This window comes from Hoeflea phototrophica DFL-43 (assembly GCF_000154705.2).
In the GTDB taxonomy this organism is placed as follows: domain Bacteria; phylum Pseudomonadota; class Alphaproteobacteria; order Rhizobiales; family Rhizobiaceae; genus Hoeflea; species Hoeflea phototrophica.
This window is the reverse complement of the sequence record NZ_CM002917.1, coordinates 3,887,368-3,943,567: the sequence shown is the minus strand read 5'-3', so window position 1 is coordinate 3,943,567 and position 56,200 is coordinate 3,887,368. Positions and strand designations below refer to the sequence as shown.

The following is a 56,200-nucleotide window of genomic DNA, read 5'->3' as shown; positions in this document are numbered from 1 at the left end:
GGTGGCCTTCAGCCCGAGATCGGACTTGAGCAGAAAGCCGGTGAGATCGGGCAAATCGCCAAAGGTCTGGATCCGGCTCTGCGCCAGTCTCAAGCCGGAAATCAGCCGGTCGTCTTGCATCGCCCAGCTTTGTACGCGGGTGAGAAACTGCTCTTCGGAAAGTTTCTCGCGCAGCCAACGGCCGTTGAGCCAGTCGAGCTTCTGGATGTCGAAAATGGCCCCGGCCTTGGAGAGATTCTCCGGGTCGAACCGTTCCACCAGCTCATCCATATCCAGCAGTTCCTCGCCTTCGGCGATCTGGATGAAGAACAGTCCGAGGAAGTTCATCAGTGCCTCGGGCAGATAGCCCAGAGCTGCATAATAGGGAATCGAGGTCGGGTTCTTGCGTTTGGACAATTTGGATTTGTCGGCATTGCGCATCAGCGACAGGTGCATGAACACCGGCGGCTCGAGGCCGAGGTACTGATAAATCAGAATGTGCTTGGGGACCGAGGCCAGCCATTCCTCGCCGCGGGCGACATGGGTGATCTTCATCAGGTGATCGTCGACCACATTGGCCATGTGATAGGTCGGCATGCCGTCGGCCTTGAGCAGCACCTGCATGTCGACCGCGTCCCAGGGGATCTCAACCGCACCATAGACGCCGTCGACAAACTTGCAGCTGCCTTCGGTCGGGATCTTCATGCGCACGACATGTGGCTCACCCGATTCAACACGCTTGGTGACTTCTTCTGCTGTCAGCTTTAGGCAATGGCCGTCATACTTTGGCGGCTTGCCGGCGGCACGCTGTGCCTCGCGCATTTCATCAAGACGCTGGGGTGTGCAGAAGCAACGGAAGCCATGTCCGTTGTCGACGATCTTTTCGACGTAAGGACGGTAGATGTCCTTGCGTTCGCTTTGCCGATAGGGGCCGTAAGCGCCACCGACATCCGGGCCTTCGGACCATTCAAGCCCGCACCATTTGAGGGCGTCGAGAACCTTCTGCTCATATTCGAGCGTGGAGCGCGTCGCGTCTGTGTCTTCGATGCGAAGCACGAAGGTGCCGCCATGCTTTTTGGCGAACAGATAGTTGAACAACGCGATATAGGCGGTGCCCACATGCGGTTCGCCGGTCGGAGACGGTGCGATGCGCACGCGCGGTGCAGTGTTGGCCATGGTTTTATGCCTGCTTTCAGGTCCGATTGGGTGGTTTGCCGCAACGCCTAAAAGCGCCCGGCAATCAGCCAGCCACGCTGCAGCCCTGAACGGCGCGGGCGGTGACCGGCAAGCGCTGCCTTAGGCCATATTGTGCCGGTGACGTCAAGTATTGGGCGGGTTTGCGAAACATCAAGGATCTAGCTGGCGCATGGCGGTTCCGGCGGCAATGTGGGATTTCTGATTTACGTACCTCAGAAACTGATCTATGAGTTGCGCGAGGAGAAATCAATGCGGCCGACCGTTCATGACATTGCCAGTGTGGCAGGCGTCAGCCTTGCGACCGTGGACCGCGTTTTGAACAATCGGCCCGGTGTACGCAGGCAAACGATCGAGAAGGTCGAGGGCGCTATCAAGTGCCTGGGCTATGTACGCGATGTGGCGGCTGCCAATCTTGCCAAGCGGCGGCTTTATCCGCTGATTTTCATTGTGCCGGGCGGCCCCAACAGTTTCATGCGAAACCTGGAGGCTGAAGTCCGTGCGGCTGCCGAGCGGTCGACAATCGAGCGGACCTCGATCCGGATCGAGACAGTGCCACCACTGGATCCGGTGGCGCTGGAGCGTGCGCTCGCCAAAATTGACCACGCGAACACATCCGGCGTTGCCCTGGTGGCGGCGGATGCACCGCAGGTTCGGGCCGCGGTGGAGCGTCTCATAGATGCCGGGGTTGCTGTCGCGACGCTGGTTTCCGATCTGCCTGGCTCAAGGCGATCACATTTTTGCGGCATCGACAATTTTGCTGCCGGCCGGACGGCTGCCGGACTGATCGGACGGTTCTGTTCGGGCCGGGAAGGCAAGGTCCTCGTTGTGGCGGGATCCATGACGCTGTCTGACCACATGGACCGGGCAGCCGGTTTTGCCGAGGTTCTCAAGGAGGAGTTTCCAAATCTGGAAACTGTTGGCCCGATCGAGACAAATGATGATGCGGGGCTGGTCCAGCGGGAAGTCACCCGGGCGCTGGCAACCCATCCGGATATTGTCGCTGTCTACAATCTCGGCGCCGGCAATAGCGGGCTGATTGAGGCGTTACCTGCGCATGGTGCTCGCAAGCTTTCGGTCGTGGTCCATGAGCTGACCGCGACTTCACGCCGCGCACTCACCGAGGGACTGATTGACGCCATCCTCAATCAGGATTGCGGTCACGAGGTGCGCAGTGCCATCCGCGTTCTTAAAGCACGGGCTGACGGACTTGATCCTCTTGACGCCCAGGAACGCATCCGACTCGACATTTTTCTCAAGGACAATTTGCCATGAAATTTGACCTGACGCCGATGGGCGCAGCCCAGGAAAGGACGGACCTTTATGTATCTCGGACTTGATCTCGGAACCTCTTCCGTCAAGGCGCTGTTGATTGACGATACGCAAGCCATTGTCGGCTCGGCCAGCGCCGGCCTGACCGTTGAGCGGCCGCATCCGGGTTGGTCGGAACAGGATCCGGAGAGCTGGATTTCGGCGACGCGGACAGCGATCGGGCTTCTCGCCAAGAGCCATGGCGCAGAGCTCTCCAAGCTCCGCGGCATCGGATTGTCAGGGCACATGCATGGCGCCACGGCCATTGATGAGGCGGGAAAACCGATCCGGCCCTGCATTCTTTGGAATGACACGCGCAGCTATGCTCAGGCCGCGCTTCTCGATGCTGACCCGAATTTCAGGCAATTGACTGGCAACATCGTGTTTCCGGGGTTCACCGCGCCGAAGCTTAAATGGATGGAAGCACAGGAGTCTGACAATTTCGCGCGTGTTTCCAAGGTGCTTCTGCCCAAGGACTATCTCAGACTCTGGCTTTGTGGCGAGGCCATCTCCGAGATGTCGGATTCATCCGGCACATCCTGGCTTGATGTCGGCAAGCGCGACTGGAGCGATGATCTGCTTGCGGCCACAGGGCTTGAGCGCGCGCAGATGCCGGCTCTTGTGGAAGGCTCCGAGCGTGGTGGAAGCCTGCGGGCTGAACTTGCCGCAGAGCTCGGTCTCCCCGCCGGCATCCCGATCGCCGGTGGTGCAGGCGACAATGCGGCTTCGGCCTGCGGAATGGGCACGATCGGAGACGGTCACGCTTTTGCCTCACTGGGCACGTCGGGCGTGCTGTTTGCCGCGAACAACCGCTATCTGCCCAATCCGGACAGTGCAGTGCATGCCTTCTGTCATGCGCTTCCCGGGACCTGGCATCAGATGGGGGTCATCCTGTCGGCGACCGACTCGCTCAACTGGCTCTCCAGTGTGACTTCGAGCAAACCGGCGCAAATGACTGCCGACCTTGGCGAGACGCTTGTGGCGCCGGGATCTGTGATGTTCCTGCCTTACCTATCGGGCGAACGGACGCCGCACAACGACGCCTCCATTCGCGGCAGTTTTACCGGGCTGGGCCACGAATCCGACCGTGCAGCTCTGACGCGCGCCGTTGTCGAAGGGGTGGCATTCGCCTTCCGAGACAGCCTCGCGGCGCTGGCCCAGGCCGGAACACGGCTTGAGCGTGTCACCGCCATCGGAGGAGGATCGCGGTCCATCTACTGGCTCGAGGTTCTCGCCACGGTGCTCGGACTGCCGGTGGACATTCCCGAAAGCGGCGATTTCGGTGCAGCTTTCGGGGCAGCCCGGCTCGGCCTGATCGCGGCGGAGAACGCCGATCCGTTTTCAGTCTGCACAGCACCGGCGACACAGCGAAGCATCAACCCAAATCGCGATCACGCGGCGGCCTTTGACGAGGCCTATCAGCGCTATCGCGCCCTCTATCCGGCTATCAAAGGAGCATTATCATGACCACCGGCTTTTTCGGCGACATCACGTCCATTGATTATGAGGGGCCAGAGAGCCGCAATTCACTGGCTTTCCGCCACTACAACCCGGATGAGATCGTTGCCGGAAAGCGTATGGAAGACCATCTGCGGTTTGCTGTCTGCTATTGGCATAATTTCGTCTGGCCGGGTGGTGATCCCTTCGGCGGTCAGACCTTTGAGCGGCCCTGGTTCGGCGACACGATGGACCTGGCGCGGCTCAAGGCCGATGTCGCCTTCGAAATGTTCTCGCTGCTGAAGGCGCCCTATTTCTGTTTCCATGATTTCGATGTCAGGCCCGAAGGTGCGAATTTTGCGGAGAGCCGCAGAAATCTCGAAGAGATTGCCGACTATTTCGGAACAAAAATGGAGCAAACCGGCGTCAAGCTTCTGTGGGGGACAGCCAACCTGTTTTCGCATCGCCGCTTCATGTCGGGTGCTGCCACCAACCCGGACCCGGATGTCTTTGCCTATGCAGGGGCCACGGTGAAGGCCTGCATGGACGTCACGAAGCGCCTCAATGGTGAGAATTACGTCTTGTGGGGTGGCCGCGAAGGCTATGAGACCTTGCTCAACACCGATATGGCGCGCGAACTGGACCAGATGGGCCGGTTTCTCAATCTAGTGGTCGATTACAAGCACAAGATCGGGTTTGAGGGCACCATCCTGATCGAGCCAAAGCCGCAGGAGCCGACCAAGCATCAGTATGATTACGATGTTGCCACCGTCTATGGCTTCCTCAAGCGTTACGGGCTTGAGAACGAAGTGCGGGTCAATATCGAGCAGGGTCACGCGATTCTGGCCGGCCATTCCTTCGAACACGAACTTGCGACAGCCCGGGCACTGGGGATTTTCGGCTCGATAGACATGAACCGCAATGATTACCAGTCGGGTTGGGATACGGACCAGTTCCCCAACAATGTGCCGGAAATGGCGCTGGCCTATTACCAGGTCCTGTTGGCGGGCGGCTTCACCACAGGAGGCACGAATTTCGACGCCAAGCTGCGCCGTCAGTCCATTGATCCTGAAGACCTGCTCATCGCTCATATCGGGGGAATGGATTGCTGCGCCCGCGGCTTGAAAGCGGCGGCGAAGATGGTTGAGGAAGAGGTGCTTTCGGGTTTTGTCGAGGCGCGCTATTCCGGCTGGAACAGCAGCGAGGCCCAGGGCATGCTCAACGGTTCCATGACACTCGAGCAGATCGCTGCCAAGGTTGAAGCCTCAGACCTGGATCCATCGCCAAGATCCGGCAAGCAGGAATGGCTTGAGAATGTGGTCAACCGCTATGTCTGACCAAAGCGGCGCCGACCAGGTTTGCGTCAGCGGCAACGCTGACGTAAACGGACGCTGCGAAATCGGCTCGAGCCGCAAGGGAAAATCGATATGCAATTTGCTCGCCTGAACGGCGTTGTTATCCACCATCAGGTGATCGGCGCTGCGCCCGAGTGCCCGACCATCGTGTTCGCCAACTCGCTGGGAACCGATTTCCGCATTTGGCGCGATGTGATCGTGCGCATGGTCGGTGACTTCGGGATCCTGATGTACGATAAACGTGGACACGGCCTTTCCGAGTCCGGCAATACACCCATCACAATGGACGATCATATCAATGACCTGGCGGCCTTGCTCGATCATTTTGAAACTCGGAATGCAATTGTTTGCGGATTGTCGGTGGGGGGGATGATTGCGCAAGGATTGGCTGCCAAACGGCCGGATCTGGTGCGTGCGCTGATCCTTTGCGACACAGGCCACAAGATCGGCACGCCGGAGATGTGGGATGCCCGGATAGCGGCCATCAACGAACAGGGTATCGACGGGATCTCCGATATGATTCTCGAACGCTGGTTCACGCCGGAGTATCGCAGCGCAGACAATGCGGAGTTTGTCGGCTACCGTATGATGCTTGAACGGACGCCGCTTGAAGGCTACACCGGCACGTGTGCCGCGATCCGCGACAGTGATTTCACCCAGTCAAGTGCTGCGCTCGAAGTGCCGACCATCTGTGTGGTTGGTGATCAGGACGGATCAACCCCGCCGTCACTGGTGGGTGAGCTGGCCCGGTTGATTCCGGGCGCGATGTACCAGGAAATCCCGGGTGCGGCGCATCTCCCCTGTATTGAGCAGCCGGTCGTGCTTACCGATGTGATCAAGTCATTTGTTGATCGGCTGAACCGGCCGGAATGAGCGGCACTCCGAAATACAGGAATGGTGAGAGCGGCATGGCAATAGGACCATCACCGAAGGCGTTGGCGGCCCGGTTTCCAGCGGATTTTCTTTTTGGAACCGCCACAGCATCCTTCCAGATTGAAGGTGCGGCTCAAGCTGATGGCCGCAAGGCTTCCATCTGGGACGCGTTTTCGCACATGCCGGGACGGGTCAAGGGCGGCGACACGGGTGATGTGGCGTGCGATCACTATCACAAGCTTGAGGCTGATCTTGATCTGATGACGGAGCTTGGTGTGGCTGCCTACCGGTTTTCGATTGCCTGGCCACGGATACTTCCTGACGGCGCCGGAGCGGTGAATGAAACCGGAATCGGCTTCTATGACCGCTTGCTTGATGGGCTGCAGTCCCGCGGCGTCAAGGCGTTTGCCACCCTGTACCACTGGGACCTTCCGCTGGCGCTGATGGGCAGGGGCGGCTGGACGGACCGGGATACCGCACGCATTTTCGCCGACTATGCAAGCCTCGTAACGGCACGGCTTGGCGACAGGCTTGACACAATCGTGACCTTCAACGAGCCTTGGTGCTCGGTCTATATGGGCCACCTCATGGGCGTCCATGCGCCAGGCGAGCGGTCAATTGAGGCTGCAATGGCAGCACTCCATGTGACTAATCTGGCTCATGGTTTGGGTGTTCAGGCAATCCGGTCCGAACGACCGGAACTTTCGGTTGGTCTGGTGCTCAACCCGATGAGCGTGTTGCCGGCCAGCGACAGCGCCGCGGATCGCGGTGCGGCTGAAAGGGCAAATGATTTTCACAATGGCGCGTTCTTCGGTCCGGTGTTTGAAGGGGCATACCCTTCAGCGTTGCTCGATGGCTGTCCGGATCTTTCCCGGAACATCCAGCCGTGCGACCTTGAGGTCATCAATCAGCCGCTCGATTTCTGGGGCCTCAACTACTACACTCCGATGCGGGTGAAGGATGATCCCAGCTCACCGTTCCCGCACGCCGGCTCTGCTCCGCCAGTCCAGCCCGAGAAGACTGACATCGGTTGGGAGATCGAGCCTGCTGGTCTCTCGCATGTGGTGAAGTATCTCTATGGCCGGTATCAGCTCCCCGAATTCTTCATCACCGAGAACGGCGCTGCTGACAATACTGAGGTTGAAAATGGTGCAGTCAGCGATGTGATGCGGGTTGAATACCTGACGTCACATCTGGGTGTCGCCGCTGATCTCATTGCAGAAGGCTATCCGCTCAAGGGCTATTTTGCCTGGAGCCTGATGGACAATTTCGAATGGGCCGAAGGCTATTCGATGCGTTTCGGGCTGATCCATGTGGATTATGAGACGCAAGTCCGCACGATCAAGCAGTCGGGCCACTGGTACACATCGCTGCTCGCAGCCCACGCAGCCTGACTGGGCTGTCAGCGGACCACGAAGCCGTGGGCGAAGGGGTCTTCCTCATCGTCGATTGTGATGGTGTTGAGACCGGTTTCCACCGCCCAGCCGGCAATCGAGGGAATTATTGCGGGCTTGCCGCCAACCTCCGCGGTTGCTTCAACATGTCCGTGGAACAGCGATCCGATAATGCTCTCATGGACAAAATCGTCACCGGGTTTCAGGTGACCTTTGGCGGCCCATTGCGCCATGCGCGCCGAGGTGCCGGTGCCACAGGGTGAGCGGTCGATGGCCTTGTCTCCATAGAAGACGGCGTTGCGGGCATGGGCTTCCGGTTTGGTTGGCGCGCCGGTCCACAAAATGTGGCTCAAACCCTTGATCTCGGGCTTTTCGGGATGGGCAAAACTGTTTTCGGCATTGAGCCGGTCGCGCAATCCGGGGCTCATCCGCACAAGATCTGCGGCCGTGAAGTCGGCCATGTCTTTGAAATTTTCCTGCGGGTCGACGATCGCATAGAAGTTTCCGCCATAGGCCACATCAACGGTGATGTCGCCCAGTCCTTCGCAATGGGTCTGGATGCCGGTCGAGTGCAGGAACGCAGGCACATTGGTCAGCCGTACCTCGGTCACCTTACGGCCTTCCAGGCGGTACCGGGCGACGATACGCCCGGCCGGCGTGTCGATGGCCAGAACGCCGGGTTCGCGTGGGTTCACCAGACCGTTCTCGATCGCCATGGTCACTGTGCCGATGGTGCCATGGCCGCACATTGGCAGGCAGCCTGAGGTTTCGATGAACAGAAAGGCGATGTCACAATCATCGCGTGTGCTTGGATAGAGAATTGCGCCGGACATCATGTCGTGGCCTCTGGGCTCGAACATCAAGCCGGTGCGGATCCAGTCATAATCTGCCAGAAAATGCGCGCGGCGCTCGAGCATGGTGGTGCCGTCGAGACCGGGTGCACCGCGGGTGACAACGCGCACCGGGTTGCCGCAGGTGTGTCCGTCAATGCAAAAGAAGCGGTTGCGTGCCATTGGATGCTCCGGAGCGGATCGATCAGAAACGGTCGGGCCGGCAGGCCGCAATGTCAATGCTGGGGGTGTGGCCGTCAACCAGATCTGCGATCAATCTGCCCATGGCAGCCGACTGGGTGAGCCCGAGATGGCCATTGCCGAACCCGAGCAGAACAGACGGGTGTTCAGGCAGGGCGCCGATCACGGGCAGCGTATCAGGCAGCGAGGGGCGGTAGCCCATCCATTCGGTGCCGCCGCCGGTTTTCAGACCCGGAAGGAAATCCGCTGCCTTGTCCAGCATCGCTTTTGACCGGGCGTAGTTAGGGAGCAAATCAAGCCCGGCAAATTCCACCGCGCCGCCGACCCTGACGCCGGTTTCGAGTGGTGTGATGACGAAGCCATGACTGCCGAAAATCAGCTGTCGTTTCACATCGAAAGCGCCCTGAGGAAGGGTGGTGTTGTAGCCGCGCTCGGTTTCGAGCGGAATCCGCAGTTTGGTGAATGTCCTGAGCAGACGCGTTGACCAGGCTCCGGCGCAAATGACGACCCTGTCTGCCTCCCTTGACGAACCGTTGGCGAGGCGCAGAGACGGCCTCGTGCCGTTGTGTTCCAGCGCTATCACCTGGGCCTTTTCGAAGGTTGCGCCGTTGCGTTCCGCATGGGTCCAGAGCGCCTTGGCAAAGGCCTGCGGTTCGGAGACTGTCTTCCACACAGGCACGAAAGTTCCGGCAACAAAACGCGGTGACAGACCCGGCTGCAGTTCCTCAAGTCGTTGTCCGCGCACATGCTCGAATGCGATGCCGGCATCCGCGCGGCGCTTCCAGCCGCTTGTACTCGCCCGGAACTGGGCCTCTGACTCATAGAGTTCCAGTGAGCCGTCATGGCGGATCCGTCCGCCCATCCCGGCGCGGTCGACCAGGGCCATCATCTCTTTCTCGGCGAGCCGCATCAGATCACTCTGGGTCGTGACCGAAGCTTCAAAACGGGACGGAAGGCTGGCCTTGCAGAATTGCCATAGCCAGGGTGCAAGCTGCGGCAGGTAAGAGGGGCGAATGGATAGTGGTCCGAGCGGGTCAAGCAGCCATTTGGGTGCCTTGAGCATGGTCTTGGGCGATGCCAGTGGCATGATGTCCGAAAAAGCGAGAGCCGCGGCATTGCCCCTGCTGGTCTCCTCGGCAATTCCGGTCCGGTCAATCACGGTCACGGTGTGCCCGACCTCGCTCAAAAGCGCAGCGGTTGCGATGCCGACAATGCCTGCGCCGACAATGGCAATGCTCTGACGGGGCGCGCTCATGTCTCTCCGTTTGCGGCGTCAGCCGCTCTTGCTGCGAGCATCTGACGGTGGCGTGCGCGGAAGCGTTCACGGTCTTTGTCGCTGCGCGTGTGATAGCAATGCGGACAGGATGCGCCTTCTTCAAACAGCGGCGAGGCTTGTTCTTCGGGCGTCACCGGATTGCGGCAGGCGCGGCAGAGGATCTCATCACTCTCGCGCAGTCCATGGGTGACAGCGACGCGTTCGTCGAAGACAAAGCATGAGCCTTCCCAAAGGCTCTCGCGCTCATCCACTTCTTCGAGATATTTGAGAATGCCGCCCTTCAAATGGTAGACATTCTCGAAACCCTGGGCGCGCATGAAAGCGGTCGCCTTTTCGCAACGGATGCCGCCAGTGCAGAACATGGCGATGGGTTTTGTCTTGTCATCAAGCCCTGCGGTTTCGACCCATTCGGGGAATTGCCGGAATGTGCTGGTTTCCGGATTGACCGCACCCTTGAATGTGCCGATCCCCACCTCATAGTCGTTTCGGGTGTCGATCACGACGGTTTCCGGGTCTGAAATCAATGCGTTCCAGTCCTTCGGATCGACATAGGCACCGACATCCTCAAGCGGGTCGATGTCGGGAACGCCCATGGTGACGATTTCTTGCTTGAGCCGCACCTTCATGCGGCGGAAAGGCATCCTGTGGGCGCTGCTTTCCTTGTGCTCAAGCGCGGAAAGCCCGGGAATTGCCCGCAGATGCGCAAGCACCGCGTCTATCGCCTTGCGTGAGCCGGCGATGGTGCCGTTGACGCCTTCGTGGGCAAGCAATAGCGTTCCGCGGACACCTGATGTGCAGCACAGCTTTGCAAGTGGCGCCTGAAGCGCTTCATGCTCTTCGAGCCGGGCGAAGTGATAGAGTGCTGCGACGACGACTGGTTGATTGGTCGCGGGTGTCCTGTCAGCAATGTTTGTGTTGGTTGTCATGTCTGCCGCAATAGCGCGTCCTCTTTGCACAGGCAATTGTCTTTGACGGGGAGTATGAAGCCTGTGGTGGTCATGAAACGTGGACAAGCATGCGTCGAAAGGCTATGCGGATGCACCAATTTTTGATGCGAAAGGACCAGCGTCATGGGTGACAAAACCCAAGTCCTCATTTCAATTTTGAAACAGCAGCCGGTGGTGCCGGTGCTCGTCATTCAGGATGTCGCAAGCGCTGTGCCTCTGGCGCGTGCGCTGGTGGCGGGTGGTCTCAAGGCCATCGAGATCACGTTGCGGACACCGGCGGCGCTTGAGGCGATCCGCGCCGTGGCCAATGAGGTCGACGGCGCGATTCCCGGTGCTGGAACCATTCTCAATGCCCGCCAGTATCAAGAGGCGGTGGATGCCGGGTCTCAGTTCATCGTCTCGCCTGGCACGACGATCGAACTTCTGGATGTGGCGCGCAAATCGCCGGTGCCGCTGCTGCCGGGCGCTGCGACGGCGAGTGAGGTGATGTCGCTTCGCGAAGAGGGCTATCAGGTTCTCAAATTCTTCCCGGCCGAACAGGCTGGAGGTGCGGCTTACCTCAAGTCCCTGTCCTCACCTCTGGCTGGGATGCAGTTCTGCCCCACCGGCGGCATCACGCCTGCAAATGCGCGGGACTATCTGTCGTTGCCGAATGTCATCTGCGTGGGCGGTTCATGGGTGGCACCTGCCGCTCTGGTTGAAGCCGGCGACTGGGACGGGATTACCCGTCTGGCCGCCGAAGCCTGTCTGCTGGCAGGCTGAGAAGGCTCTCTGCTTGCCTTGTATCGGAGCTGCCATATTTTGGCAGTTGCCGACGCGAAGTCATTTGAAAGCGGACGGCTGCGTTCCTATCTGGATTGAAAGCGGGTGAGCTACCCGCACAATCAATGTGACGAGGAGCTACCTGATGTTCGATCCAAAAACCCTGCTTGACCAATTTCTTGGTTCCAATGTGCCCGGCACACAAGGCAGCGTGCGCGAAAAGGCGAGCCAGGTTGGCCAGTTGGCCAAAGACAATCCGCTTGCCAGCGGTGCCCTTGTCGCGGTGCTCCTGGGGACCAAGACCGGCCGGTCGCTTGGCGGATCAGCGCTCAAGATTGGTGGCATGGCGGCCATCGCCGGACTCGGCTATCAGGCCTGGAAGAACTACCAGGCAGGCAAGGCTCCGGTTGAGGCGGCACAGGGCGGACAGCCTGATCTTATCGCTCCTCCGGCAGAATCTGACTTTTCTGCGGAACCTGCTGCCGTCGACGCTGATTTTGCGCTCTCTCTGGTACGGGTGATGATCGCGGCGGCGCGCGCCGACGGCCATGTCGATGATGCCGAGCGTGCCCGCATCCATGACAAGCTCGAACTGTCGGGCCTTGGCAATGATGCCGTGGCGTTCCTCGATAGAGAGCTCAACCAGCCGGTCGATATGGATGCCATTGTCGCCTCTGCGGTGACCGAGGTGCAGAAGGTGGAGATGTTTACCGCTGCGCGGCTCGCGATCGATCCCGATACCCGTGCAGAGCGTGGTTTTCTCGATCTGCTGGCCGGGCGGCTTGGCCTTGCTGATCCGCTGGTCGATCATATCGACGCCACAGTGGCGGCGGCCAAGGGCTGAGCCTCTGCCCGACCGGTCTTTTCTGACACAGCTTTAAGGCCTGCTTTTTAGGGAGCGGCAGCGTGAAATTCATTCGTGTTGCTGATAACTCTTGTCAGAAAATGTCATGCGTCAGCCCGTTGTGCGACAGTGGGCCTGATGACATGCTGGCCGCATGATGATTGACCAGATCAACTATCCCCTGATCCTGACAGCTGCCTTGCTGGCAACGGCAAGCCCGGGGCCATCGACACTGGCAATTGCCGGGACGGCGATGGCGCAAGGACGGGTGCCTGCGCTTGCGCTGGTGGCGGGAATCACATCGGGATCCTGGCTCTGGTCGATTGCGGCGGCGCTTGGGCTCAGCGCCCTGATGCTGGCGAATGCCTGGGTTTTCGAGATCTTGCGTTATCTCGGAGCCGGGTATCTTCTGTTTCTCGCCTTCAAAAGTGCGCGCCGTGCTATGGTACCCGGCAAGACTATTTTTCGATCGGTTTCCGCCCAGAGTCTTGGTCGTGCCTATGGCAAGGGTCTGGCGATGCATCTGACCAATCCCAAGGCGATCCTGTTTTTTGGCGCACTCTATTCTGTTGGTGTTCCAGCCACCGCGTCTCCCGGGGAAGTGGCTTCCGTGGTGCTGGTTGTCGGTCTGCAGAGTGTTGTTGTTTTTGGCTTCTATGCGCTGCTTTTTTCCAACCCGCGTGTTGTTGGCGCTTATGTTCGCCTCAGCCGCTGGTTCGAGGCGGCCTTCGCGATGGCATTCGGATTTGCCGGACTGAAGTTGCTAACGGCGCGTCTTGGTTGAGATCTGGCCATCCGGCAAAATAGATCATTGGTACGGTGAGCTGGCGTCCTCATGGTCGTTGCCGTTCGTATTTATTTCCGGTTCCGGTTTCTCATGCTTGTGATCATCGCGCGTGTTATTTCTTTGGCTCAAGAGAAGCGTTTTCATCTGTTTTTGCTGGGATAGTTCGTGACTGAATTGTTGTTCAGGCGTATCTCCGGCCAGTTATGCAACAAACAATTCTTGGTATCGTGCCTGTTTGAACTTACCGGTGAGAGTCGGTTACATCATTTTAAGGTGCTGTTAATAAATCAGGTTCATTTTGGAATGCTGACATGCCTCTTCACTCCTCCCAAGAACGGCATGGCGTAAAAGGGCGGCGAAAGCCGCCCTTGTTCGTTTCAGGGCTCCCGGTTTTTCAGGGTTTGGCGTCCTTCAGAAACTCACCGATCCGTATGACTGCCTTTTCGATGTTGTCATCGGAATTGGCGCATGAGACGCGGATATAGCCTTCGCCCAGTACGCCGAAATCCGGTCCACCAATCAGAGCCACTCCTGCTTGCTCCAGCAGTGCGCTGGCGAGCGGCTTGGCTTTCCAGCCGGTCTTGGAGATATTGGGGAACGCATAGAACGCGCCCTTGGGCAACACGCAGGACACGCCCGGCAAGCCATTGAGCAGATCGGTGACAAGGGTGCGGCGGCGATCAAAGGCTGTGAGCATGTCTGCAACAGCATCCTGCGGTCCATCAATCGCGGCGATGCCGGCAAGCTGAGACGGCGCGTTGACGCAGGACCAGCAGTTGACTGCCAGCTTGCGCACATAGCTGATCAGGCTGTCGGGCCAGATCGACCAGCCCATTCGCCAGCCGGTCATCGCCCAGGTTTTGGACCAGCCGTTGAGTACGATCAGCCGATCGCGAATTTCAGGATAGCTTAGCAGTGAGGTGTGCCGCTCGCCGTCATAGGTCATGACATCGTAGATCTCGTCGGACATGATTGCGACGTGCGGGTGTGCCGCCAGTCCCGCCACCAGCTTGTCGATTTCGGCCTTGGGCGTCACGCCGCCGGTCGGGTTGGCAGGCGAATTGAGGATCAGCAGCCGGGTTTGCGGTGTGATCAAGGACAGCGTCTCTTCGGCCGAGAAGGCGAAGCCGTTTTCCTCACGCATCGGCACCGGAACCGGTCGCGCCCCGACATGCTCGATCATCGAGCGGTAGATCGGAAATCCGGGATCGGGATAAAGAATATCAACACCGGCTTCGCCGAGCATCCTGATCGCGGCATACATGGTCGGCTTCCCACCAGGCATGATCATGATGTTCTCCGGCGAGACTTCCATGCCGGTCATGGTCGACGTCCGGCGGCAGACGGCTTCGCGGGTCTCAAGCAAGCCCGCTGCCGGGGTATAGCCGTGGTGGCCGTCGCGCAGCGCCTTGATGGCGGCTTCGACGATATGTGCTGGTGTTTTGAAGTCCGGCTGGCCAATGCCCAGATTGATAATGTCGCGGCCTTCGCCGGCAAGCACGGTGGCGCGCGCGAGAACAGCGAAGGCGTTTTCTTCTCCGATCCGATCGAAGGCTGCGACGGGCTCTATCATGGTTGCTTTTTCCTGTCCGGGTGGTTGTGTTGTGGCTCCAAGTCATGTCCTATCCGGGCGCGAAATTCAATTCAGGCTCTTTTCATGCGCGATTTAACCAAGTGGACCCCCCGCGCGGCACCGCGGGCTATTTCTGCGACCGGCCGCTATGTAATGATCGAACCGTTCCAGCGTCATGCCCATCAGGAAACGCTGTGGACCGCCCTTGGCGGCGAAGCCGTCAGTGACCTGATCAGGTACTTTCCGAACGGGCCCTATACCCATGCGCATGAACTCAGCGACTGGCTCGAGAAGTCTGCTAGGGAGCTGGGCTGGGTTACCTGCATCTTCCGCGGCCGTGTGAGCGGCGATGTGGTCGGCATGGCATCCTACATGCGCCCTGATCCAGCCAATGGCGTCGTCGAGGTTGGGTCGGTCGCCCATGGTGCTGCCATGGCGCGCACGCCGATGTCGACCGAAGCACATTATCTCATGGCGCGGCATGTTTTCGAGGATCTCGACTACCGGCGTTATGAATGGAAATGCCATAATCTCAACGAACCCTCGAAGATGGCGGCAAAGCGGCTGGGGTTCACCTTCGAAGGGGTCTTCCGGCAGCATATTGTCGCCAAAGGCATGAACCGCGACACGGCATGGTTTTCGATGATTGACGGCGAATGGCCAGTGATCAAGGCGGCGTTCGAGGCTTGGCTCGATCCCTCGAATTTCGCATCGGACGGGCGCCAGAAGTGCCGCTTGGAAGATTTGCGGAGTCGTGCCGGATGACACAGCTGACGCGCGCTGTTCCCGGAGATCGTGAACGTGTTGAGATGTTTCAGAAAGCGGCCTATGCGCGGACTGAAGCTGTGATTGGTGCGCCGGCCATTCCGCTCGAATGGGATTATGGCGCGATTCTGCAGGAGTGCGAGGTTTGGCTCTACAGAAACGGGTCAAAGCTTGATGGCGTTCTGATCCTGCGCCTGCTTGAAAAGGAATTGTTTCTCGAGTCCATTGCGACCAATCCGAACAGCTCCGGGTCCGGTCTGGGGCGGATGTTGATGGACGCAGCCTTTGATCGTGCGCGTGCGCTTGGACTGGGCAGGATCGCACTGATTACAAACAGCCGTAACCCTGCCGTTGGTTGGTACAAAAAAATAGGGTTTCTGGTTGATTTTGAAGAGGCTCAAGAGCATCGGATGGTGCTACACATGTCGGCCAGTACAATGGATTGATGTTGGAAGTTTACGGGAGTGAGAAATGACGGGACGTCTTGAGGGCAAGATTGCGGTGGTGACTGCCGCGGGGCAGGGGATCGGGCGCGCGATCGCTGAAACCTATGTGGCGGAGGGGGCGACCGTCTATGCCAGTGACCTCGACAAGGCAAAGCTGGACGGCCTGAATGCACATGACGTTGCCAGTCTCGATGTGATGTCCACGGAAGCGGTGGAGGCCTATGCAAAGCGCATCGGCGACATCGACATCCTGGTCAATGTGGCGGGTTTTGTGCACCATGGCACCGTGCTCGATGCGGGCGAAGCCGACATGGATTTCTCCTGGGACCTGAATGTGAAATCGATCGACCGTACCATCCGCGCGTTCCTTCCCGGAATGATGGCCAGAGCCGAGAAAGGTGACGGCTCAGGATCGATCGTCAATCTGTCGTCGGTGGCTTCCTCGATCAAGGCCGCTCCCAACCGCTATGTGTACGCGACCACCAAGGCGGCGGTGATTGGTCTGACGAAGGCTGTGGCGCTGGATTTCATTTCAAAGGGCATACGCGCCAACGCGATTTGTCCTGGAACGGTTCACTCGCCATCCTGGGAAGATCGCGTTTCCGAACTCGGTGCGACCATGCCCGGCGGGGCGGAGGCTGCAAAGGCGCAGTTCGTGTCGCGCCAGCCCATGGGCCGGATCGGAACGCCTGAAGAGATTGCCGCACTGGCGGTGTATCTGGGATCGGATGAGAGTGCGTTTTCCACCGGCATGGCTGTCACAATTGATGGAGGCTGGTCGCTGTGAGCGAGAAAAGTTCATCCAACAAATCCGCTGCGATTGCGGCAGCAGTCATTCTCGGGAGCACCGGACTGATCTTCTACTACATGCCAGCAATGATCATGTCGTTGTCTGAGATCTCACCGTGGTTGTCCTATGCGGTGGCGATTGCATTCGTTCTGGCGTTCTTTGCGGTGTTCTGGCTCAGAGGCAAGCGTCAGAACAGAGATTCGGATACGCCTGAATAGGCGAGCCCCTCAGCTCTGCAATGAAGCTGCGAGCAGAATGAGACCGAGGCCCATCACAAGGGCGGCGCCGACGATCTCGATCGTGGTGCCAACACGGTTGCCCATCGAGGCGCCAGCGAAGCGGACAGCGGCGCCCTTGGCGGTGACTGCGAGGGTGGCAAGCGCTGAAACGGTGATCGCCGTTCCGATGGCCATGGCGAAGGCCGAGGCAACACCCGCCAACCAGAGCCCGTTGAGCATTGAGAAGGTCAACACAATCAGAGCGCCGGAGCAGGGGCGCAAGCCCACGGCGATCACCGCGCTCCAGGCTTCGCGCATGCCCAGCTTTTTTCCGGCAAGCAGCTTCGGATCGGGCATATGAGCGTGCCCGCAGGTTGAGCAGACTTCTCCGTCCGCATGGGTATGGTGATGATCATGATGGCCATGTTCTTGCCCGTGCCCGTGCCCGTGATCATGGTCGTGATCGTGATGGTGGGCGTGCTGTTGGTGGGCATGGCCCGCTTCAGCGAGGGCAATGGGGCTTGTGCTGCGCAAGGACAGAAGTTTGCGGCTGAGAAGCCAGAAGCCGAAGGCTGCGATCAGCCCGTAGCTGGCGATCTCAAGAGCGTGGGTTGCCTGGGTCAGGGTTATCGCCGCGCCGCGCAGCAGATAATAGGCAATCGTCACCACGACAATCGCGGTGACTGCCTGCATAAAGGACGACAGGAATGACAGCAACACTCCGCGTCTGAGTGCGACCTCATTGGCGATCATGTAGGATGATATCACCGCCTTGCCGTGACCTGGCCCCGCAGCATGAAACACGCCGTAGAGGAAAGAAAGGCTGACCAGTCCCCACATTTGCCAAGGATCCTCGCGCATGGCCTTGAGCGTTCCGGTAAGTGCGCGATAGAAATCCTGCTGTTGCTGATTGACCCACTGGATCAGGCCGCCGCCAATGCCTACCGGCGCGATTGAGGGTTCCGCCGCGCCGATGCCGAGCGAGGATTGTGCGTGAGCGACGGTTGTTGCAAGAACAAGTCCAAGGACAAGTGCGGGCAAGATTTTTGGTCCAAGCGCCAGCGCTTGTTTGGCAGTTCCGTTCAAAGGTTTCATTTGCAATCCAGTTCGAGCCGGGTGGCGAACAGTTTCGAAAGATCGTTGCCGGTGGGCTCATTGAAAAAGGCTTCGGTCAGTGAGCCCTGATTTTGCGCAATCACTTCATCCGGATCGGGGCGGACAACCTGGCTCGCGCATTTCTTTGCTCCAGCACCTGTCACCACCATGTCATCGTCGGTCATGAAATCCAGAGCCGCGTACATGGTCGGGTCGAAAACACCAATGGCAATCGTGCCTGACATGGGCAAGGGCTGCTTGGGCAGAACCGCGAAGAACATCAGCAGCTGACCGTCCTGGAATGCCACCTTGATTGCCTCGGGCAGTTCAATGTCCATGTCGCCACCATTGACCGTCAATGAGGTGTAGTAGTCGAAATCCTTCAGGGAGTCGGTGACGACCTCGCTGATGCTGGCCAATTCCTCACGGTCGAGTTCGAAATTGCCGTTGCGATCGAAATCCAGCATCACGCTTGAGGAGAACACCTCGTCAAAGCGCCAGACATGGCGCAATTCCGCTATCTGCCCGTTTGCGGATGTCTCCACCTCGAGCCGCGCTTCGGCAAAGATGTGAGGATGTGCCGCCGCAGTTCCAGGGATGAGAAGCGCAGCAAGTGCTGCCAGGGCGGGCATGTGTCGCGTCAGGGAGTGGATCATGTTGACCAGTCTGTGGTTTACGAGTCAGTGAGGATCAGTCGCATCCAATATGGACAGAATTTCGGCACGTGCCAATTTGCGGGGCAATTATTTGTATTGGTTTGACTTGAACCATTGGGTCAGGAAGTCCACAAAGGCACGGACCTTTGCCGGAAGGTATCGCCGATGCGGGTAAATCGCGTAGATTCCGCGGTCGGTGGGCAGAAACTCCGTCAAGATGGGTTTTAGTGTCCCGGTCTTCTCACGCTCGCGAAACACAAAGTCGGGAAGGATGGTGACGCCCATACCGGCTTCGGCTGCGCGCATCGCGGCAAGTGGACTGTTGACTTCGAAACTGCCTGAAACGGTCACCGAAGCCGATGACCCATCCGGATTGTCAAACCGCCAATTGTTCAGGAAACGGCCATTGGTATCGATGATACAGGGGACATCCGCCAATTGCGAAGGATGGGTGATCGGGCCGGTCTTTTCGAGAAACTCGGGAGATGCGCAGGCGATGAGAGAGAATGTCGACAGTTTGCGCGCGATCAGTCCCGAATCCTCAAGCCGCGTGATCCGGATCGCCAGATCGTAGCCTTCCTCGACAAGATCGACAAAGCGGTCGTCGGAGATGATTTCAAGCGTCACGTCTGGATGAGCGGCGGCAAAGTCAATCAGTGATTGGCCCACAGCGGCGTCCACGAATGTTCGCGGTGCCGAAATCCGGATCTTGCCCTTGAGGTCCTTTGAGCCCTCGCGCACGAGATCGGCCAGATTGTCGATTTCCTTGAGGATGTCAGAGGCGGAACGGTAATAGGTATGCCCCGCCTCGGTCAGGGAGAACTGCCGTGTGGTGCGGTTGAGCAGCAGCGCGCCGAGATCATCCTCCAACTCCCGGACATATTTCGACAACAGTGCCTTGGAGCGGCCAACCTTTCGGGCCGCCGCAGAAAACCCCTCAGCTTCCACCACATCAATGAAGGCACGAATGCGTGTGAGTGTGTCCATGAAAGGCCGCTTTCCGGGTTTCGCGATTGATTGGAGTGGGTTTCAGCTATTGTCTCAAGACGTTGAACAGGATTCCGATATTCGTTCTTCAATCATGAATTTCAAGGGTTAGACGAGAAATCGCTTGCACCAGCGGGCAGAAATCACTAGATCAGCGATGCCCAAAGTCGCACGTGCCTGTGGGTGTCCGCCGACCCTCGATATGGTGAGGATTCGGTAAGGTACCTGGAACTAACCCCTCCAGTCGTTTCTCCGGCCATCTGGAAGAGCGAGGACATCTTGAAGCAACGACGGTGCGGGCCTTTCTGGTGTCTGCCGGCTTTCCAACAGCCGGGGTTACTGAAGAGGCACACCTTCATTGCCGGAAGTGCGGTCGGGTTCTCCCTCCAATCCAAGGCAGACAAGAGCGGACCATCGCCCTCAACGGCGTGGTTCATCGACGCATCAAGCGTCCATGCCGATTTCCGGTTCCTCCAAAGGCCGGATTCGTGTCGTGGCCGTACGATGCTCTGTCTAGATATGGCTTGAAACGAGCCTGGAACGGAGCACCCGATGACGACTGCACGTATTCTTGATTTTCTGCGCACCCGACGTCCCGATGGCCCTTGCCTGGTGGTTGACCTTGATGTTGTCCGGGACAATTTCGTCTCGTTCCGCAAGGCGCTTCCCGACAGCTCGATCTATTATGCTGTGAAAGCAAACCCTGCCCCGGAAATCCTGCGGCTGCTTGCCGGCCTTGGCTCCAATTTCGATTGTGCCTCGGTTGCCGAGATTGAAATGGCATTGAAAGCAGGCGCTACATCGGCGCGCGTTTCCTATGGCAACACCATCAAGAAAGAACGCGATATTGCCCGCGCGCATGCGCTGGGCGTGACGCTTTTTGCTGTCGACAGCCATGAGGAAGTCGAGAAAATTGCCCGTGCAGCCCCTGGCGCCCGAGTGTTCTGCCGCGTGCTGACTGACGGCGAAGGTGCGGAATGGCCGCTCTCGCGCAAGTTCGGCTGTGTGCCACAGATGGCTGTGGATGTTCTGGTCTATGCGCACCAGCTGGGTCTGGTGTCGCACGGCGTCTCTTTCCACGTCGGATCGCAGATGACGAAGCTTGATGCCTGGGATGCGGCGCTCAGCGATGCACGCCGAGTGTTCGACAAGCTGGCGCAGCAGGGCATTCATCTGAAGATGGTCAATATGGGTGGCGGTTTCCCGACCCGTTATCTCAAGGACATTCCAACCGCCCAGGCCTATGGCCAGGCAATCCACGGATCGCTGCGCAAGCATTTCGGCAACAACATTCCCGAAACCATCATCGAGCCGGGGCGCGGCATGGTCGGCAATGCAGGCGCGATCAAGGCTGAAGTCGTGCTTGTGTCGCGCAAGTCCGACGAGGATGATGTGCGCTGGGTGTTTCTCGACATCGGCAAGTTCGGCGGGCTGGCCGAAACGATGGATGAAGCGATCCGTTATTCGATCGTCACACCGCGCGATGGGGACGAGATGGAGCCCTGCGTGCTCGCTGGCCCGACCTGCGATTCCGCTGATGTTCTTTATGAGAAGACGCCCTATCCGATGCCGGTTTCGCTGACCATCGGCGACGAGGTGCTGATTGAAGGCACCGGCGCTTACACCACCACCTATTCTGCGGTGGCGTTCAACGGGTTTGAACCCTTGCGATCCTACGTGATCTGAACGGTATCCCCGTTCAGATCGGTCTGACCCCGGGTGTGCATGATCCCGGGTTCGGGCATCTGTGTTTTTTTCTTGAAAACCGATCGCAGGGGCACACGTCAATGAGCGTCATTGATCTCGTTTCATCGCAGCAGAAATTTGTGGTTCAAGCGGAACAGCCGAAGGATTGTGTTGCCCGTGAAGCGTTGCTCGATCGGGCGATGGGGCCGGGGCGCAAGCGGAAATCCTCAGAGAAACTCCGGCGCGGTCGCCTGCCGTCGCGGGATCTTGCGTTGGTTGCGCGGGACAGCAGCGGTCGGGTCGTTGGCACCGTTCGGCTTTGGGATGTGGCAGCTGGAGGTAAGCCGCTGCAGTTGCTCGGACCACTGGCTGTGGATCCAGCACACGCCGGTTTCGGCATCGGATCGGCTTTGATGCGCCATGCGGTAAGTACTGCATGCCGCTTGGGCCATGGTGGGATCGTTCTTGTTGGGGATTCCGCCTACTACAAGAAGTTCGGCTTCTCGGCAGCGAAGACTGACGGGCTGATGATGCCCGGCCCGGTGGAGCGCGAACGCTTTCTGGCGCTGGAGCTCAGGCACGGTTATCTTGAAGTTGCTGCAGGCCTGCTGGTTGCGATGGGGCCGGTTTCGCAAAGACGAAGTTCCGGTGGGCAGAAACTGAAACAGGCGGATGTCCGCGCCGGTTTAGCCTGAGGATTACCGCGGCGCGTAAATGCCCGATTGAAAACGCCATGCTGGAGTGAGCACGGCGTTTTCTGGCGCGGGTATCAATAAACCACGCCGTTTGCGAAGCTCACCGGACCGCTTGGGTAGTTCCGAGCATCGACCGCCTTGCCGGTATCGACGCTGGAGGTCGCCACACAATCGACACCTGCTTTGGCGGCCTTGGCCGGTGTTTCGGTGCACAGGGCTGCCTGGCTTTCGGCGGACTCTGCGAATGCAGCTGTTGCGCTCAACGGCAGCAGTGCTGCTAGGGCAATGGCGGCTGCTTGGGCTGTTCTGATCATGATCGTCTCCTTGTTGTGTCTTTGCTAGAGTGCTGGCGATGGGTGGCAATCATTTGGGTGACTGTCTCCCGATGCCTTTAGGTGTAGGGTTTGATTGGCAGTGAGAGGAACATGGCGTGGCTTCTCGCTTCGTGCCGCGCGGGTTTGAAAAACGAAGGGTTTGTTTCAGATTTGGCGTGAGTTTTTTGAAATCGATTGGACGCAATGGTGCGAACTCCCTATCTCGGGGACACGACAAGACTTGCGAGAAGCTCCTCCTGAACGTCCAACGGATTTCCCAATGGCAATCGAACTGACGGCAAACAATTTCATCGACCTGCTCCTGCGCGGAGCGAATTTGGGGATCCTGCTCCTGATCATCGCGCATTTGGCGCTGCGACCGAACTATGATGCCCTTGTGGTCACAGGACTGTTCTTCTGTGTCACAGGCATGATCGAGATCGTTCTGAATGCACCGTCAATTCTGGAGCTTCTCCACGATGAGACCTTGCTGTTGTTGTCGTTCCAGCAGATCCATTTCATATCCATGTGGTGGTTTGTTCGCGCGCTCTTCGATGACCATTTCTGTTTGAGGCCAAGATGCCTGTGGCCCGTTGGAGTGTCCGCTCCGTTGGTTCTCGCGGTTTCTATGGTGCCGTTTGACGTGATCTGGGCCTTCAAGATGGCGCTTGTTGCCCTGAATGCGGGACTGCTGATCCACGTGATCTACAAGGCGATCAGCAGTCGTGCAGGGGATCTTGTTGATGCGCGCCGCGCCTTCAGCCTCGCATTGGCTTTCACAGTGCCACCGTTTATGCTTTTGGTGTTCGCAGTCAATCTGATGGGCGTTCGTGGCCCGTTGAACACGACATTCTGTCTGGTGTGCGGAGTTGTCTACTTCCTGCTTGCGTTGGTTTTTTCCTTCTGGCTGACGAGGCTCAAAGGTGAATTGTTTGAGCGCAACAGCCATGGTTCAAACAGCATGGCTTCATCCAATGCCGAGATGTCGTCAGCGGACCGGCTGGAATTGGAGCGTGTGGTCAAGGCGGTGGATGGCGGGCTCTATCTCGAACCCGGCCTGACCATCGGCGGGCTGGCAGACGTGCTGCAGGTTCCGGAACACCGTCTGCGAAAGTTGATCAATCGCGGGCTCGGTTACCGCAATTTTGCGGCCTTCATAAATGACTACCGGATTGCGGAGGCCAAGCGGCGGCTTTCCGATCCCGAGCTTGCGCGCGAGCAGATTATCCAACACGCTTTCAGTCTCGGTTATGCTTCGCTGGCTCCGTTCAACCGGGCGTTTCGCGAGCGTGTCGGCGTCAGCCCGACCGAGTACCGGGAAGAGGCCCTGGGTGGTGTGACGACACACTGACCTCTCAATGGGCGGGTACGACTGAGTCTCGGTGTGCAAACCAAGCTTTCAGGCCTTGGTTGACATTGCGATCCTGCATCCCTATTTCCCAGTCCTCGGGTCTGGAGCCCCGGCCGTCCGCAGGCGTTGAGCCATGGTGAAGTCTCCAGCTTTCAAGCAGTCACCTTATGGATGACATGCCAGATGGTGGAACGCGGGCACCCCCTATTCGAATGAGCATGTCATGACAGGAGAACTGCCATGCGTGGTACCGCGCAACTGCCAACACTGAGCGCATTGAAAGACCAGGCCCGTCGTTTGCGGTCCCGGATGGAAGCCAATGGCGATGCCATCAATCATTCCCGGGCGCTTGAACTCATCGCCGCCCAGTTCGGCTTCAATGATTGGAACACTCGGTCACGTCCGTCAAGGTGGTGTAATTTTCCAGATGGCCTGAGGTCATGATCAGGCGGCTTTCATTGTTATGCTGAGGATGGGGTCGATCTCCTCCCTTGTCGATCTGGGCGAAGGCTTCGACCATCATGTAGCGGCTTGAAGTCTGCCACTCGTCATTCTGTTCGAACAACACCGCGCCTATGAGACGCATGATCGAGGCCTCGTTGGGGAATATCCCGACGACGTCGGCACGTCGTTTCACTTCCTTGTTCAGCCGCTCGATCGGATTGGTGCTGTGAAGCTTGGTCCTGTGTTGGCGGGGGAACGCCATGTAGGCCAGCACATCGTTTTCGCTGACATCCATCAGATCGGCGAGCTTGGGCCATCTCGGGCGGAGCTGATCTGCGACCCGTTGCCATGTTTCGCCTGCATGCTTGCGGTCTGGCTGATCGAAGGCCTGCCGGATGGCGGCCGCGACGACCGTGTGCTGGCCCTTTGAGACATGAGCCAGGGCGTTGCGCATCCAGTGAACGCGGCACCGCTGCCAGGTTGCCTCGAAGACCCGGGAGATCGCGCCCTTCAAGCCGCTGTGGGCATCGCTGATCACCAGCTTCACGCCGTCAAGACCGCGGGCCTTCAGCGAGCGCAGGAAGTCCATCCAGAAGGTCTCAGCTTCCGAGGGGCCGACGCCAAGGCCGATGATTTCCCTGCGGCCCTCGGTATTGGCGGCAACAGCGATTATGGCGGCCACGCTGACGATCCGACCGCCCTGGCGCTGCTTGAGGTAGGTGGCGTCGAGCCAGACATAGGGCCATTCGCCGGAGAGCGGGCGATTGAGGAACTCGCCGACCCGCTCGTCGATGTCCTTGCACAGCTTGGACACCGTGCTCTTCGAGATGCCGCTCAGCCCCATAGCCTGAACCAGTTCGTCCACCCGCCTTGTGGACACTCCGCCAATCCAGGCTTCCTGTATCACCGCAACCAGAGCCTGCTCAGAGGTCTTGCGGGCTTCGAGGAAGCCGGGGAAATAGGTGCCCTGCCGCAACTTCGGCACCTTCAGGTTCAGCGTCCCCAATCGGGTATCGAGACAACGGTCACGGTAGCCATTGCGCCAGGTCGTCCGCTGCTCGGCCCGTTCGTGGCGTCCTGCGCCGATCAGGCCGTCGACATCGCTCTCCATCATCAGCTGAAGAACAGCCTCGGCAATCGAGCGCAGCAAGTCGCCCTGATCGTGCTTTTGCAGAAGCTCTGAAAGGTCCATATTGGTCTTGGTCATCGGGGTCTCCGTGTGGCTCGTAGTTGAAGCTGCTAACTCCACCTCGACCATACACCTCGATGGCCACCCAGATTACACCGGCAATGCCGATGAAATTACACCACGTGTACGGACACTACCGAACACTCTGCATGCTGCAGTCGGAAACCGTGCCGGCCCGGAGCAGCTGACACCGGGTGCCAGGGTGACCGGGGCCTATCTTGGACAGCCATTCAGTGCCCGCATTGTTGGCGTCCAGGCCCTGACTTCGGCACCTGGCAGCTACCGGGTGTCACTGGATCTCGATGAAGCCGTTGATGTGGTTACCTTCGACAGTTTCTCGTCGTTCAGGAAACGGGTCAATGGTGTGATCGGCAAGGAGGGTGTCAGCCGCGAGCGGACATCCAATGGCCGGCCGCAACTGGAGCTGTCCTGGTCCTGACCAGGTGTACTTCAGCCTGCGATGTCGACAACACCACAGTCGCCTGCTTGTGATCCGAATGCGAGCAGGCGGCCTGGTTTGTTCCAGGCCAATGCGCTGATGGGCCCCTGGCCGGGTCGGCGCAGAAGTGCTTCCTTGCTGTCGGCGATACGAACCGCCAACACCATTCCGTCGCCGAAACCGATGGCCACCAGATCCTCGATGGGATGGAAGGCCACACAGGTCACCATGGTGTCGGCACGTTGTCCGAGCTCCAGAGGCGCTTTGCCCATAGGCCCGTCCTTGCCGGAAAAAGGCCAGACGATGGCCGATGGTGCACCGGAAGAAGCCAGCCATTTGCCCTTGCTCGACCATGACAGGGATTTGACCTTGGCGGGGTAACCGGTCATGCGCATATGGCGCTGTTCGCCACCTGGCTTGCCGTCAAGTTTCCAGCCGTGCAGCGCGTTTTCCTGCATGGCTGTTACCAAAAAGCGGCCATCGGGGCTGAACAGCACCTGATTGTGTGCGCCCTTCCATTCGAAATCCAGCGCAGGTGCATTGCCGTTCACGAACGCCAGCGAGACCCCGTTGTAACGTGCCATGGCGATGCGCAGGCCCTTGGGTGCGAAAGCGAGCCCCTCGACGGTGCGGGCCTCCTCAAAGTGCCGCTCGGTCTTGTCCGCAAGCAGCACGGTGACATTCTTGCCTTCCGAAAACGCGACGGCGTTTTGTGGTCCTGGCGCAACAGCCGACACCCATTTGCGCGCCGGGCCACGCAGTTCGGTCTCGGTGCCATCTGCGTCAAGCTGCATGACCTTGCCGTCCTCACCGCCGCTGATCAGTGCCTTTCCATTCCAGCTCGGTGTGGCGGTGAGCAAACCGTCATGGAGTTCATGGCGATGGGTGCCATGATCAAGCCGGACAACCAATCCGGAGGCCATCGCAAAGGTTGGCACCTCGCCAAGGAAGGTGACTGCGAGGCAATGATCGTCGAGGTCGACGGGCGCGACTGTCGGCATGATGACTGTCCTCAGGCCTGGCAGGCCAGGAAGGTGCGTTCCAGCTTTTCGCGGTCGAGGTCACGACCGATGAAGACGATGCGGCTTTCGCGCTTTTCATCGTCTTTCCAGGCGCGCTGATGGTCGCCTTCGACAATCATGTGCACGCCCTGAACCACATAGCGGTCATCATCGCCATCAAAGGCGATGATGCCTTTGAGCCTGAGAATCTTGGGTCCGTCTATCTGGGTGATCTTCTCGATCCAGGGGAAGAACCTCTTCGGGTTGAGCGGGCCTGTGCGAAGCGAGATCGACTCAATGGTCAGGTCATGAATTGCGGCGGGAGCCGCGTGCTTGTGGCCATGTCCGTCGTGGTCGTGAGCATGATGATGATCATGTCCATGGTGATCGTGGCTGTGATCATGGTCGCAATCCGGTGTGCAAACATGGTCCGGGTCGTCGTGATCGAGAAAATGCGGATCATTGTCGAGTGCCCGGCTCAGATCGAAGGCACCGCGATCGAGCACCGCATCAAGAGCGACCGAAGCGCGTTCCGTGCGGTGTATGCGGGCTGACGGGTTGATCGCGCGGACGATGCGTTCGACCGCTTCAAGCTCTTCGGGTGAAACCAGATCGGTCTTGTTCAGGAGCACGACGTCAGCAAAGGCGATCTGATCTTCGGCCTCTCGGCTGTCCTTGAGACGGGCCGGCAGATGACGCGCATCGACCAGCGCTACCACAGCATCGAGCCTGGTCTTGGAGCGGACATCATCATCCATGAAGAAAGTCTGCGCCACGGGTGCCGGGTCGGCGAGGCCGGTGGTTTCAACGATGATTGCATCAAAACGGCCGGGCCGGCGCATCAGACCTTCGACAACCCGGATGAGATCGCCGCGAACGGTGCAGCAGACGCAGCCATTGTTCATCTCGTAGATCTCTTCATCGGATTCGACGATGAGATCGTTGTCGATGCCGATTTCGCCGAACTCATTGACGATAACAGCATAGCGCTTGCCATGGGACTCGGTGAGAATCCGGTTGAGCAAGGTGGTCTTTCCGGCTCCGAGATAGCCTGTCAGCACGGTCACGGGGATGGGGGCGGGGGCTTCGCTCATGGTCATTGCCTGTCAGGAGTGTTCTAGAATGCCCCATATAGGCGCTCTGATCCGATTGCGCCACTCACATGCCCGTTTCACATTGACACTATGTGGCGGGACGCGGCCAGTCCGGATTGATGCGCGGCTTCGATCCGCCCGCCAATGCACCAGTCGCCGCAAGCCAGAAGCGTGCTGTCCGTATTGGTGATGAAGGGCGCATCCAAAGCTGTTTCGGTCAGGGCATGGCGCCAGCGGTGCGCAATGCAATGAACCGGTTCGGGCAAGATTGTGTAGGGAGCAACGGCGTGGCGCATGGCCGCCAGAAGGTCGTCGGCAACCACTTCCTTTTTATCCTCCAGCCGCTCTCGGCTCCATGCGGGTGAGGCGTGAAGGACAAAGGTTTCGCCGTTTCGTCCGGGCTTGGAGCTGTTCCGCGCGATCAGCGCCAGTGGATCTGCTGGATCCCCGCGGAGTATGTCCGGAACTGCAGCCGGACTGGTATCAAAGGCGACCATTGCGGCCCAGCAAGGTGCCATCACCACTTGCTCGATTGCGGTGAATGCCGGATCAAGTGGAACCAGAAGGGATGCTGCCTGCGGTGCGGGAATGGCGGCAACGACCCGTGCGGCCGATATCGCGTTGCTGGCGTTGTCTGCTGCTTCAATCTCGACGCTGTACCCATCATCAATGCGGTTGATCCCCGACACCTGGGCCTGGAACCGGATATCGAGACCGCCTGCCAGCGCCTTGCCCATGGCAGACATGCCAGGTTGACCGACCCACCAGGGCCATGTGCTGTCCTTTCCCTTCGGTTGCCATGGAGCGATATCGCCATTCTCGACAAGCTGATTGACCAGAGCGGTGAACTCCGGCGTGCGGCTGGTAAAATACTGGGCACCATGATCGAAATTGCCGTAATCACTGCGCCGGGTCGACATTCGTCCGCCAGGAGACCGCGACTTTTCGATCACCACCACATCGATGTTACTGTCGCGCAGGTGCCTTGCTGCGGTCAGCCCGGCGAGGCCGGCGCCGATGATCAAAGTATCGGTGCGGAGCATGATTTGAGCCTTTGGCTGTGTTGGTGGCTTGCTTATCTATTGAAAATAGGCACGAGATCTGAATATCAACCGACGCGCTGGGTCCAGGTGTACGTGAATACGTTAGTCTTGGCTTACTTATCCGAGTTAGCGCAGATCATCGGGATCGAACTGCGCCATGTCGTCCAGCAATTCGCAAAGCCCTGCGACAGCGTGATCAAGAAGTGCCTCGCCCTTTGCGGCGCTGGCCTGAGATGCTTTGCCTGCGGCACCGTCCGAATTGAGGTCTGACATTTTCCAGCCGAATGCATGGGGACCATAGGCGCGCAGGTGTTTAAAACGCGCGGTAAAATCTTGCTGGCTCGAGGGGAAGTCCCGGATTGCCTCCTGCCGGACCAGCTCCGGCCGGAGCGCAAGCATGACGGATGTTTCAATATCGCCTGCGTGAATGTCGTAGGCCTTGTCATCGGGCGAGATGACCTCGTCGGGAACGCCGAAGCGAGTCCAACTGGTTGCCACCACCAGCATGTTGAAACGCACGCGTGCCTCGGTGGCGACGATTGTGAGCAGCGGTGAGTTGCCTCCATGGGCATTGAGCAACATCAACCGCCTTACGCCCCTATCGGCACATTCGCCGGCAATCCTGATCCAGCGGTTGACGGCCTCGTCAAAAGCAAGCGTCTGGGTGCCGTCAACGTCCATGTGCTCGATCGAATAACCGACGGGTTCCAGTGGCAAAACTTCGACCTTGATGCCGGGCGGTGCTGTTTTGGCAAGCCTTTGCGCAACCGCACCTGCGATCACCGCGTCGGTTTCGAACGGAAGATGCGGCCCATGCTGTTCATGGGCGCCAAGTGGAAGGACCGCGATCGTCACCGATTGTCGTGTCATGTGGTGGTTTTTCCGATCAGGCTTGTTTAGAGTCAAAGTCAAGGATTCGAAGCCTGTTTACGGTGTTTCTAGTCCGATGGGTTTGGCAAGTCACGGTATTGTCAAAAACTTGGAGCAAATGCTGCAGCAAGGAGTGTTCAATGTCCTCCAAGAAGAAAAGCAAATCCAAGATGACGAAGCGGGAAAGCCAGGCCGAAGCGCTGGTGCTGGTCAACCAGGTTGCGCGCAACGCCAGAACCGTTTTGTCGCGTTACCTGCTCGATCTGGGGCTCTATGCCGGTCAGGACGGGGTGATGCTGGCTCTCGACGATCAGGATGGCCAGACACCCGGCGCGATAGCCATATCGCTTGGGGTCAAGGCGCCTACCATCACCAAGACCATCGGTCGGCTCGCTGCCCAGGGTTTTGTGCGGCGCGAGGGCTCGCCGGACGACGGCCGCATGCTGCTGGTGTTCCTTACCGATGCCGGTCGCGATCAGATCAAGGCTGTTCGCAAGGCGCAGCGACGGACGGAAAAGGCCGCTTTTGCTGGGCTGAAGAAAAAGGATACCGCGGAATTGCTCGAATTGCTGGCCAAGATGGACGCCAATATTGCCAAAACGCTGAATGTTGAAACTGTGATAGCTGGTCTTGAACCTGACGATGATGATGACGGTGCCGCTGACCAAGATACGACGACCACAGGCGAAAGTGCCGCGCCGCAAACAGATTGATTGCAAGCGTTGTTTAAAGCTTTTAACCTTGTTTAAAAGTTTGAATTGGAGCGGCACGCTCCTTTGTTGGGGAAATCGCATTTGGCGCAAAAGGTAAAACTGTCCACCATTGCGGAAGCTTTGGGTCTGTCGACTGCAACCGTATCATTGGCATTAAGAGACAGCCCGCTGGTCGCCGATACGACACGAGATCGGATCAAGGAGAAAGCGATTGATCTGGGCTATATATACAATAGGCGGGCGGCATCGCTCAGGACCTCCCGCTCCGGTATTGTCGGTGTCGTTGTGCATGACATCATGAACCCGTTTTATGCGGAAATTCTCAGGGCGATTGAAACCGAACTCGATCGCAGCCGGCAGACTTTCATTCTCTCCAATCATTATGATTCGGTCGAGAAGCAGCGCAATTTCATCGAGACGCTGCTGCAGCTTGGCGGTGACGGGGTGATCATGTCGCCGGCCATCGGAACGCCTGCGTCCGACATCCGCCTGGCGGAAGACAACGGGATGCCGGCCATTCTGATTGCACGCTCGGTCCCTGAAATCGATGTTCCTACATTTCGCGGCGACGATGCCTATGGCACGGCACTCGCCACCAATCACCTTATCAGTCTGGGGCATACCCGCATCGCCATGATTGGCGGCACCGACCACACATCGACCGGTCGTGATCGTTACGCCGGCTATGCGGATGCTCTGAAGAAAGCCGGGATAGAGGTTGATCCTGCGCTGCGTATACCCGGGCCGCGCACCAAGCAGAGCGGATTTGAGGCGGCGGTGAACTTTCTCGCCAACCCGCTCAAGCCGACCGCCGCTGTGTGCTGGAACGATCTTGTTGCGATTGGACTCATAAACGGAATTGCGCGGGCAGGACTTGTGCCCGGAAAGGATGTTTCGGTGACAGGCTATGATGACCTGGAGGAGGCGGCGATCGCCACTCCGGCTCTGACCACCGTGTGGAACGGGCAATCCGAAGTGGGACGGTTCGCCGCCCGGGCACTGCTTGACAAGCTCAATGGCTCGAGCGAGGCGGACGGGCTCCATCTGATCAAACCCGAAATGCGGATACGCCAATCGACATCGCCGCTCAATCCCGGCGCGGGCCGCGAGGGGATGGGGCAATGAGCGCGGATCACCGCCCCACAATTCTGGTCCCGGGCCGGATCAATCCCCGGGTTCGTGAACGTGTCGAGGCTGAGTTCGATGCGGTCTTCATCGATAAGCCGGATGCGCGGTTGGTGGATGCCGACGCGCGTAGCCGCGTTGTTGGTGTTGCGTCTATGACCAAGATTTCTTCGGACTTCATCGACGCCTTTCCCAATCTCGAAATCATTGCCAATTTCGGAGTCGGCTATGATGCGGTGGACGCGGCACATGCTGCGTCACGCAAGGTCATGGTGACCAATACACCCGATGTGCTCAGTGACGAGGTCGCCGACACTACTGTCGGACTTCTGCTCAATACCCTGCGCGAATTTCCCAAAGCCGAGGCTTACCTTCGCGCCGGACGTTGGGCGAATGAGGGGGCTTACCCGCTCACTCCGTTGACCATGAGAGGACGTACGATTGGCATTTTCGGCCTCGGGCGGATCGGTCTTGCAATCGCTCGGCGGCTTGAGGCTTTCGGTGTTGCGATTCACTATCACACCCGAAATAAGCGCGATGATGTCGAGTATCCCTGGCATGAGACGCTGATCGGGCTCGTCGGCGCAGTCGACACGCTGATCGTCGTTGTCCCCGGTGGCGCGGCGACCAACAAGGCCGTTAATGCTTCGATTCTGGATGCCCTGGGGGCCAATGGCGTGCTGATCAGCGTCGGCCGTGGCTCGACCATCGATGAGGAGGCTCTGATTTCAGCGCTTGGGGAGCGGCGGATTGCTGCCGCAGGTCTCGATGTCTTTGCCGATGAACCGAATGTGCCGCAGGCGCTAATCGATCTGCCCAATGCCTGCCTGCTTCCGCATGTGGCGTCCGCATCGGTATCCACCCGTAACGCCATGGCGGATCTGGTGGTCGGCAATCTTCTGGCATGGTTTGATGGCCGCCCGGCATTGTCGCCGGTTGCGGAATGTGAGGGCTTTAACCGGACGGGCTAGCGGTTTGGCATGTCCCGGCCGGTGGTTATCTATTCGGCGGCCTGGGCCGGCTGCTTGTGGCGGGTGCGAACGGCTTCGCCAAAAGCTGCAAAGATGCGGTCGGAGACGTGATCGCTGCCAACCCAATATTCGGGATGCCATTGCACACCGATGGCAAATCCCGGTGCGTCGATCACGCTGACGGCCTCGACGGTTCCGTCCTCCGCTACAGCCTCTGTGGCAAGGCGCGGAGCGATCCGTGAAATAGCCTGCCGGTGCAAGGAGTTCACCTGAGCTTCGCCACTCCCGAGGATCGAGGCGAGGCAGCTGCCTTCCTTGATCTTGATGGAATGTCGGATCGCGAATGCTTCATCCCTGTCCGGGGTTTCCGGCTTGCGGTGATCTATCCGCCCAGGCAACTCTTGGATCTCGGTCGCCAGCGAGCCGCCGAGAGCGACATTGAGCTCCTGAATTCCGCGGCAGATGGCCAGCAACGGAATGCCGCGTTCAATCGCACGGCGGATCAGCTCCATGCTGACACGGTCGCGTGCCGGATCGAAAGGCCCATGGCTTTCGGTCTCTTCTTCGCCGTAATGGGAGGGATGAACATTGGTGCGTGAACCGCTTATCAATACGCCATCGACCCGGTCCAGCACCATATCGACATCCGCGCCATCTTCGAGCGCGGGAACCACCAATGGCAACACGCCGGCGCCGTCGATTGCGGCGCGAATGTACTGATCTGGCGCCGCGTGCCAGGTGTATCCATCGAATGAGCGGATGTCGGCGGGGATCGCCACAAGACCGTTGTGCATGGCTTCAATCCTTCGAAAAAGCGTGCCCGGATGAGCTGAATCAGGCGCTTTGGTTGTTGCGGGAGTCCGCGATTTTGTCAATTCTCCATGTTTGGGCGAAAAGATGCGGCGATACGGTCAATTCATGGTTTTCGGTTAGCTCCTAAACTGGCCAAAAAAATTGACCATTGCAGATTGAAATTGGCTGCTTTTGCTTGAAAGGCCTTTCGCAACATGGTTATGTCCTTCGCATGTCGCCGGGGCAGGTAACTGGGAAAGACCCTTTGTCTCGCGGCGCAAGTTCAACTGGGAGGTATTTATGGACCGTCGTTCCTTTATCAAAAAGGCTGGTGTTGCAGGCGCTGGCGCTGCTGCAGCGACCACTCTGGCCGCTCCGGCCATCGCACAGACACTGCCGAAAATCACATGGCGTTGCTCTTCGGGTTTCCCGAAGGCGCTCGACACCATCTATGGTGCCGCGGAAGTGTTCGCACAGGCGGTGGGCGAAGCCACCGATGGCAATTTTGAAATCCAGGTCTTTGGTTCGGGCGAAATCGTCGGTGCTCTTGAAGGTGCCGATGCAGTTCGCGACGGAACCATCGAAATGGCGCACACCGCATCCTACTACTTCTTCGGCAAGGACCCGTCCTGGGCATTCGGAACAGGCGTTCCGTTCGGCCTCAACCAGCGCATGACCAATGGCTGGCTGTATGAAGGCGGCGGTCTTGATCTGCTGAACGAATTCTATGCCACAAATGGAATGATTGCATTCCCTGCGGGCAATACCGGTGCTCAGATGGGCGGTTGGTTCCGCAAGGAAATCAACACCGTTGCCGACATGCAGGGTCTTAAAATGCGTATCGGTGGCTTCGGCGGCCGCATCATCCAGGAAGTCGGCGTTGTTCCGCAGAATATCCCTGGTGGCGATATCTACGCCGCGCTGGAACGTGGAACAATCGACGCGGCTGAATTCGTTGGGCCTTACGATGACTCCAAGCTCGGTTTCAACAAGGTTGCTCCGTTCTGCTACTATCCCGGTTGGTGGGAAGGCGGCGTTGCGCTTATGAACCTGATCAATATTGAAAAGTTCAACGAGCTGCCCGGCGCTTACCAAGGCGTCCTGAAAACGGCTTCCGCTCTTGCCAACAGCGTGATGATGGCGCGTTACGACACGCTCAATCCGCCGGCTCTGAAGAAGCTCGTGGCCGAAGGCACCAAGCTGCGTCCTTACAGCCTGGAAATCCTGGAAGCCTGCTTCAATGCTGCCAACAAGGTCTATGCGGACATCAGCGCAGAGAACGCGCAGTTCAAGAAGCTGCATGATTCTTACATGGGCTACCGCGGTGACGGCTATCTCTGGCTGCAGCTGGCTGAATATAACATGGACACGTTCATGATGATCCAGCAGCGTGGCGGCAAGCTCTAAGCCAGACTTCGGCAAACGAAGTTATCTCAAGGCCCCGGGGTTCTCACAACTCCGGGGCTTTTGCTTGTGCGGGGCAACGTTTTTCTACCTGTTGCAATGACAACGCTCGGTATTGCGCCAAGGTTGTCCGGTCGCGGCCAAGCCGCAGACAAGCCCTCATGTGATCATTGTCATCATCGGTGAGAACAAACCCCTGATCCCGGCTTGGCCCTTGGTGAGCCGGAGGCTTCGTACAAAGGGGCATACGGTTTCTCTCTTAAGAACATGCAATTGAAAACCCGGCGGAGATGCTCCGCCGGGTTCAGCATTTCAAGTTATCTGACCCTAGGTCAATCGAAGTTCGGCAAGCCGGTTGCTCCGCCTGGAGCGGGCAATCCACCTGGTGCGGGCAGACCACCGGGGGGCGGCAGCGCGCCGCCGCTTTCCGGCCCGCCCAGATTTGGAGGCTCACCAAGGCTTGGCGCTCCGGGCAGGGTCAATCCGCCATCAATGCTCAGCCCTGAACCGGGAAGGCCGAAACCGCCGCCGCCGATATTGTTGATCTCTTCATTGATGTCGCTTTGATCGAGGATCAACGGGTCAGTCTTGTAGTGAGTCACGAGACCAGGGAAGGCGATCAGGAGCCCAAGCATAAAGATCTGTATGACGATGAAGGGCAGGGTTCCGGTGTAGATCGCCTTGGTGGTTATCGGCTCGATCATCCGGTCCGTGGTTTTGTCATACCAGGCTTTGACCGGCGCGACCGACCGCAGGTAGAACAGAGCGAAGCCAAAGGGCGGTGTGAGAAAGCTGGCCTGAAGGTTAAAGCCCAGCAACACGCCAAACCAGATCAGGTCAATGCCGAGTTTCTCGGCCACCGGTGCGAGAAGCGGCACCAGGACGAATGCGATCTCGAAGAAGTCGAGGAAGCAACCCAGAATGAAAACGATGATTGAAACCGTGATCAGGAAACCGGTCTCTCCACCAGGCAGGGCCAGCATAAGCTCTTCGACCCATCGATCACCTGAAATGCCGTAGAAGGTGAGGGCGAAGACACGGGCGCCGATCAGGATGAACATCACGAAGGTTGCGAGTTTCGTGGTGGAATCCAGCGCCTGCATGAGTGTTTTCTTGTCCAGCCGGCGCTTCATTATGGACATGACAAGCGCGCCGGTGGCGCCCATGGCGCCGCCTTCGGTCGGGGTTGCGATACCCAGGAAGATGGTGCCGAGAACAAGGAAAATCAGTGCCAGCGGCGGGATCAGAACGATCACCACCTGTTCCGCCATCTTCGACAGATAACCGAGTTTCATGGCGCGGTTTGCTATTGCGAATCCATATGGAAGAACGGTGGCGACAAGTGCCGACCATACAACCCTTGTTTCAAATCGCAGATGATCGAAAACATAGTAGTAGCCGATGAAATACAGCCCAACCGCAATCAGCAGGATCAGGTAAAGCGAGCGTCCTCCGTCACCAAGGGGGCGGGCCTCGGGCGGCAGCGCAGGTGCCCACTCGGGTTTTACCAGGGTTACGGCAAAGATGTAGGCGCAATAGATCCCCACGACGATCAGCGCGGGGAAGAAGGCGCCGACATACATGTCACCCACGGACCGGCCAAGCTGGTCAGCCATGACGATCAGCACCAGTGATGGCGGTATGATCTGTGCCAGCGTTCCCGAGGCGGCAATGGTGCCGGCTGCGAGCCCGGGGTGGTAGTTGTAACGCATCATGATCGGCAATGAAATCAGGCCCATCGCGATCACCGAAGCGGCGACGACACCGGTCGTGGCGGCGAGCAAAGCTCCGACCAGCACGACGGCAAAAGCCAATCCGCCGCGGAGTGTTCCGAAAAGTTGACCGATCGTATCGAGCAGATCCTCGGCCATGCGCGAACGTTCGAGGATCAGGCCCATGAATGTGAAGAAGGGAATGGCCAGCAATGTGTCATTGCGCATGATGTCAAAGACACGGTTCATGTTGGCCTGAGCCAGCGGCCAGAAAAGGCGGATCTCAGGCGAGATATGGCTGAGCTCAACGCCGACGACAAAGAAGTACATACCGCCAGCTGCCAGAGTGAAGGCAACCGGATAGCCGATCAGGAGCATTGCCATCACGGTGATGAACATGATCGGTGCGAGATTGTGAGCGATCAGATCAAGCATCTTTGCCGTCCTTCATTTCCGCTGCGGCCTCGACCTGTGGCGGCATGGAGTGATCATGACCGTGCTCCTCCTCAATGAGGCCGCGGATAACGGCAATCCGCTTGATGATCTCGGATATGGCCTGGGCGGTGAGCAGAATGAAGCCCACCAGAATGGTGGCCTTGGCCGGCCAGATGATAAGTCCGCCGGCATTGCTGGACATTTCTCCGGATTCGAAAGACCGCCAGAAGAACGGCCAAGCGAGATAGGTCATCATGATGCACAAGGGAAGCAGGAAGAAGATGTGCCCGAACAAGTCGATCCAGTCACGGGTCCGCTTGGCAAGATTGCCGGCCAGAACATCGATGCGCACATGCTCGTTGCGGCGCAATGTGTACCCGGCGGCGAGCATGAAAACCGCTCCGAACAGATACCACTGCACTTCCAGCCAGGCGTTTGACGATAGGTCGAACGCCTTGCGTGTTGTGGCGTTGCCAGCACTGATCAGCACGGCGGCGAGCACAAGCCAGCCCACGTTGCGTCCCACAAACTCATTGATCCGGTCGATCGACCGGCTCAACACCAAAAGACTTCCCATAATGTCCTCCCGGTCAGTTCGCCTCTGATTTGTCAGAGTGCGAACAACCACGGTTCCCTTGTTCGCCTTCAATATCACCAATGCCGCGCTGTGACAGTCCATAACAGCAAAAAAGCTCCAAAAGCAACGAGTGGTGCATTTATTTGACCAGTTGAATGTGTTGCCCGTGGTGGCGTCCGGCAGAGCATCCCGCTATACCAAATTTTATAGGGGTTTTGGACCAATGGGGAGGCACTCAGTGCGTGCAAGTGAACTGTTCGATGTCTCTGGCGAAGTCGTGCTTGTCACCGGCGGTGGTGGCGGGATCGGTGTGGCGATGGCCGGCGTTCTGGCGCTCAATGGCGCAAAGGTTGCACTGGCTGATATCGACCTCGAAGTCGCGCAAGCTGCGGCGGCTTCATTGTGCTCCGGGGGTGCTACGGCAGTTTCCGTCGAGCTGGATGTGCGCGATGAGCAGATGATTGTTGCGGCATTTGACCGGGTTGAAGCGGAGCTGGGGCGAGTCAGCGTGTTGATCAACAATGCCGGCGTCGCACATCGTGACAAGGCAGTTTCTCTTCCTGCTCAGACGTGGCGCAATGTCATGGATGTCAATGTTGACGGGGCTTTCGCCGTTGCGCAGGAGGCCGCGCGGCGCATGATCCGTTATGGGAATGGCGGCTCAATCATAAACATCTCCAGCATTCTGTCGGAGATACCAATCCGCCAGGTCGCTGCATACAGCACCTCGAAGGCTGCTGTCACCCAAATGACCCGATGCCTGGCGCTGGAATGGGCAAAGCACCAGATCCGCGTCAACGAAATCCGTCCTGGCTGGTTCGAAACGGCTTTGACTGGTCCTTTCCTGAAGGGGCCTGGAGCCAAAGTGATGGCGGGTCAGAATCCCATGGGGCGGCTTGGCGACGGAAGTGACCTTGCCGGGGCGGTGTTGTTGCTTGCCTCCGGTGCAGGGAAATTTATGACCGGTAGCGCGATCACGATAGATGGCGGCCATTCGATCGGGAGGTAAATTGTCGGCAAAAGGCATTCCTGCGACATATTGTTGCGGCGGTTGGGCTGGGGGCGCTGCACGATTGCGCAGTTGAGCATTGCCGACGAATTCGATTGACCGATGCACAGAAGGACCCAAATATCACTTGGGTGGATTAGGCTCGGAGAAGCTCAGAGCGACTGGTAGGTGGGCTGGTTGGCGTTTGATCCAATGGCTGTTGAGGAGGCCTTGAATGACCGCGCACGATATTTCGCTTGATGACAAGTTTGATCTGACCAAGCAGCGGATCTTCGTGACCGGGTCGCAGGCAGTGGTGCGGTTGTTGATGATGCAACATGAGCGCGACAGGCTTGCGGGGCTTAACACAGCCGGTTTTGTATCCGGGTATCGCGGCTCGCCGCTGGGTGGCCTGGACCAACAAATCGAGCGCGCACAACGCCAGCTTCAAAGTCGGAACATTATTTTCCAGCCAGGCCTTAACGAGGAATTGGCGGCGACCGCCTGTTGGGGCAGCCAGCAGGTGGGACTCGACGGGACCGGTAAATATGATGGCGTGTTTTCCATCTGGTATGGCAAGGGACCGGGCGTGGATCGCTCCGGTGATGTCTTCCGGCACGCCAATCTTGCCGGCACGGCTCCGCATGGCGGCGTTCTGGCGCTGATGGGTGACGATCACACTGCGGAAAGCTCGACCAACGCCCATCAGACCGAGTTCAACTTTGTTGACACAATGATTCCGATCCTCAATCCGGCCGGTGTGCAGGAGATGATCGATTACGGCCTTCACGGCTTCGCCATGTCCCGGTTTGCCGGAACCTGGGCGGCGCTCAAATGTGTCAAGGACAATGTGGAATCGACTGCTTCTGTCGAGGCCGGGCTTGACCGTATCAAGATTGTGCTTCCGGAATTCTCGATGCCGCCGGGCGGGCTCAACATTCGTGCGAATGATCTCGATTTCCTAGGTCAGGAGATGCGGCTGCATGAATACAAGCGGGATGCGGCGAGCGCTTACATCCGTGCCAACGGGCTCAACCGGATCATCTATTCGGGTGGAGCTAATGCAAAAATCGGCATTCTGACGGTCGGCAAGAACTATCTCGACGTGCGCCAGGCGCTCGAGGATATCGGAATCGACGAGGCGCGGGCCAACCAGATTGGCGTCCGGCTGTTCAAGGTGGCCTGCCCATGGCCGTTCGATCGCGAAGACATGGCCGCCTTCGTCGATGGTCTCGAGATGGTTATCGTGGTCGAGGAAAAGCGCTCGCTGCTGGAAAGTCAGTTGCGCGAAGCGCTGTATGGCTCGGCGCAGCAGCCGGTTGTCGTCGGCAAACGCGATGAACGCGGGGACTGGCTATTCCCGGTCAAGGGCGCGCTTGACCCCAATGATATCGCAGTGGCGGTGGGCGAGCGGGTGCTTCGGGTCATCGGTCACACCGAGGAAATCGACGCCAAGGTCAAACGCATCCGCCAGTTTCAAAGCATGTTGGCGGAAAGTGCCGACGTTGCGAACCGGACGCCATATTTTTGCTCCGGATGCCCGCACAATTCATCGACCAAGGTTCCCGAAGGCTCTGTTGCCGCTGCGGGCATCGGATGCCATTTCATGGCCCTGTGGATGGATCGTGACACTTCCGGGTTTACCCAGATGGGCGGCGAAGGCGCACAATGGGTTGGGCAGGCGCCGTTCAGCTCGCGCGAGCATATCTTCCAGAATCTGGGTGATGGAACATACAATCACTCGGGCGTTCTGGCGCTCAGATTTGCGATCTCGTCTGGTGCCAACATCACCTACAAGATTCTCTACAACGATGCGGTGGCGATGACCGGAGGGCAGACCCACGAAGGTGGCCTGACTGCGGATGCGATCGCCCGGCAGGTGCGCGCCGAAGGGGTCGACCGGATCGCGCTGGTCAGTGATGACCCGGACCGTTATCCGGCGGGAACCGATTGGCCTTCGGCCATCAGCATACACCACCGTTCCGAGCTGGATGCCGTCCAACGCGAGTTGCGCGAAATCCCAGGCGTTACGGTGCTGCTATACGATCAGACCTGTGCAGCGGAAAAACGGCGGCGGCGCAAACGGGGAGCGTATCCGGACCCGGACAAGCGCGTTGTCATCAATGAACTGGTCTGCGAAGGCTGCGGTGATTGCGGGGTGAAGTCCAACTGTGTCTCGATCCAGCCATTGGAGACCGAGTTCGGCCGCAAACGCCGGATTGACCAGTCGGGCTGCAACAAGGATTTCTCCTGTATCGAGGGGTTCTGCCCTTCATTCGTAACCGTGCATGGCGCGCGGATCCGCAAGGCTGACAAGACCCTTCTCGAAACGGCAGGTGATCCGCTTGACGGCTTGCCCGCGCCAAAGGTTGCCTCGCTTGAGCAAGGTTGGGCCTCGATCATCGACGGTGTCGGCGGAACCGGCGTTGTTACGATCGGCGCGATTCTTGGAATGGCGGCGCATCTGGAAGGCAAGGGTTGTGGCATGATTGACATGGCCGGGCTTGCGCAAAAGGGTGGCGCGGTGTTTTCGCATGTGCGCATCGCCAAGACACCGGCCGATATCCATGCGATCCGGATTTCGGCTGGAAAGGCGGATCTGGTGCTCGGCTGTGATCTGGTGGTGTCGGGCTCACGCAAGGTGCTCTCGGCCGTGCGCGAAGGAGAGACGGCGTTTCTGGTCAACACCAGCGAGGTCATGCCGGGCGAATTCACCCGTGACGTCAATTTTTCGTTGCCAACCGAGCGGCTGAAACGGGCCATTGCCCAGGCTGCCGGGACAGAGTGCACGACATTCTTCGATGCCACCCGTGCGGCAACGCAGCTTTTCGGCAACGCGATTGCAGCCAACATGTTCATGCTTGGTATGGCTTCGCAAAAGGGTGCCTTGCCGCTTTCGCCAGAAACCGTGGAGGAGGCAATACGATTAAATGGTGCTTCCGTAGCGATGAACATTGCGGCATTTCGCTGGGGGCGAAAGGCTGGCCATGACCCTCAGAGTGTGTTGGCAACGCTGGCAGCTCCTCAAATCCAGGCAGAGGACGCGGCTGAACCATCTGTTGCGGAATTGATCGATCGCCGTGCCGAGTTCCTGGTGAGTTACCAGAACGAGGCCTGGGCTCAGAAATACCGCGAGACACTGATGCCGCTTGTCGAGGCAGAGACCCGGGTATGTGGACATCCCGGCCCGGTATCGGCGGCGGCGGCGAGATCCTTGTTCAAGCTCATGGCGTATAAGGACGAGTACGAGGTGGCGCGGCTTTACAGCGACGGCAGCTTCCGGCGGCAACTGGCGAAGCAATTCGAAAGTTATGAGCGCCTGGAGTACCATATGGCTCCTCCAGTTCTCAGCCGGGTCAACAGCCAGGGTCACCCGGTCAAAACATCTTTCGGTCGCGGGATGGCCCCGCTGTTCTCAGTTCTCGCCAAACTAAAGGTTCTGCGCGGAACACCACTTGATCCGTTCGGCTACACGGCCGAGCGAAAGATGGAGCGCAACCTGATTTCCGAATTTGTCTCAGATCTGGATTTCGTAAGAGACAGCCTGCGTCAGGAAAATGTGGACCTGGCCGCTGAGTTCGTCTCATACCCAATGAAAATAAGAGGTTACGGGCACGTCAAGGAGTCAAACGCAGAAACATACTTGGAAGAAAAGCAGAGGCTGAAGATGTCAATGGCCGAATTTAAGGAAGTTGTCTCAGGTGTTGCTGCGGAATAACGCTTCTTTTGATAAAGATATCAAACTGTATTTCTGACCCTGGATATTGTTAGCCGGTGCTCTGGGATCGTCCCACCCATGATTTTGTATGCCCGGTAAATGCAATCTTAATACCCTGCTGATACGCCATAACCTTGTATAAACAGGGCGGTGTTCATGCACTCAGCGAACAGCACAGCTATTGCGGATGATGTCCGCCTTTCATTTGTGTCGTCGCTCTACGAAAAGCGGGGCACGCTTTTTGCCGGCATGATTGCACACGTGGTTGCTGCGACCGCTATATATCTTCGGCTTGATGATCCCTACTACCTGTTTTGCGCTTTTTCCCTGTTTGGCATTTGGGCGTTAAGAATGCTTGATATGCAGGCGTTCGACCGTTGCGACAAAGGTACCTTTGTCCTGTCAGATACACTGCACTGGGAGCGGCGCTATGTTGCGGGACCTGTAGCCGGTGCGCTTGTTCTGGGCATCATGTGCGCCTATGCGCTGGTTATATCCCAGGACCCCTTCGCCGAATTGGTATCTATTTCTATCACGCTCGCCAGCATGATATCGGTCGTTGGTCGAAATTTTGGATCAAAACTCAATGTAGATATGATGATTCTGGCGGCTTGCCTTCCGCTGATGGCCGGTTTTCTCCTGCTTCGTGACCCCTATATGATCGTCATGGCGATGCTATTGCTGCCACTGTTCCTGACGACACGCGACATGGCAAACGGGGTCCGTGATTTTCTGTTCAACACGGTCATCGCGGAACGCAAGACCGCGGAAATTGCAGAGCGCTTTGACACCGCGCTTAACAATATGTCGCATGGTCTTATCATGCTCGACGGCCAAGGGCGGATTGAGGTCATCAATCACAAGGCGCGGGAAATCTTTGAACTGGACTCAACAATGAACTTGCGCGGGCGCGCGCTCCGGGCAGCCTTGCGCTTAAGGGCTCGCAACGGCAGCATTCCCCGCGAAAACCTCATAAAAATTTCAACGGAGTTGGAAAAACTCGTCTCTGGAAAGGACGTCCGTTCACTAATCAAGTTTGATGACAAGGTCTGGCTTGAGTTTACCTCTCGGCAGCGCCGGAGCAATGGCGTAGTCCTGATCTTTGAAGACGTGACTTCGCGCATCGAACAGGAAGAGCGCATTCTCCATATGGCGCGTTTCGATAACCTGACCGGTCTTCCGAACCGTTCCTGGTTCAGAGAGAAAGTTGACCTCAAGCTCTCCAAGCAAAAGTGCGAACGAAACGTTGCGCTGGTTGTGTTGGATATTGATGATTTCAAACACGTCAACGACACCATGGGGCACGTCAGCGGCGACAAGTTGTTGAGTGCGGTCGCAGCTCGGTTGCGATCAATGTCGCGCCAGAAGCTCGTGGTCTCCCGGTTCGGCGGCGACGAATTTGTCTTGTTTGTGCCCGATATTGCTGACGAGGCTGACCTTAGGGAGACAATGAATCAAGTGCTCGATACGTTGTCTGGAACTTATGTCATCGACCGTCACAAGCTGTTCATCAACTTCTCCGCCGGGGTGGCCATGTCCAGGGCTGACACGGCGCAGATCGAGGACATGCACATCCAGGCTGACCTCGCCCTCTATGAAGCCAAGCGCCATGAGAAGGAAAACTGGTTTCTGTTCGAGCAGGAGATGGATCGGGAATACAGCCGCCGCCAACGTCTTAAGACCGATCTGCGCGACGCGATCCAGACACAGTCCCTCACGCTAGCCTATCAGCCGATGTTCAATCCTGAAGGAACCAGAATTGTCGGCGCCGAAGCTCTTTCGCGTTGGAATCATCCGGAATTTGGTCCTGTTTCTCCGGCGGTCTATATCTCTTTGGCTGAGGAAATGGGAATTGTCGGCGAACTAAGCCGGAGTGTCATTGTTCAGGCGGTGCGGACATGCATGGAATGGCCAGAGGAAATGTTTGTTTCGGTCAATTTGTCAGCCCATGATCTTGGTGATCGGGCGATTGTCTCTGTTATTTCGGATGCACTCTCGGAGAGTGGTCTGGCACCTGAGCGGCTCCAGGTTGAGGTAACCGAAGGCGGTTTGATGAAAGACCTTGCGACTGCGCGTGCAGTTCTTTCCGAATTGCGGAAGATGGGAATGACCATCGCAATCGACGATTTTGGTACCGGGTATTCCAGTTTGAGCTATCTGGACCTGCTTCCTCTCAACAAGGTCAAGATCGACCGGTCTTTCGTCAGCAATTTGACGGAAGATCCACGCAAGCTGAAACTGTTGCGGGGCGTTGTAAATCTGGCCCGCGAGTTGGGGCTTGATATCATCGTCGAAGGCGTGGAGACCGAAGCTCAACTGACGTTGATCCGGGATAACAATTGCGCCGATCTCATCCAGGGCTACATCTTCGGCGCACCTATGTTGTCGAGCGCTTTTGAGGAATTGGCAATAAGACTTTGCCAATCGAACAAATCGATGCGTAAGCTTTCTTTGTCAGGTCGCGCCTGAAAACGGACGCAGGCCAAGCCTAGGCTTTTTGCGCCTAATTCACCCAATTTCAGTTTCCTTGCAGACCTGCTCCGTTTTGGGGAGAGGTACAACATGCTTTAGTAGTTTCTAATCAATATAAATTAACCTTAATGAGAAGTTAAACTGTCAATCAGCTCAACGCTGTTGATTAACCGGTTTTTAACGATAAGCTTTAATTGCGAATGGCAATGAGGCTAGAAATGGTAAGCGAAAAACCTGATCTACCGCGCTTCACGAAGCGTCTTTTCAAACTGCTGGACAGGGTTGAATACCGTCGGGTTGAATCTTCGGAGGACCTCGAGGCGGTGGCGCGGGTACGCTTTAAGGCCTTTGAGCAGATCGGTCTTGCTCCGAAGTCGGGCACAACGATTATTGATCCCGAGGATTTCGCCCCCAACGCTCATGTGATTGGCATTTATTACGAAGAACGGTTGGTATCGACCATCCGCATCCACCACGTCACCGCTGGTGAGCCGATGGGGCTTGCAACCGAGTGTTTTCCTGACGTAATGGGTGATTTGCTGGCCGCCGGCCGTACGTTTATAGATCCGGTTCGACTGGCAGCCGACCCAGAGGTTTTACGAGAGCTGCCAGGCATTCCCTACTTGACGTTGCGAATTGCGACGATGGCCAGTGATTTTTTTGAGGCTGATTATTGTCTGTCGGTGGTAAAGCCCAATCACAAGGCGTTTTATTCCCGTGTGTTCAATTCAAAACCGCTGGTCGAGCCGCGATATCTCGAACGGTTTTCCTCAATGGTCGAGCTTTATGCATCCGAGGTGAATTTTGAGCGCAGCTCGATCTATAGCAGATTTCCGTTTTTCACGGCTCAGCCCTTTGAGCGCAGAATGATGTTCGCACCGCGAGCCGAATTGGGTTTGACGCCGTTGACCATTCTTCCCACTGCACGGTTTGTGCAGCCACGACTTGGCTGATCCATTCGACCTGATTTTCCGCTTCGGAAGGGTTCGGCAAATCTGTTGCGTCGGCTTGTCCATTGCACATTGCCATTTGATTGTGTAATCCCTCGTTAATTGCCAATTGGGGAGTTACAGCATGGCTGAGCAGATGAGCGGTCCAGTCGAGACCGGTGCTGAGATGGATTATTCCGAGCACGAGAAAACCTACGGATTGTTCCTGGCTGGCGCCAAGTACGGAACAATCATTGTCGTGGCTTTGCTGATCGCTATGGCTGCGTATTTCTTTACCTCTGCCGGAGCCATTGTCAGCTTTCTGCTGTTCCTGGTTCTCAGCATCGGCGGCAGCATTCTCGCTCGCTGACCCGGTCGCCGCGGGTGGGCCTGGATCAATGATCCGGTCCGGCTCGCCTCATCCCAAATGCAAGAGGAGGGGCTCGCGTGGGCGCCATAGTTTATGTAGCCAAAGAATCCGATTCGCTCGAGTCGCGTGTCGCCGCCTCACCCGAAACGGTGAAGAAGATGGTCGCGCTTGGGCTTGAAGTCATTGTGCAGAAAGGTGCCGGGGAAAAGTCCCGGATAGCTGATGCCGACTATGTTGCTGCGGGCGCCAAGGCGGGAACCGCCGCTGACGCCAAGAAAGCCGACGTCGTTCTCAGGGTTCGCCGTCCGTCGGAAACAGAAATGAAATCGCTCAAGAAAGGTGCGATCGTTCTGGCGCAAATGGATCCTTATGGCAACGAGAAGGCCTTGGCCGCTCTTGCAAAGGCCGGTGTGACCGCTTTCGCCATGGAGCTGATGCCGCGCATCACCCGCGCACAGTCGATGGATGTGCTCTCGTCGCAGGCAAACCTCGCGGGCTATCAGGCTGTCATCGAAGCCACGCATGCCTTTGACCGCGCCATGCCGATGATGATGACAGCTGCGGGCACAGTGCCGGCTGCGAAGGTGTTCGTCATGGGCGCAGGGGTTGCGGGACTGCAGGCAATTGCAACAGCACGCCGCCTGGGTGCAGCGGTTTCTGCCACCGATGTTCGTCCGGCTGCCAAGGAACAGGTCGCCTCGCTGGGTGCCAAGTTCATCGCGGTTGAGGACGATGAATTCAAGGCAGCGGAAACTTCCGGCGGCTACGCCAAGGAAATGTCCAAGGAATACCAGGCAAAGCAGGCGGCGCTGGTGGCCGATCATATCTCCAAGCAGGACATCGTGATCACAACCGCTCTCATTCCAGGCCGACCGGCGCCGAAACTGATTTCGCGCGACATGCTCAAGAGCATGCGTTTGGGATCTGTGGCTGTCGATCTCGCGGTGGAGCGCGGCGGCAATGTTGAAGGGTCCAAGCCCGGTGACACCGTCACGATTGACGGCGTGACCGTGATTGGTGTGCTCAACATGCCCGGTCAGATCGCAGCGAGTGCGTCTTTGCTCTATGCGAAAAACCTGCTGACTTTCCTCGACACCATGATCGACAAGGAAAGCAAGACAGTTTCTGTCGACCTGGAAGATGAACTGGTCAAGGCAACCGCGTTGACCCATGGTGGCGCAGTCATTCATCCCGCCTTCGGCGGTGAAACCAGCAAGGGGGCAGCGTGATGGCAGGTTCCGTACTTGATACAGCGCTTGAAAATCTCGAGCAGGCGGTCAGCGCTGTTCGCGCAGCAGCAGAAAATGCCGGACCTGCTGGTGATGGCGTGGCGGCGGCCGTCCATGCAGCCAGTGGTGGCGCAATTGATCCATTCGTATTCCGCCTGGCGATCTTCGTGCTGGCGATCTTTGTCGGCTACTATGTGGTCTGGTCGGTGACGCCAGCTTTGCACACACCGCTGATGGCGGTGACCAACGCGATCTCCTCGGTGATTGTGGTTGGGGCGCTGCTCGCTGTAGGGGCATCCCTTTCAGGTTGGGCAACGGGCTTTGGGTTCGTCGCTTTGGTGCTGGCTTCGGTCAACATCTTCGGCGGGTTTCTGGTAACCCAGCGCATGCTCGCCATGTACAAGAAAAAAGAGAAGTGAGGTCCGGCTGATGTCAGAGAATTTCGCCGCATTCGCCTACCTCGTTTCGGGTGTCCTGTTCATCATGGCACTTCGGGGCCTGTCGCATCCGACGACTTCGCGTCAGGGCAACATGTACGGCATGATCGGGATGGCGATCGCCATCGTCACCACGCTGCTTCTTGCTCAGCCATCTTTTAGCGGCTTTGTGATGATCATCGCCGGTCTCGCCATCGGTGGTGGCGCGGGCGCTTACATCGCGCGCAAGATTGCGATGACCTCGATGCCGCAACTGGTTGCGGGCTTTCACAGTCTGGTGGGCCTCGCTGCCGTGCTGGTAGCTGCTGCCGCACTCTATTCGCCGCATGCCTTCGGTATTGGCGAAGTGGGTGAAATCCATGCCCAGGCATTGATCGAAATGTCGCTGGGCGTGGCCATCGGCGCCATCACCTTTACCGGTTCGATCATCGCGTTTCTCAAACTTGATGGACGGATGTCTGGCAAGCCGATCATGTTGCCAATGCGGCATGTGATCAACGCGGCACTGGGTATCGGTATCGTGGTTTTGATCGGCGTTCTGGTTTTCACCGAAAGCTACACGGTGTTCTGGCTGATCGTTTTGTTGTCGCTGATCCTCGGTGTGCTGATCATCGTCCCGATCGGGGGCGCCGACATGCCAGTGGTGGTGTCGATGCTCAACTCCTATTCGGGATGGGCTGCAGCCGGCATCGGCTTCACGCTGGGCAATCTCGCCTTGATCATCACCGGTGCGCTGGTTGGTTCCTCCGGTGCGATCCTGTCCTACATCATGTGCAAGGGTATGAACCGGTCGTTCATCTCAGTCATCCTCGGCGGATTTGGTGGAGAAACCGCGGCTGCGGGTGGTGATGATATCGACCGCACGGTCAAGATGGGATCCGCTGATGATGCGGCCTTCCTGATGGCCAATGCATCCAAGGTGATCATTGTGCCTGGATACGGCATGGCCGTGGCACAGGCCCAGCATGCTACCCGTGAGCTTGCCGACAAGCTCAAGGAAAATGGTGTTGAGGTGAAATACGCCATTCACCCGGTGGCAGGCCGCATGCCTGGTCACATGAATGTTCTGCTCGCGGAAGCCAATGTGCCCTATGACGAGGTCTTCGAACTCGAGGACATCAACTCGGAATTTGCTCAGGCTGATGTAGCCTACGTGATCGGGGCCAACGATGTGACCAACCCGGCCGCACGCGATGACAAGACCTCGCCGATTTACGGGATGCCGATCCTTGATGTGGACAAGGCGCAGACATGTCTGTTCGTCAAGCGTTCGCTGGGTTCGGGTTACGCGGGCATCGACAACACGCTGTTCTACAAGGATGGCACGATGATGCTCTTGGGCGACGCCAAGAAGATGACCGACGACATCGTCAAGGCGATCGATCACTGATTGGTGCTCAAATATCCGTTTTGTTCGGTTGAATCTGATGTAGAAAAAAGGCCCGGTTGTTGCCGGGCCTTTTTGTTTCCCTGCCCATACCCTTGTGTTGCCCCGGTTTGACTATCAAGCAGGTTGGCACAGCCAAACCGTTGCCTCTCGCGGGGCGGTTTCTACCTGGCTGAGGCAGCGGGAAGGTGAATTTTGTCTAGGTGTGAACTTGCCTGTAGAGCAGGCGATGCTGATCAGCGAACGCGCGCCAGACCGTCGATCGCCGGCCGATATTTCGGATCAAGCTGAGCCGCGCGGGCATAGGACCGCTTGGCCCGGGCCTTGTCGCCACGGCGCTCGTAAATCAATGCCTGGTTTGCCCAGGATTCAGCAATCCGCTGATCGAGTTCGATTGCGCGGTTGAAATCGCTGAAGGCGTTTTCATCGTCATTGAGCGCGACATAGGAAATGCCGCGGCCATTGTAGGGCTCAGGCGAATTCGGAGCCAGCGAGATCGAGGTCGAGAAGTCCTCGATGGCCTGAGGGTGCTGCCCGCGCAATTGCTTGATAAGTCCGCGGTTGTGATAGGCACGCGGATCGGTTGTTTCGAGATTGATGGCGCGGTTGTAGTCTGCCATGGCTTCATTGTTGCGCCCGGCCTGGCGGTACAAATTTCCACGGCCGATATAGGCGACATCATATCGCGGATTGATTTGCAGGGCGCGATTGTAGTCATTCGCCGCTTCCACAACATTGCCCATGGAGCGGTGAATGAGCGCGCGGTTGGCATAGGCCTGGAAGAAAGAAGGGTTGAGTTGAAGCGCCCGGTTGAAATCATCAAGTGCGTTGCGGAACTGGCCGGAGCGCCCGTAGGCCGCGCCACGGACATTGTAACCTTCAGGATCGCTCGGGTTGCGGCGGATCACTTCCGTCAGTGAGGCGATGTTCTCTTCGGTGCCCTGGGTCCGGTCGATTTGGATTGTGTCGATCGGCGAGCTGGTGGAGCAGCCGGACACTGCAATGGCCACCGCAGCAGCAATCATCCATGGTCGCATGATGCCCGGGATCCGGTCTTTTGCCTTGATTGCCGCAGTTAAACGCATCGTTCGTGTCCCCTACAAACGGCAGCGGGAGACCCCGTGCCGCCAACCCAGTTCAAATGCAGCGACCTGTTTAAATCCCCGGCGATTCAATCAGAGCCTGTGCGCAAAAAGGCGGAGACGAATCTTCGTCTCCGCCTCATATGCATGCAAGCCTAAAAGGGCAAAAAAACGGCTAAATCAGCGCGAAGCCGGGCGACCGCCGCCGATAAGGCCTTCGCGCTGTGCCCGCTTGCGGGCCAGCTTGCGGACGCGGCGGACAGCTTCAGCCTTTTCGCGCGCACGCTTCTGCGATGGCTTCTCGTAAAAATCACGCATCTTCATTTCACGGAAAATGCCTTCACGCTGCATTTTCTTCTTGAGAGCGCGGAGCGCCTGATCGACATTGTTATCGCGGACAAGTACCTGCACGTTAATCCCGTTCCTTCGAGTTTTTGGTTGGTTGAAGCAACCCTTATTGAACAAACAATTTATGTTCGTTCGACCAGGGGCTTTACGATTGAGTGGGCAGATACCAGTTTCCCCGGCATAAGTCCAGTCCCTGGCCGCTTGACAACATCTGCTATCGCCTATTTTTCATGCGGCTGGCTGGCTTGTTTTCGGTATGCGGCTTGATGTGCCCGTGTTTGATGACGCGGTGCGACATTGATTGCCGCCTTGGAGTCGCAAAACAGCCGATGCCGTGCAATTGAATTTGCTTTTGCTTGTCTGAATTCATACGGAAAAATCTGGAGCCACATCTTTATGCGCAAATACTCCGCTTTCGCCGTCGCCCGCGAGGCGCTCCGCGGCCACAAGGGCTGGTCTGCGCAATGGACCTCGCCCGAGCCGCGCAAAGACTATGATGTCATCATCGTCGGTGCAGGCGGGCATGGCCTGGGGACTGCCTATTATCTGGCAAAAGAGCATGGCATCACCAACATTGCGGTGATCGAGAAGGGCTGGCTCGGCGGCGGCAACACTGGCCGCAACACGACCATCATCCGCTCCAATTATCTATATGATGAAAGTGCCGGGCTTTATGATCATGCGCTCAAGCTTTGGGATGGGTTGTCACAGGATCTCAACTACAATGTGATGTACTCGGCGCGCGGCGTGATGATGCTGGCGCACAATGTTCACGATGTGCAGGTGTTCAAGCGGCACATCCACGCCAACCGGCTCAACGGTATCGACAATGAGTGGCTGACGCCCGAGCAGGCGAAGGATTATTGTCCGCCTCTCAATATTCAGCAATCGGCGCGTTATCCCGTCGTGGGTGCCGCGCTGCAACGCCGCGGGGGCACCGCGCGCCATGATGCTGTTGCCTGGGGATATGCGCGCGCAGCGGCCGATATGGGCGTTCACATCATTCAGAACTGCGAGGTCACCGGCGTGCGCCGCTCTGATGATGGTTCGGTCTCCGGGGTCGACACCAGCCGCGGTTTCATCGGCGCCAAGAAAGTCGGCGTTGTTGCTGCGGGGCATACCTCGGTGATCATGGAAATGGCAGGAGTGCGCATGCCGCTGGAAAGTTACCCGCTTCAGGCGCTGGTTTCCGAACCGGTCAAACCGGCATTTCCCTGCGTGGTCATGTCGAACACGGTACACGCCTATATTTCGCAGTCGGACAAGGGCGAACTGGTGATCGGCGCAGGTACCGACCAGTACACCTCCTATTCCCAGACCGGCGGGCTTCACATTCTGAGCCATACGCTCGACGCGATCTGCGAGATGTTCCCGATGTTTACCCGCATGAAGATGCTCAGGTCCTGGGGCGGCATCGTCGACGTGACGCCTGACCGGTCGCCAATCCTGTCAAAAACCCCGGTCAAAGGGCTGTATGTCAATTGCGGCTGGGGTACCGGCGGCTTCAAGGCAACGCCCGGGTCAGCGCATGTCTTTGCTCATACGATCGCGCGTGACGAGCCACACAAGATCAATGCACCGTTCAATCTCGAGCGTTTCAGGACCGGGCGCCTTATCGACGAGGCGGCGGCGGCGGCCGTGGCGCATTGAGGCAGCTCGGATGACCCAAACTGCAATCAACATGGGTGACAAGCTCGCCGCGTTCAACGATCTTTGGTCGCCGAAGATTATTGCCGGTTTCAATGGCCACGATGTGATGGTGGTCAAGGTAAAGGGCGAGTTCAACTGGCACTCTCACCCGGATACTGACGATCTGTTTTTCGTACTTGCGGGGCGGTTGACCATCCAGATGCGTGATGGCGACGTGGTGCTCGGTCCGGGCGAAATGTACGTTGTGCCCAAGGGCGTTGAACATTGTCCGCGGGCCGACGAGGAAACCCATCTAATTATCATTGAGCCGGCAGGAACACCCAACACCGGTGATCCTGAAACCGCCGTGACCAAGACCAAGATCTGACCAAGGACCAAGCAATGCTTCTGATCCATTGTCCCTATTGCCAGGAAGAGCGGCCGGAACTCGAATTCCGCAACGCCGGCGAGGCTCATATCGAGCGGCCGAAGAACATCGCCGAGATCAGCGATGAGGCGTTCGAAGGGTTCTTCTTTATCCGTGACAACCCAAAGGGAGTTTCCTATGAGCGCTGGCGCCACATCCATGGCTGCGCGCGCTTCTTCAATGCCGTGCGCGATACGGTGAGTGATAAGTTCGTCACCACTTACAAATCCGGCGAGCCCCGTGTCGCGGTGGCGCGTGGCGATGACGGCGTGGTTCGCGTCGCAGGAGAAAAACAATGAGCGGCGCCAACCGGATCAAGGGCAAGGGCCGACTGACGCCCGCCAAGACGCTGCGCTTTACCTTCGATGGCAAGGCGCTGACAGCGGTTGAGGGCGATACGCTTGCCTCCGCGCTGATTGCCAATGGCATTCACCTGACCGGCCGCTCTTTCAAATACCATCGCCCACGCGGGATGCTGTCGGCAGGGCCGGAAGAGCCGAACGCGCTGATCGATATTGGCCGGGATGCCGCAAGACGGACGCCGAACATTCGGGCCACCGTGCAGGAGGTGTTTGACGGGTTGCAGGCCAAATCGCAAAACCGCTGGCCATCGCTGGCCTTTGATGTCGGTGGGCTGAACAATCTCGCCTCGCCGTTCTTTGCTGCCGGTTTTTACTACAAGACCTTCATGTGGCCGAAGGCTGCCTGGAAGAAGGTTTACGAGCCGGTGATCCGTGCCGCGGCCGGTCTGGGTGTGGCTCCGAGCGAGCCGGATCCGGATCACTATGCCAACCATTTTGTCCATTGTGATGTGCTGGTGATCGGCGGTGGTGCAGCCGGATTGTCTGCGGCGCTTGCCGCCGCGCATACCGGGGCAGAGGTGATCCTGTGCGACGAGCAGGCTGAAACCGGTGGCGCGTTTCATCACGAGACCGATGCGGTCATTGACGGAAAGCCGGGCTGGGACTGGGCGCAGGCCGCCACAGACGAGCTTCGCGCCATGGCAAATGTGCGGGTGCTGACTCGCACCACCGCCTTCGGATATCAGGCGCAGAATCACGTTGCCTTGCTTGAGCGGGTGACCGAACACCTGGCCAACCCGGATCCATCGCTGCCGCGTGAACGGCTTTGGCAGGTGCGCGCCAAGCAGGTGGTGATCGCCACCGGTGCGATCGAGCGGCATATGGTGTTTTCCAACAATGACCGCCCCGGCATCATGCTGGCATCTGCTGCGCGGACCTATCTCAATCATTTTGGCGTCGCCGTCGGTGCCAAGGTCGGTGTTTACACGGCCTGCGATTCAGCCTGGCACGCTGCCTTTGATCTCAAGCAGGCAGGAGTTTCCGTGCCTGCGATCATTGATGTGCGGCCCGATCCGGATGCGTCTCTGGTGGCGCGTGCCAAGGAGCTGGGCATCGAGGTTCTGGCCGGACAGTCAGTGCTCGACACCTCCGGTTCGCTTCGCATCAAATCGATGAAGGTCGGCAGGGCTTCGGGCGGGGCGACACGCGATATCGCGGTTGATGCGCTGATCATGTCTGCAGGCTGGACGCCTTCGGTGCACATGTATTCGCAATCGCGCGGCAAGGTGGTCTGGGATGAGGAAACCTCCCGGTTCCTGCCGGGCCGCAACGTTCAGGATTGTACCAGCGTCGGAGCCTGCAATGGCGTCGACGAGCTTGGTGACGCGGTTGCCGACGCCGCCAAGGCCGGGCTTGAGGCCGCGAAATCTGCCGGGATCAAGACTGGGTCCCGTTGGAAAGCACCTGAGGCTGAGGCGGGCACGTCGTGGGATGGCAGCATGATGGGGTCCGCCGGCGGCGCGGGACCTGACACCACGGTCAAGGCCTTTGTCGATTTCCAGAACGATGTGACCGCCAAGGACATCCGTCTGGCCGTGCGCGAGGGCATGCATTCGATCGAGCACGTCAAACGCTTCACCACCAACGGCATGGCCACTGATCAGGGCAAGACGTCGAACATTCACGGACTGGCGATTGCGGCTGAAATGCTCGGCAAGCCACTGCCGCAGGTGGGACTCACCACCTTTCGCTCGCCCTATACGCCGGTGACCTTCGGTGCCATCGTCAATCATTCGCGCGGTCACCTGTTTGATCCGACGCGATGCACGCCGATCCATGACTGGGAAGTGGCGCATGGTGCGGTCTTCGAGGATGTCGGGCAGTGGAAGCGCGCCTGGTACTATCCGCGCGCCGGCGAAGGCATGCATGAGGCGGTCAATCGCGAATGCCGCACGGTGCGCGAGGTCGCGGGCATGTTCGATGCTTCGACACTGGGCAAGATCGAGGTTGTCGGTCCCGATGCCGCCAAGTTCCTCGACCTGATGTACACCAATGGCTGGGACAAGCTGGCACCGGGCCGCTGCAAATACGGCATTATGCTGCGTGAGGATGGCTTCATCTATGATGACGGTGTGGTTGGACGCTTGGCCGAAGACCGGTTCCATGTGACCACGACCACCGGCGGCGCGCCGCGGGTGATGCATCATATGGAAGACTACCTGCAGACCGAGTTTCCCGATCTCAAGGTCTGGCTGACCTCGACGACCGAACAATGGGCCGTGATTGCGGTTCAGGGCCCCAAGGCTCGCGAGATCATTGCGCCGCTGGTGGAAGGCATCGATCTCTCGAATGAGGCGATGCCGCATATGAGCGTGCGGGAAGGCAAGATCTGCGGTGTGCCGACACGGTTGTTCCGGATGTCGTTCACCGGTGAGGCAGGCTTTGAAATCAATGTGCCCGCAGACTATGGCAAATCGGTCTGGGAAGCGCTCTGGGCACAAGCTGAACCGTTGGGCGCCTGTGCTTATGGGACCGAAGCCATGCACGTGCTGCGCGCGGAAAAAGGCTACATCATTGTCGGTCAGGATACCGACGGTACAATCACTCCCGATGATGCCGGGCTCAATTGGGCGGTGGCGAAAAAGAAACCGGATTTTGTCGGCATTCGGGGCATGAAGCGTCCGGATCTGGTTGCCCCGGGCCGCAAGCAGCTCGTCGGTCTGATGACCAAGGATCCGAAAACGGTGCTTGAGGAAGGCGCGCAGATCGTCGCCGATCCGAACCAGAGCCTTCCGATGACAATGATCGGTCACGTGACCTCGTCCTACTGGTCCGAGAACTGCGGCCGCTCGATTGCCATGGCAGTTGTCGCCGATGGGCGTGCGCTCAAGGGCAAGACGCTCTATGTGCCGATGCCTGACAGGACCATCGAGGTCGAGGTTTCCGACACCGTGTTTATCGACAAAGAGGGAGTGCGCCTCAATGGCTAAATCCGCTCAAGCTGCCAAGGTCGCAGCCAAAGTTGCTCAGGCCGTTCGGGTTGAGCCGCTCGCAGGCCGCATCAGCGGTGGTGCTGGCGTGACTTTGACTCCCGCCAATCCTGCAAGCCGGATCTCGTTGCGGGCTGACTCAGCCAACGCGAAGGCTCTTTCAAAAGTCCTTGGGCTGGACTTGCCGCTGGCGCCGAAGACATCGGCAAGCAATGCCAAGGGCCGTCTGGCGCTTTGGCTTGGCCCGGACGAATGGCTGATCATCGATGAGAGCGGCGATCCGATGGGCGATCTCGCGAAAGCCAGGGTGTTGCATT

The 56,200-nt window shown here is 58.2% G+C and carries 51 protein-coding genes and 2 pseudogenes (2 of these 53 running past the window's edge); 34 read left to right on the top strand and 19 right to left on the bottom strand.

Annotation, left to right across the window (positions count from 1 at the left end):
- A protein-coding gene (gene gltX, locus HPDFL43_RS18635) for a glutamate--tRNA ligase (protein ID WP_007198961.1) crosses the window boundary here: on the bottom strand, positions 1-1,155 show its 5' portion. Its footprint begins 303 nt before the window's first position; 1,155 of the gene's 1,458 nt are visible here — the first part of the coding sequence; its start codon is at positions 1,153-1,155; its stop codon lies off the left edge, out of view.
- 270 nt (positions 1,156-1,425) lie between these two features.
- On the opposite strand from gltX, the gene HPDFL43_RS18630 reads away from it, so the two are divergent.
- The 5 genes from HPDFL43_RS18630 (at position 1,426) to HPDFL43_RS18610 (ending at position 7,543) form a co-directional block, all read left to right on the top strand.
- Complete coding sequence (locus HPDFL43_RS18630) at positions 1,426-2,448, top strand: LacI family DNA-binding transcriptional regulator (protein ID WP_040449337.1); 1,023 nt, start codon at positions 1,426-1,428, stop codon at positions 2,446-2,448.
- Between the two features lie 48 nt (positions 2,449-2,496).
- A complete protein-coding gene (xylB, locus tag HPDFL43_RS18625) occupies positions 2,497-3,951 on the top strand; it encodes a xylulokinase (protein ID WP_007198959.1) in 1,455 nt (484 codons plus the stop codon).
- Positions 3,948-5,258, top strand: a complete 1,311-nt coding sequence (gene xylA / locus HPDFL43_RS18620; RefSeq protein ID WP_007198958.1) for a xylose isomerase — start codon at positions 3,948-3,950, stop codon at positions 5,256-5,258. The genes xylB and xylA overlap by 4 nt, the downstream gene beginning before the upstream one ends.
- Positions 5,259-5,348: 90 nt before the next feature.
- Positions 5,349-6,149 carry a 3-oxoadipate enol-lactonase gene (gene pcaD, locus HPDFL43_RS18615; protein WP_007198957.1) on the top strand — a complete coding sequence of 267 codons (801 nt, stop codon included), beginning with the start codon at positions 5,349-5,351 and terminating at the stop codon, positions 6,147-6,149.
- 35 nt (positions 6,150-6,184) lie between these two features.
- A complete protein-coding gene (locus HPDFL43_RS18610) occupies positions 6,185-7,543 on the top strand; it encodes a GH1 family beta-glucosidase (protein WP_040450534.1) in 1,359 nt (452 codons plus the stop codon).
- An 8-nt stretch (positions 7,544-7,551) separates the two neighbouring features.
- Here the strand turns inward: HPDFL43_RS18610 and HPDFL43_RS18605 are convergent, their stop codons facing one another.
- The 3 genes from HPDFL43_RS18605 to trhO are packed head-to-tail and all read right to left on the bottom strand — an operon-like array spanning position 7,552 to position 10,776.
- Positions 7,552-8,556 carry a 4-hydroxyproline epimerase gene (locus HPDFL43_RS18605; protein WP_007198955.1) on the bottom strand — a complete coding sequence of 335 codons (1,005 nt, stop codon included), beginning with the start codon at positions 8,554-8,556 and terminating at the stop codon, positions 7,552-7,554.
- Between the two features lie 22 nt (positions 8,557-8,578).
- Positions 8,579-9,829 (bottom strand): NAD(P)/FAD-dependent oxidoreductase, encoded by a 1,251-nt coding sequence (locus HPDFL43_RS18600; protein ID WP_007198954.1) that lies wholly within the window; start codon positions 9,827-9,829, stop codon positions 8,579-8,581.
- Positions 9,826-10,776 carry an oxygen-dependent tRNA uridine(34) hydroxylase TrhO gene (gene trhO, locus HPDFL43_RS18595; RefSeq protein WP_007198953.1) on the bottom strand — a complete coding sequence of 317 codons (951 nt, stop codon included), beginning with the start codon at positions 10,774-10,776 and terminating at the stop codon, positions 9,826-9,828. Before trhO ends, HPDFL43_RS18600 begins: the two co-directional genes overlap by 4 nt.
- A gap of 144 nt (positions 10,777-10,920) precedes the next feature.
- On the opposite strand from trhO, the gene HPDFL43_RS18590 reads away from it, so the two are divergent.
- The 3 genes from HPDFL43_RS18590 (at position 10,921) to HPDFL43_RS18580 (ending at position 13,187) form a co-directional block, all read left to right on the top strand.
- A complete protein-coding gene (locus HPDFL43_RS18590) occupies positions 10,921-11,559 on the top strand; it encodes a 2-dehydro-3-deoxy-phosphogluconate aldolase (protein WP_007198952.1) in 639 nt (212 codons plus the stop codon).
- Positions 11,560-11,704: 145 nt separating this feature from the next.
- Positions 11,705-12,403, top strand: a complete 699-nt coding sequence (locus HPDFL43_RS18585) for a tellurite resistance TerB family protein (RefSeq protein WP_007198951.1) — start codon at positions 11,705-11,707, stop codon at positions 12,401-12,403.
- 154 nt (positions 12,404-12,557) lie between these two features.
- Positions 12,558-13,187 (top strand): LysE family translocator, encoded by a 630-nt coding sequence (locus HPDFL43_RS18580; RefSeq protein WP_007198950.1) that lies wholly within the window; start codon positions 12,558-12,560, stop codon positions 13,185-13,187.
- A 397-nt stretch (positions 13,188-13,584) separates the two neighbouring features.
- Here HPDFL43_RS18580 and HPDFL43_RS18575 read toward each other — a convergent pair whose 3' ends face one another.
- On the bottom strand, positions 13,585-14,763 hold the full coding sequence (locus HPDFL43_RS18575) for a pyridoxal phosphate-dependent aminotransferase (RefSeq protein WP_007198948.1): 1,179 nt from the start codon (positions 14,761-14,763) through the stop codon (positions 13,585-13,587).
- Between the two features lie 84 nt (positions 14,764-14,847).
- Between HPDFL43_RS18575 and HPDFL43_RS18570 the strand changes: the two genes are divergently transcribed.
- The 4 genes from HPDFL43_RS18570 to HPDFL43_RS18555 are packed head-to-tail and all read left to right on the top strand — an operon-like array spanning position 14,848 to position 16,982.
- Positions 14,848-15,528 (top strand): GNAT family N-acetyltransferase, encoded by a 681-nt coding sequence (locus tag HPDFL43_RS18570; protein ID WP_040449335.1) that lies wholly within the window; start codon positions 14,848-14,850, stop codon positions 15,526-15,528.
- The gene (locus tag HPDFL43_RS18565) at positions 15,525-15,974 is read left to right on the top strand and encodes a GNAT family N-acetyltransferase (RefSeq protein WP_007198946.1); all 450 of its coding nucleotides are present in this window, start codon (positions 15,525-15,527) and stop codon (positions 15,972-15,974) included. Before HPDFL43_RS18570 ends, HPDFL43_RS18565 begins: the two co-directional genes overlap by 4 nt.
- A gap of 25 nt (positions 15,975-15,999) precedes the next feature.
- Positions 16,000-16,761, top strand: a complete 762-nt coding sequence (locus tag HPDFL43_RS18560; RefSeq protein ID WP_007198945.1) for an SDR family oxidoreductase — start codon at positions 16,000-16,002, stop codon at positions 16,759-16,761.
- Complete coding sequence (locus HPDFL43_RS18555; RefSeq protein ID WP_007198944.1) at positions 16,758-16,982, top strand: hypothetical protein; 225 nt, start codon at positions 16,758-16,760, stop codon at positions 16,980-16,982. The genes HPDFL43_RS18560 and HPDFL43_RS18555 overlap by 4 nt, the downstream gene beginning before the upstream one ends.
- 9 nt (positions 16,983-16,991) lie before the next feature.
- On the opposite strand, the gene HPDFL43_RS18550 is transcribed toward HPDFL43_RS18555, so the two are convergent.
- The 3 genes from HPDFL43_RS18550 to HPDFL43_RS18540 form a co-directional block, all read right to left on the bottom strand.
- The gene (locus tag HPDFL43_RS18550; protein WP_007198943.1) at positions 16,992-18,077 is read right to left on the bottom strand and encodes a nickel/cobalt transporter; all 1,086 of its coding nucleotides are present in this window, start codon (positions 18,075-18,077) and stop codon (positions 16,992-16,994) included.
- A complete protein-coding gene (locus HPDFL43_RS18545; RefSeq protein ID WP_040449334.1) occupies positions 18,074-18,709 on the bottom strand; it encodes a DUF1007 family protein in 636 nt (211 codons plus the stop codon). The genes HPDFL43_RS18550 and HPDFL43_RS18545 overlap by 4 nt, the downstream gene beginning before the upstream one ends.
- A 111-nt stretch (positions 18,710-18,820) precedes the next feature.
- Positions 18,821-19,720 carry a LysR family transcriptional regulator gene (locus tag HPDFL43_RS18540; RefSeq protein ID WP_007198941.1) on the bottom strand — a complete coding sequence of 300 codons (900 nt, stop codon included), beginning with the start codon at positions 19,718-19,720 and terminating at the stop codon, positions 18,821-18,823.
- 552 nt (positions 19,721-20,272) lie between these two features.
- Between HPDFL43_RS18540 and odc2 the strand changes: the two genes are divergently transcribed.
- On the top strand, positions 20,273-21,406 hold the full coding sequence (odc2, locus tag HPDFL43_RS18535; RefSeq protein WP_007198940.1) for an ornithine/lysine decarboxylase: 1,134 nt from the start codon (positions 20,273-20,275) through the stop codon (positions 21,404-21,406).
- A gap of 101 nt (positions 21,407-21,507) precedes the next feature.
- On the top strand, positions 21,508-22,101 hold the full coding sequence (locus HPDFL43_RS18530) for a GNAT family N-acetyltransferase (RefSeq protein ID WP_007198939.1): 594 nt from the start codon (positions 21,508-21,510) through the stop codon (positions 22,099-22,101).
- A 74-nt stretch (positions 22,102-22,175) separates the two neighbouring features.
- Here HPDFL43_RS18530 and HPDFL43_RS18525 read toward each other — a convergent pair whose 3' ends face one another.
- On the bottom strand, positions 22,176-22,415 hold the full coding sequence (locus HPDFL43_RS18525) for a hypothetical protein (RefSeq protein ID WP_007198938.1): 240 nt from the start codon (positions 22,413-22,415) through the stop codon (positions 22,176-22,178).
- Between the two features lie 280 nt (positions 22,416-22,695).
- On the opposite strand from HPDFL43_RS18525, the gene HPDFL43_RS21480 reads away from it, so the two are divergent.
- Both HPDFL43_RS21480 and HPDFL43_RS22290 read left to right on the top strand, forming a co-directional pair.
- The gene (locus HPDFL43_RS21480; protein ID WP_007198937.1) at positions 22,696-23,766 is read left to right on the top strand and encodes a helix-turn-helix transcriptional regulator; all 1,071 of its coding nucleotides are present in this window, start codon (positions 22,696-22,698) and stop codon (positions 23,764-23,766) included.
- A gap of 240 nt (positions 23,767-24,006) precedes the next feature.
- Positions 24,007-24,159: pseudogene (locus HPDFL43_RS22290) on the top strand (glyoxalase superfamily protein); the annotation flags it as partial.
- Between the two features lie 97 nt (positions 24,160-24,256).
- On the opposite strand, the pseudogene HPDFL43_RS18515 reads toward HPDFL43_RS22290, so the two are convergent.
- Positions 24,257-25,417: pseudogene (locus HPDFL43_RS18515) on the bottom strand (IS256 family transposase); the annotation flags it as partial.
- A 10-nt stretch (positions 25,418-25,427) separates the two neighbouring features.
- On the opposite strand from HPDFL43_RS18515, the gene HPDFL43_RS22045 reads away from it, so the two are divergent.
- A complete protein-coding gene (locus HPDFL43_RS22045; RefSeq protein ID WP_007198936.1) occupies positions 25,428-25,838 on the top strand; it encodes a glyoxalase superfamily protein in 411 nt (136 codons plus the stop codon).
- 11 nt (positions 25,839-25,849) lie between these two features.
- On the opposite strand, the gene HPDFL43_RS18505 is transcribed toward HPDFL43_RS22045, so the two are convergent.
- From HPDFL43_RS18505 to HPDFL43_RS18490, 4 genes are all read right to left on the bottom strand, one after another.
- The gene (locus HPDFL43_RS18505; protein ID WP_007198935.1) at positions 25,850-26,839 is read right to left on the bottom strand and encodes a WD40 repeat domain-containing protein; all 990 of its coding nucleotides are present in this window, start codon (positions 26,837-26,839) and stop codon (positions 25,850-25,852) included.
- Positions 26,840-26,850: 11 nt separating this feature from the next.
- Positions 26,851-27,939, bottom strand: coding sequence for a CobW family GTP-binding protein (locus HPDFL43_RS18500; protein WP_007198934.1), 1,089 nt, complete (start codon positions 27,937-27,939; stop codon positions 26,851-26,853).
- Positions 27,940-28,010: 71 nt separating this feature from the next.
- Complete coding sequence (locus HPDFL43_RS18495) at positions 28,011-28,976, bottom strand: NAD(P)/FAD-dependent oxidoreductase (RefSeq protein WP_007198933.1); 966 nt, start codon at positions 28,974-28,976, stop codon at positions 28,011-28,013.
- 126 nt (positions 28,977-29,102) lie between these two features.
- Entirely contained in the window at positions 29,103-29,846 is a 744-nt protein-coding gene (locus HPDFL43_RS18490) for a creatininase family protein (RefSeq protein WP_007198932.1), read from the bottom strand.
- Positions 29,847-30,016: 170 nt separating this feature from the next.
- Between HPDFL43_RS18490 and HPDFL43_RS18485 the strand changes: the two genes are divergently transcribed.
- From HPDFL43_RS18485 to HPDFL43_RS18475, 3 genes are all read left to right on the top strand, one after another.
- Positions 30,017-30,559 (top strand): MarR family winged helix-turn-helix transcriptional regulator, encoded by a 543-nt coding sequence (locus tag HPDFL43_RS18485; protein ID WP_245271157.1) that lies wholly within the window; start codon positions 30,017-30,019, stop codon positions 30,557-30,559.
- 81 nt (positions 30,560-30,640) lie between these two features.
- A complete protein-coding gene (locus HPDFL43_RS18480) occupies positions 30,641-31,684 on the top strand; it encodes a LacI family DNA-binding transcriptional regulator (protein ID WP_007198930.1) in 1,044 nt (347 codons plus the stop codon).
- Complete coding sequence (locus HPDFL43_RS18475; protein ID WP_007198929.1) at positions 31,681-32,655, top strand: 2-hydroxyacid dehydrogenase; 975 nt, start codon at positions 31,681-31,683, stop codon at positions 32,653-32,655. The genes HPDFL43_RS18480 and HPDFL43_RS18475 overlap by 4 nt, the downstream gene beginning before the upstream one ends.
- A 29-nt stretch (positions 32,656-32,684) precedes the next feature.
- Here HPDFL43_RS18475 and HPDFL43_RS18470 read toward each other — a convergent pair whose 3' ends face one another.
- Positions 32,685-33,449 (bottom strand): gamma-glutamyl-gamma-aminobutyrate hydrolase family protein, encoded by a 765-nt coding sequence (locus tag HPDFL43_RS18470; protein ID WP_007198928.1) that lies wholly within the window; start codon positions 33,447-33,449, stop codon positions 32,685-32,687.
- Positions 33,450-33,747: 298 nt separating this feature from the next.
- On the opposite strand from HPDFL43_RS18470, the gene HPDFL43_RS18465 reads away from it, so the two are divergent.
- The gene (locus HPDFL43_RS18465) at positions 33,748-34,854 is read left to right on the top strand and encodes a TRAP transporter substrate-binding protein (RefSeq protein ID WP_007198927.1); all 1,107 of its coding nucleotides are present in this window, start codon (positions 33,748-33,750) and stop codon (positions 34,852-34,854) included.
- Positions 34,855-35,183: 329 nt separating this feature from the next.
- On the opposite strand, the gene HPDFL43_RS18460 is transcribed toward HPDFL43_RS18465, so the two are convergent.
- Entirely contained in the window at positions 35,184-36,998 is a 1,815-nt protein-coding gene (locus HPDFL43_RS18460) for a TRAP transporter large permease (RefSeq protein WP_007198926.1), read from the bottom strand.
- Positions 36,991-37,575 carry a TRAP transporter small permease subunit gene (locus HPDFL43_RS18455; RefSeq protein ID WP_040450518.1) on the bottom strand — a complete coding sequence of 195 codons (585 nt, stop codon included), beginning with the start codon at positions 37,573-37,575 and terminating at the stop codon, positions 36,991-36,993. The genes HPDFL43_RS18460 and HPDFL43_RS18455 overlap by 8 nt, the downstream gene beginning before the upstream one ends.
- A gap of 238 nt (positions 37,576-37,813) precedes the next feature.
- Between HPDFL43_RS18455 and HPDFL43_RS18450 the strand changes: the two genes are divergently transcribed.
- The 8 genes from HPDFL43_RS18450 to HPDFL43_RS18415 all read left to right on the top strand — a co-directional run bounded on the left by HPDFL43_RS18450 (position 37,814) and on the right by HPDFL43_RS18415 (position 49,108).
- Positions 37,814-38,584, top strand: a complete 771-nt coding sequence (locus HPDFL43_RS18450) for an SDR family NAD(P)-dependent oxidoreductase (protein WP_007198924.1) — start codon at positions 37,814-37,816, stop codon at positions 38,582-38,584.
- A 214-nt stretch (positions 38,585-38,798) separates the two neighbouring features.
- Positions 38,799-42,281 (top strand): indolepyruvate ferredoxin oxidoreductase family protein, encoded by a 3,483-nt coding sequence (locus tag HPDFL43_RS18445; protein ID WP_007198923.1) that lies wholly within the window; start codon positions 38,799-38,801, stop codon positions 42,279-42,281.
- A 156-nt stretch (positions 42,282-42,437) separates the two neighbouring features.
- On the top strand, positions 42,438-44,750 hold the full coding sequence (locus HPDFL43_RS18440; RefSeq protein WP_007198922.1) for a putative bifunctional diguanylate cyclase/phosphodiesterase: 2,313 nt from the start codon (positions 42,438-42,440) through the stop codon (positions 44,748-44,750).
- 221 nt (positions 44,751-44,971) lie between these two features.
- The gene (locus tag HPDFL43_RS18435) at positions 44,972-45,706 is read left to right on the top strand and encodes an N-acyl amino acid synthase FeeM domain-containing protein (RefSeq protein ID WP_007198921.1); all 735 of its coding nucleotides are present in this window, start codon (positions 44,972-44,974) and stop codon (positions 45,704-45,706) included.
- Between the two features lie 121 nt (positions 45,707-45,827).
- Positions 45,828-46,052 (top strand): aa3-type cytochrome c oxidase subunit IV, encoded by a 225-nt coding sequence (locus HPDFL43_RS18430; RefSeq protein ID WP_007198920.1) that lies wholly within the window; start codon positions 45,828-45,830, stop codon positions 46,050-46,052.
- 77 nt (positions 46,053-46,129) lie between these two features.
- Positions 46,130-47,281, top strand: coding sequence for a Re/Si-specific NAD(P)(+) transhydrogenase subunit alpha (locus tag HPDFL43_RS18425; RefSeq protein WP_007198919.1), 1,152 nt, complete (start codon positions 46,130-46,132; stop codon positions 47,279-47,281).
- Positions 47,281-47,700 carry an NAD(P) transhydrogenase subunit alpha part 2 gene (locus HPDFL43_RS18420; protein ID WP_007198918.1) on the top strand — a complete coding sequence of 140 codons (420 nt, stop codon included), beginning with the start codon at positions 47,281-47,283 and terminating at the stop codon, positions 47,698-47,700. The genes HPDFL43_RS18425 and HPDFL43_RS18420 overlap by 1 nt, the downstream gene beginning before the upstream one ends.
- Positions 47,701-47,710: 10 nt before the next feature.
- Positions 47,711-49,108, top strand: coding sequence for an NAD(P)(+) transhydrogenase (Re/Si-specific) subunit beta (locus HPDFL43_RS18415; RefSeq protein WP_007198917.1), 1,398 nt, complete (start codon positions 47,711-47,713; stop codon positions 49,106-49,108).
- A gap of 233 nt (positions 49,109-49,341) precedes the next feature.
- Here the strand turns inward: HPDFL43_RS18415 and HPDFL43_RS18410 are convergent, their stop codons facing one another.
- Complete coding sequence (locus HPDFL43_RS18410; protein WP_425348861.1) at positions 49,342-50,130, bottom strand: tetratricopeptide repeat protein; 789 nt, start codon at positions 50,128-50,130, stop codon at positions 49,342-49,344.
- 237 nt (positions 50,131-50,367) lie between these two features.
- Positions 50,368-50,661 carry a 30S ribosomal protein S21 gene (rpsU, locus tag HPDFL43_RS18405; RefSeq protein WP_342586398.1) on the bottom strand — a complete coding sequence of 98 codons (294 nt, stop codon included), beginning with the start codon at positions 50,659-50,661 and terminating at the stop codon, positions 50,368-50,370.
- Between the two features lie 270 nt (positions 50,662-50,931).
- Here rpsU and HPDFL43_RS18400 point away from each other — a divergent pair, with 270 nt between their 5' ends.
- The 5 genes in view from HPDFL43_RS18400 to HPDFL43_RS18380 are tightly spaced (at most 14 nt apart) and all read left to right on the top strand, a layout consistent with a single transcriptional unit that may run on beyond the window.
- Entirely contained in the window at positions 50,932-52,185 is a 1,254-nt protein-coding gene (locus tag HPDFL43_RS18400; protein WP_007198913.1) for a sarcosine oxidase subunit beta, read from the top strand.
- Positions 52,186-52,195: 10 nt separating this feature from the next.
- A complete protein-coding gene (locus tag HPDFL43_RS18395; RefSeq protein WP_007198912.1) occupies positions 52,196-52,552 on the top strand; it encodes a cupin domain-containing protein in 357 nt (118 codons plus the stop codon).
- 14 nt (positions 52,553-52,566) lie between these two features.
- Positions 52,567-52,890: a sarcosine oxidase subunit delta gene (locus HPDFL43_RS18390; protein WP_007198911.1), complete on the top strand. Its 324-nt coding sequence runs from the start codon at positions 52,567-52,569 to the stop codon at positions 52,888-52,890.
- Positions 52,887-55,883, top strand: a complete 2,997-nt coding sequence (locus HPDFL43_RS18385) for a sarcosine oxidase subunit alpha (RefSeq protein ID WP_007198910.1) — start codon at positions 52,887-52,889, stop codon at positions 55,881-55,883. Before HPDFL43_RS18390 ends, HPDFL43_RS18385 begins: the two co-directional genes overlap by 4 nt.
- A protein-coding gene (locus HPDFL43_RS18380) for a sarcosine oxidase subunit gamma (protein ID WP_007198909.1) crosses the window boundary here: on the top strand, positions 55,876-56,200 show its 5' portion. 260 nt of this gene lie beyond the right edge of the window; only the first 325 of its 585 coding nucleotides appear in the window; it begins with the start codon at positions 55,876-55,878; its stop codon lies beyond the right edge, outside the window. Before HPDFL43_RS18385 ends, HPDFL43_RS18380 begins: the two co-directional genes overlap by 8 nt.

Excerpts from the sequence above, each read along its gene's own strand:
- HPDFL43_RS18395 (WP_007198912.1), top strand. The coding sequence starts at position 52,196 with ATGACCCAAACTGCAATCAACATGGGTGACAAGCTCGCCGCGTTCAAC.
- HPDFL43_RS18470 (WP_007198928.1), bottom strand. The coding sequence starts at position 33,449 with ATGCACAACGGTCTTGTGGCGATCCCCGCCGACATCCGCTCATTCGAT.
- HPDFL43_RS18440 (WP_007198922.1), top strand. The coding sequence starts at position 42,438 with ATGCACTCAGCGAACAGCACAGCTATTGCGGATGATGTCCGCCTTTCA.
- HPDFL43_RS18390 (WP_007198911.1), top strand. The coding sequence starts at position 52,567 with ATGCTTCTGATCCATTGTCCCTATTGCCAGGAAGAGCGGCCGGAACTC.
- HPDFL43_RS18525 (WP_007198938.1), bottom strand. The coding sequence starts at position 22,415 with ATGATCAGAACAGCCCAAGCAGCCGCCATTGCCCTAGCAGCACTGCTG.
- HPDFL43_RS18540 (WP_007198941.1), bottom strand. The coding sequence starts at position 19,720 with ATGGACACACTCACACGCATTCGTGCCTTCATTGATGTGGTGGAAGCT.
- HPDFL43_RS18445 (WP_007198923.1), top strand. The coding sequence starts at position 38,799 with ATGACCGCGCACGATATTTCGCTTGATGACAAGTTTGATCTGACCAAG.
- HPDFL43_RS18600 (WP_007198954.1), bottom strand. The coding sequence starts at position 9,829 with ATGAGCGCGCCCCGTCAGAGCATTGCCATTGTCGGCGCAGGCATTGTC.
- HPDFL43_RS18630 (WP_040449337.1), top strand. The coding sequence starts at position 1,426 with ATGCGGCCGACCGTTCATGACATTGCCAGTGTGGCAGGCGTCAGCCTT.
- HPDFL43_RS18455 (WP_040450518.1), bottom strand. The coding sequence starts at position 37,575 with ATGGGAAGTCTTTTGGTGTTGAGCCGGTCGATCGACCGGATCAATGAG.
- odc2 (WP_007198940.1), top strand. The coding sequence starts at position 20,273 with ATGACGACTGCACGTATTCTTGATTTTCTGCGCACCCGACGTCCCGAT.
- HPDFL43_RS18530 (WP_007198939.1), top strand. The coding sequence starts at position 21,508 with ATGAGCGTCATTGATCTCGTTTCATCGCAGCAGAAATTTGTGGTTCAA.
- HPDFL43_RS18435 (WP_007198921.1), top strand. The coding sequence starts at position 44,972 with ATGGTAAGCGAAAAACCTGATCTACCGCGCTTCACGAAGCGTCTTTTC.
- HPDFL43_RS18410 (WP_425348861.1), bottom strand. The coding sequence starts at position 50,130 with ATGATTGCTGCTGCGGTGGCCATTGCAGTGTCCGGCTGCTCCACCAGC.
- HPDFL43_RS18605 (WP_007198955.1), bottom strand. The coding sequence starts at position 8,556 with ATGGCACGCAACCGCTTCTTTTGCATTGACGGACACACCTGCGGCAAC.
- HPDFL43_RS18500 (WP_007198934.1), bottom strand. The coding sequence starts at position 27,939 with ATGACCATGAGCGAAGCCCCCGCCCCCATCCCCGTGACCGTGCTGACA.
- HPDFL43_RS18490 (WP_007198932.1), bottom strand. The coding sequence starts at position 29,846 with ATGACACGACAATCGGTGACGATCGCGGTCCTTCCACTTGGCGCCCAT.
- HPDFL43_RS18430 (WP_007198920.1), top strand. The coding sequence starts at position 45,828 with ATGGCTGAGCAGATGAGCGGTCCAGTCGAGACCGGTGCTGAGATGGAT.
- trhO (WP_007198953.1), bottom strand. The coding sequence starts at position 10,776 with ATGACAACCAACACAAACATTGCTGACAGGACACCCGCGACCAATCAA.
- HPDFL43_RS18465 (WP_007198927.1), top strand. The coding sequence starts at position 33,748 with ATGGACCGTCGTTCCTTTATCAAAAAGGCTGGTGTTGCAGGCGCTGGC.
- HPDFL43_RS18575 (WP_007198948.1), bottom strand. The coding sequence starts at position 14,763 with ATGATAGAGCCCGTCGCAGCCTTCGATCGGATCGGAGAAGAAAACGCC.
- HPDFL43_RS18545 (WP_040449334.1), bottom strand. The coding sequence starts at position 18,709 with ATGCCCGCCCTGGCAGCACTTGCTGCGCTTCTCATCCCTGGAACTGCG.
- HPDFL43_RS18475 (WP_007198929.1), top strand. The coding sequence starts at position 31,681 with ATGAGCGCGGATCACCGCCCCACAATTCTGGTCCCGGGCCGGATCAAT.
- HPDFL43_RS18485 (WP_245271157.1), top strand. The coding sequence starts at position 30,017 with ATGACGAAGCGGGAAAGCCAGGCCGAAGCGCTGGTGCTGGTCAACCAG.
- HPDFL43_RS18460 (WP_007198926.1), bottom strand. The coding sequence starts at position 36,998 with ATGCTTGATCTGATCGCTCACAATCTCGCACCGATCATGTTCATCACC.
- HPDFL43_RS18505 (WP_007198935.1), bottom strand. The coding sequence starts at position 26,839 with ATGCCGACAGTCGCGCCCGTCGACCTCGACGATCATTGCCTCGCAGTC.
- pcaD (WP_007198957.1), top strand. The coding sequence starts at position 5,349 with ATGCAATTTGCTCGCCTGAACGGCGTTGTTATCCACCATCAGGTGATC.
- HPDFL43_RS21480 (WP_007198937.1), top strand. The coding sequence starts at position 22,696 with ATGGCAATCGAACTGACGGCAAACAATTTCATCGACCTGCTCCTGCGC.
- HPDFL43_RS18585 (WP_007198951.1), top strand. The coding sequence starts at position 11,705 with ATGTTCGATCCAAAAACCCTGCTTGACCAATTTCTTGGTTCCAATGTG.
- HPDFL43_RS18590 (WP_007198952.1), top strand. The coding sequence starts at position 10,921 with ATGGGTGACAAAACCCAAGTCCTCATTTCAATTTTGAAACAGCAGCCG.
- HPDFL43_RS18565 (WP_007198946.1), top strand. The coding sequence starts at position 15,525 with ATGACACAGCTGACGCGCGCTGTTCCCGGAGATCGTGAACGTGTTGAG.
- xylA (WP_007198958.1), top strand. The coding sequence starts at position 3,948 with ATGACCACCGGCTTTTTCGGCGACATCACGTCCATTGATTATGAGGGG.
- HPDFL43_RS18550 (WP_007198943.1), bottom strand. The coding sequence starts at position 18,077 with ATGAAACCTTTGAACGGAACTGCCAAACAAGCGCTGGCGCTTGGACCA.
- HPDFL43_RS18400 (WP_007198913.1), top strand. The coding sequence starts at position 50,932 with ATGCGCAAATACTCCGCTTTCGCCGTCGCCCGCGAGGCGCTCCGCGGC.
- HPDFL43_RS18415 (WP_007198917.1), top strand. The coding sequence starts at position 47,711 with ATGTCAGAGAATTTCGCCGCATTCGCCTACCTCGTTTCGGGTGTCCTG.
- HPDFL43_RS18385 (WP_007198910.1), top strand. The coding sequence starts at position 52,887 with ATGAGCGGCGCCAACCGGATCAAGGGCAAGGGCCGACTGACGCCCGCC.
- xylB (WP_007198959.1), top strand. The coding sequence starts at position 2,497 with ATGTATCTCGGACTTGATCTCGGAACCTCTTCCGTCAAGGCGCTGTTG.
- HPDFL43_RS18420 (WP_007198918.1), top strand. The coding sequence starts at position 47,281 with ATGGCAGGTTCCGTACTTGATACAGCGCTTGAAAATCTCGAGCAGGCG.
- HPDFL43_RS18610 (WP_040450534.1), top strand. The coding sequence starts at position 6,185 with ATGGCAATAGGACCATCACCGAAGGCGTTGGCGGCCCGGTTTCCAGCG.
- HPDFL43_RS18570 (WP_040449335.1), top strand. The coding sequence starts at position 14,848 with ATGCGCGATTTAACCAAGTGGACCCCCCGCGCGGCACCGCGGGCTATT.
- HPDFL43_RS18495 (WP_007198933.1), bottom strand. The coding sequence starts at position 28,976 with ATGCTCCGCACCGATACTTTGATCATCGGCGCCGGCCTCGCCGGGCTG.
- HPDFL43_RS18580 (WP_007198950.1), top strand. The coding sequence starts at position 12,558 with ATGATGATTGACCAGATCAACTATCCCCTGATCCTGACAGCTGCCTTG.
- HPDFL43_RS18560 (WP_007198945.1), top strand. The coding sequence starts at position 16,000 with ATGACGGGACGTCTTGAGGGCAAGATTGCGGTGGTGACTGCCGCGGGG.